At 45.5% G+C, this 44,067-nt stretch carries 41 protein-coding genes and 3 pseudogenes; 14 read left to right on the top strand and 30 right to left on the bottom strand.

The genetic code is table 11. From position 1 onward, the window contains the following. Positions 1–115: 115 nt before the first annotated feature. From rplS to nhaD, 5 genes are all read right to left on the bottom strand, one after another. A complete protein-coding gene (rplS, locus tag RTR63_RS05710; RefSeq protein ID WP_007115984.1) occupies positions 116–496 on the bottom strand; it encodes a 50S ribosomal protein L19 in 381 nt (126 codons plus the stop codon). Between the two features lie 124 nt (positions 497–620). Then, positions 621–1,391, bottom strand: a complete 771-nt coding sequence (gene trmD / locus RTR63_RS05705) for a tRNA (guanosine(37)-N1)-methyltransferase TrmD (protein WP_065253856.1) — start codon at positions 1,389–1,391, stop codon at positions 621–623. 127 nt (positions 1,392–1,518) lie between these two features. After that, the gene (gene rimM, locus RTR63_RS05700; RefSeq protein WP_312523171.1) at positions 1,519–2,076 is read right to left on the bottom strand and encodes a ribosome maturation factor RimM; all 558 of its coding nucleotides are present in this window, start codon (positions 2,074–2,076) and stop codon (positions 1,519–1,521) included. 34 nt (positions 2,077–2,110) lie between these two features. Then, positions 2,111–2,368: a 30S ribosomal protein S16 gene (gene rpsP, locus RTR63_RS05695; protein WP_007115987.1), complete on the bottom strand. Its 258-nt coding sequence runs from the start codon at positions 2,366–2,368 to the stop codon at positions 2,111–2,113. A gap of 321 nt (positions 2,369–2,689) precedes the next feature. Then, positions 2,690–4,153 carry a sodium:proton antiporter NhaD gene (gene nhaD / locus RTR63_RS05690; RefSeq protein ID WP_312523170.1) on the bottom strand — a complete coding sequence of 488 codons (1,464 nt, stop codon included), beginning with the start codon at positions 4,151–4,153 and terminating at the stop codon, positions 2,690–2,692. 147 nt (positions 4,154–4,300) lie between these two features. Here nhaD and hisA point away from each other — a divergent pair, with 147 nt between their 5' ends. Next, positions 4,301–5,050: a 1-(5-phosphoribosyl)-5-[(5-phosphoribosylamino)methylideneamino]imidazole-4-carboxamide isomerase gene (hisA, locus tag RTR63_RS05685; protein ID WP_050325620.1), complete on the top strand. Its 750-nt coding sequence runs from the start codon at positions 4,301–4,303 to the stop codon at positions 5,048–5,050. A gap of 28 nt (positions 5,051–5,078) precedes the next feature. Here hisA and RTR63_RS05680 read toward each other — a convergent pair whose 3' ends face one another. The 5 genes from RTR63_RS05680 to RTR63_RS05660 all read right to left on the bottom strand — a co-directional run bounded on the left by RTR63_RS05680 (position 5,079) and on the right by RTR63_RS05660 (position 10,261). Beyond that, positions 5,079–5,696, bottom strand: a complete 618-nt coding sequence (locus tag RTR63_RS05680) for an alpha-ketoglutarate-dependent dioxygenase AlkB family protein (RefSeq protein ID WP_312523169.1) — start codon at positions 5,694–5,696, stop codon at positions 5,079–5,081. Between the two features lies 1 nt (position 5,697). After that, positions 5,698–6,582 (bottom strand): alpha/beta fold hydrolase, encoded by an 885-nt coding sequence (locus tag RTR63_RS05675; protein WP_312523168.1) that lies wholly within the window; start codon positions 6,580–6,582, stop codon positions 5,698–5,700. Between the two features lie 182 nt (positions 6,583–6,764). Further along, positions 6,765–8,630 carry an ABC transporter ATP-binding protein gene (locus RTR63_RS05670; RefSeq protein ID WP_312523167.1) on the bottom strand — a complete coding sequence of 622 codons (1,866 nt, stop codon included), beginning with the start codon at positions 8,628–8,630 and terminating at the stop codon, positions 6,765–6,767. A gap of 349 nt (positions 8,631–8,979) precedes the next feature. Further along, entirely contained in the window at positions 8,980–9,786 is an 807-nt protein-coding gene (locus RTR63_RS05665; protein WP_312523166.1) for a DODA-type extradiol aromatic ring-opening family dioxygenase, read from the bottom strand. 70 nt (positions 9,787–9,856) lie between these two features. Further along, a complete protein-coding gene (locus RTR63_RS05660) occupies positions 9,857–10,261 on the bottom strand; it encodes a DoxX family protein (protein ID WP_312523164.1) in 405 nt (134 codons plus the stop codon). Positions 10,262–10,441: 180 nt separating this feature from the next. Between RTR63_RS05660 and RTR63_RS05655 the strand changes: the two genes are divergently transcribed. The 5 genes from RTR63_RS05655 (at position 10,442) to RTR63_RS05635 (ending at position 16,584) form a co-directional block, all read left to right on the top strand. After that, on the top strand, positions 10,442–11,290 hold the full coding sequence (locus RTR63_RS05655) for a LysR family transcriptional regulator (protein WP_312523163.1): 849 nt from the start codon (positions 10,442–10,444) through the stop codon (positions 11,288–11,290). Between the two features lie 506 nt (positions 11,291–11,796). Continuing rightward, positions 11,797–13,947, top strand: a complete 2,151-nt coding sequence (locus tag RTR63_RS05650; RefSeq protein WP_060995990.1) for a circularly permuted type 2 ATP-grasp protein — start codon at positions 11,797–11,799, stop codon at positions 13,945–13,947. Between the two features lie 60 nt (positions 13,948–14,007). Next, positions 14,008–14,859 (top strand): transglutaminase family protein, encoded by an 852-nt coding sequence (locus RTR63_RS05645; protein ID WP_312523162.1) that lies wholly within the window; start codon positions 14,008–14,010, stop codon positions 14,857–14,859. Positions 14,860–14,903: 44 nt separating this feature from the next. After that, on the top strand, positions 14,904–15,641 hold the full coding sequence (locus RTR63_RS05640) for a proteasome-type protease (protein ID WP_060995988.1): 738 nt from the start codon (positions 14,904–14,906) through the stop codon (positions 15,639–15,641). Positions 15,642–15,927: 286 nt separating this feature from the next. After that, complete coding sequence (locus tag RTR63_RS05635) at positions 15,928–16,584, top strand: trimeric intracellular cation channel family protein (RefSeq protein ID WP_060995987.1); 657 nt, start codon at positions 15,928–15,930, stop codon at positions 16,582–16,584. A 48-nt stretch (positions 16,585–16,632) separates the two neighbouring features. On the opposite strand, the gene RTR63_RS05630 is transcribed toward RTR63_RS05635, so the two are convergent. From RTR63_RS05630 to RTR63_RS05615, 4 genes are all read right to left on the bottom strand, one after another. Continuing rightward, positions 16,633–16,806: a hypothetical protein gene (locus RTR63_RS05630; protein ID WP_312523160.1), complete on the bottom strand. Its 174-nt coding sequence runs from the start codon at positions 16,804–16,806 to the stop codon at positions 16,633–16,635. 24 nt (positions 16,807–16,830) lie between these two features. After that, on the bottom strand, positions 16,831–17,196 hold the full coding sequence (locus tag RTR63_RS05625; protein WP_312523159.1) for a MarR family transcriptional regulator: 366 nt from the start codon (positions 17,194–17,196) through the stop codon (positions 16,831–16,833). A gap of 161 nt (positions 17,197–17,357) precedes the next feature. Beyond that, positions 17,358–17,489, bottom strand: a complete 132-nt coding sequence (locus RTR63_RS05620; protein ID WP_312523157.1) for a hypothetical protein — start codon at positions 17,487–17,489, stop codon at positions 17,358–17,360. A gap of 58 nt (positions 17,490–17,547) precedes the next feature. After that, on the bottom strand, positions 17,548–18,924 hold the full coding sequence (locus RTR63_RS05615; protein WP_312523155.1) for an MATE family efflux transporter: 1,377 nt from the start codon (positions 18,922–18,924) through the stop codon (positions 17,548–17,550). Between the two features lie 415 nt (positions 18,925–19,339). On the opposite strand from RTR63_RS05615, the gene fumC reads away from it, so the two are divergent. Then, positions 19,340–20,755 (top strand): class II fumarate hydratase, encoded by a 1,416-nt coding sequence (fumC, locus tag RTR63_RS05610; protein ID WP_312523153.1) that lies wholly within the window; start codon positions 19,340–19,342, stop codon positions 20,753–20,755. A gap of 160 nt (positions 20,756–20,915) precedes the next feature. On the opposite strand, the gene urtE is transcribed toward fumC, so the two are convergent. The 14 genes and pseudogenes from urtE to RTR63_RS05540 all read right to left on the bottom strand — a co-directional run bounded on the left by urtE (position 20,916) and on the right by RTR63_RS05540 (position 35,933). Beyond that, on the bottom strand, positions 20,916–21,614 hold the full coding sequence (gene urtE / locus RTR63_RS05605) for an urea ABC transporter ATP-binding subunit UrtE (RefSeq protein WP_309595336.1): 699 nt from the start codon (positions 21,612–21,614) through the stop codon (positions 20,916–20,918). A 9-nt stretch (positions 21,615–21,623) separates the two neighbouring features. Beyond that, positions 21,624–22,442 carry an urea ABC transporter ATP-binding protein UrtD gene (urtD, locus tag RTR63_RS05600; RefSeq protein WP_076774723.1) on the bottom strand — a complete coding sequence of 273 codons (819 nt, stop codon included), beginning with the start codon at positions 22,440–22,442 and terminating at the stop codon, positions 21,624–21,626. A gap of 216 nt (positions 22,443–22,658) precedes the next feature. Beyond that, a pseudogene (urtC, locus tag RTR63_RS05595) lies at positions 22,659–23,708 on the bottom strand (urea ABC transporter permease subunit UrtC); the annotation flags it as partial. An 18-nt stretch (positions 23,709–23,726) separates the two neighbouring features. After that, a complete protein-coding gene (gene urtB, locus RTR63_RS05590) occupies positions 23,727–25,397 on the bottom strand; it encodes an urea ABC transporter permease subunit UrtB (RefSeq protein ID WP_257619769.1) in 1,671 nt (556 codons plus the stop codon). A 292-nt stretch (positions 25,398–25,689) separates the two neighbouring features. Further along, positions 25,690–26,943: an urea ABC transporter substrate-binding protein gene (gene urtA, locus RTR63_RS05585; RefSeq protein WP_060996033.1), complete on the bottom strand. Its 1,254-nt coding sequence runs from the start codon at positions 26,941–26,943 to the stop codon at positions 25,690–25,692. A 582-nt stretch (positions 26,944–27,525) separates the two neighbouring features. Then, a complete protein-coding gene (locus RTR63_RS05580) occupies positions 27,526–28,182 on the bottom strand; it encodes a HupE/UreJ family protein (protein WP_312523149.1) in 657 nt (218 codons plus the stop codon). A gap of 27 nt (positions 28,183–28,209) precedes the next feature. Next, positions 28,210–28,911 (bottom strand): urease accessory protein UreG, encoded by a 702-nt coding sequence (gene ureG / locus RTR63_RS05575; RefSeq protein WP_312523147.1) that lies wholly within the window; start codon positions 28,909–28,911, stop codon positions 28,210–28,212. Positions 28,912–28,948: 37 nt separating this feature from the next. Next, positions 28,949–29,785 (bottom strand): urease accessory protein UreF, encoded by an 837-nt coding sequence (locus tag RTR63_RS05570; protein WP_312523146.1) that lies wholly within the window; start codon positions 29,783–29,785, stop codon positions 28,949–28,951. Continuing rightward, the gene (ureE, locus tag RTR63_RS05565; protein ID WP_312523145.1) at positions 29,782–30,342 is read right to left on the bottom strand and encodes an urease accessory protein UreE; all 561 of its coding nucleotides are present in this window, start codon (positions 30,340–30,342) and stop codon (positions 29,782–29,784) included. Before ureE ends, RTR63_RS05570 begins: the two co-directional genes overlap by 4 nt. A 238-nt stretch (positions 30,343–30,580) precedes the next feature. Further along, positions 30,581–32,701 carry an urease subunit alpha gene (ureC, locus tag RTR63_RS05560; RefSeq protein ID WP_312523144.1) on the bottom strand — a complete coding sequence of 707 codons (2,121 nt, stop codon included), beginning with the start codon at positions 32,699–32,701 and terminating at the stop codon, positions 30,581–30,583. A gap of 24 nt (positions 32,702–32,725) precedes the next feature. Beyond that, complete coding sequence (gene ureA / locus RTR63_RS05555) at positions 32,726–33,028, bottom strand: urease subunit gamma (RefSeq protein WP_060995978.1); 303 nt, start codon at positions 33,026–33,028, stop codon at positions 32,726–32,728. A gap of 50 nt (positions 33,029–33,078) precedes the next feature. Next, positions 33,079–34,032 carry an urease accessory protein UreD gene (locus RTR63_RS05550; protein WP_312523142.1) on the bottom strand — a complete coding sequence of 318 codons (954 nt, stop codon included), beginning with the start codon at positions 34,030–34,032 and terminating at the stop codon, positions 33,079–33,081. Between the two features lie 128 nt (positions 34,033–34,160). Beyond that, the gene (locus RTR63_RS05545; protein WP_312523140.1) at positions 34,161–35,123 is read right to left on the bottom strand and encodes a DMT family transporter; all 963 of its coding nucleotides are present in this window, start codon (positions 35,121–35,123) and stop codon (positions 34,161–34,163) included. 162 nt (positions 35,124–35,285) lie between these two features. Next, the gene (locus RTR63_RS05540; protein ID WP_312523172.1) at positions 35,286–35,933 is read right to left on the bottom strand and encodes an MFS transporter; all 648 of its coding nucleotides are present in this window, start codon (positions 35,931–35,933) and stop codon (positions 35,286–35,288) included. A 245-nt stretch (positions 35,934–36,178) separates the two neighbouring features. Between RTR63_RS05540 and RTR63_RS05535 the strand changes: the two are divergent. Then, positions 36,179–36,412 (top strand): annotated as a pseudogene (locus RTR63_RS05535) (helicase-related protein); the annotation flags it as partial. A gap of 139 nt (positions 36,413–36,551) precedes the next feature. Here the strand turns inward: RTR63_RS05535 and RTR63_RS05530 are convergent. Further along, on the bottom strand, positions 36,552–38,483 hold the full coding sequence (locus RTR63_RS05530) for an acyl-CoA synthetase (protein WP_312523139.1): 1,932 nt from the start codon (positions 38,481–38,483) through the stop codon (positions 36,552–36,554). A 151-nt stretch (positions 38,484–38,634) separates the two neighbouring features. On the opposite strand from RTR63_RS05530, the gene RTR63_RS05525 reads away from it, so the two are divergent. The 6 genes and pseudogenes from RTR63_RS05525 (at position 38,635) to RTR63_RS05505 (ending at position 42,944) form a co-directional block, all read left to right on the top strand. Next, positions 38,635–38,847 carry a GntT/GntP/DsdX family permease gene (locus RTR63_RS05525; protein WP_159676802.1) on the top strand — a complete coding sequence of 71 codons (213 nt, stop codon included), beginning with the start codon at positions 38,635–38,637 and terminating at the stop codon, positions 38,845–38,847. A 38-nt stretch (positions 38,848–38,885) separates the two neighbouring features. Further along, positions 38,886–40,028: a glycerate kinase gene (locus RTR63_RS05520; RefSeq protein WP_312523138.1), complete on the top strand. Its 1,143-nt coding sequence runs from the start codon at positions 38,886–38,888 to the stop codon at positions 40,026–40,028. Positions 40,029–40,154: 126 nt separating this feature from the next. Next, a pseudogene (locus tag RTR63_RS11810) lies at positions 40,155–40,238 on the top strand (IS5/IS1182 family transposase); the annotation flags it as partial. A gap of 166 nt (positions 40,239–40,404) precedes the next feature. After that, positions 40,405–40,983 (top strand): TerD family protein, encoded by a 579-nt coding sequence (locus tag RTR63_RS05515; protein WP_188875545.1) that lies wholly within the window; start codon positions 40,405–40,407, stop codon positions 40,981–40,983. 67 nt (positions 40,984–41,050) lie between these two features. After that, positions 41,051–41,653, top strand: a complete 603-nt coding sequence (locus RTR63_RS05510) for a TerD family protein (protein WP_095355471.1) — start codon at positions 41,051–41,053, stop codon at positions 41,651–41,653. A gap of 85 nt (positions 41,654–41,738) precedes the next feature. Then, a complete protein-coding gene (locus RTR63_RS05505) occupies positions 41,739–42,944 on the top strand; it encodes a S1 family peptidase (protein ID WP_312523137.1) in 1,206 nt (401 codons plus the stop codon). A gap of 430 nt (positions 42,945–43,374) precedes the next feature. Here RTR63_RS05505 and RTR63_RS05500 read toward each other — a convergent pair. Next, positions 43,375–44,067: helix-turn-helix transcriptional regulator (locus RTR63_RS05500; protein WP_312523136.1), on the bottom strand; the 693-nt coding region annotated here is incomplete at its 5' end.

Genomic DNA, 44,067 nt, shown 5'->3' with positions numbered 1-44,067 from the left:
CAACAAAAAACCCCAAATAGAGTTATTTGGGGTTTTTGCTTTTTTGGTGTTGATTAAACCATGACAATCAAAGTTTAATCCATTTAGGCAGATAATAAATAACGCAGTTAAAGCCTTAAGCTTGCGCTTCTTCTTTACGCACTGACAGTTTTTCACGGATACGTGCTGATTTACCAGAACGGTCACGTAGGTAGTAAAGTTTGGCGCGGCGTACATCACCACGACGTTTTACTTCAATTTTTGCAATTTGTGGTGAATGGGTTTGGAACGCACGTTCAACACCTACACCACTAGAGATTTTACGTACGGTAAACGCAGAGTTTAAGCCGCGGTTACGTTTAGCGATAACAACACCTTCAAATGCTTGTAGACGCTCACGGTCGCCTTCACGCACTTTTACTTGTACGACAACAGTGTCACCAGGACCAAAACTTGGTACGTCTTGCTTAAGCTGGCTATTTTCGATTTGTTGAACCAAAGGATGTTTGTTACTCATGAGATTTTCTCCTCTCACTGGGGACAGAGGCTAAGCTGACTAAGATTAGTTGATGTCAGCAAATGCGCATACTCCCCGCTAATTTTATGTGCCTTAATAGCAATCGACACGATTAGGGCATCCGTCAAGTGGATGAATCTGGGTGGCTGTCTTTAGCAGATTGCGCTGCTTCTGTCAGCCATTTTTGTTGCTGTTTGGTTGGCACAAAGGCTTGCCACAAATCAGGACGCCTTAACTGGGTGCGTGTTGCCTGCTGAATAAATCGCCACTTGGCGATGTTGGCATGATGCCCTGACAACAGCACGTCAGGCACTTTCATCCCTTGATATTCAGTCGGCTTGGTATATTGTGGACAATCGAGCAAGCCATCCACGAAGGAGTCTTGCTGCGCCGATAAATTATCGCCCATTACATTGGGCAATCGGCGTATCACACTATCCATCAATACCATCGCGGGCAATTCGCCGCCTGTCAGCACATAATCACCAATTGAGCACTCGATATCGACATACTGACTCAGTAGTCTTTCATCGATGCCTTCATAACGACCGCATAACAAAATCAAGCCGTCATATTGGCAAAAATCAAGCACCCTGCTTTCGCTCAGTGTCTTACCTTGTGGCGACAAATACACCACAGGACAAGTTTTACCGCGCGCATTGGCTTGCGTTTTGGCGTAGTCGATGGCTTTTTGTAACGGCTCTGCCATCATCACCATGCCAGGACCCCCACCAAACGGACGCTCATCGATACGCCGATAATTGTCTGTGGTAAAGTCTCTTGGGTTAATCAGCAAGATTTCCGCTTGCTTGCGAGCCAGCGCCCGCCCAGTGATGCCAAAATCAGTAATACTAGCAAACATTTCGGGCAAAATGGTTATTACCGCAAAAAACATACGCTACACTCACTTTAGCTTGGCATTAACAACGCCTTGTTGATTGACAAACTCGCATCGAATAAACGCTAGGCACCCGTCAATGATGAATACGCAAATGTTAATCATCAATGCTAGTTATCAATGTTTAATAATCACTGCCCCAATCAACCATCAGGGTCTGCTCGGCTAAATTTACCTCGCCAATGGTCTGTTTGTGCCAAGGAATCAATCGTTCTTCGCCATCCACACTATCAGCAGTCGGCTCGACTACCATAATGGCATGGGCCCCTGTTTCAAACAGCTCTTTTACACGTCCTAAAATGACATTTTCTGACTGGCTAATCACCGTCAAACCAATCAAATCTGACCAATAATATTCGTTTTCTGCAAGCTCGGACAGATTGTTTTTTTCTGCCCAAAGGCTCACGCTAAACATGGTTTCTGCGATATTGCGGTCGGGTACTTCGTTAAGTTGTACCACGTAGCCTTTACCTTGTTGTCGCCAGTTTTTTACCGTTAAGGTCTTTTGACCCATGGCAGTATTGATGACCCAAGGCTGCATATCAAATATCGCTTCACGGTCTTCAGTAAAGCTAAATACCCATAACCAACCATGAATGCCATAAGGCTTTTTTAGCTCGCCGATTTTAAACAGCGATGCGTTAGCCTCATTGGTATGCAAGTCTGTCGGTTGTTTTGCCATATTAAAGTCCGCTCTACTTAATTTTTATAAAAAATCAAGCAGTTGCTTGTGCTTTGCTAGCTGCTTTAAATAAAGCGGCAACACGGTCAGAAGGTTGTGCACCTTTGTTGATCCATGCTTGGTAAGCGTCAGCGTTGATACGTAATGGCACTTCTTGACCTTGCGCTAGTGGGTTAAAGAACCCGATGTTTTCGATGTAACGACCGTCACGGGCATTGCGTGAGTCGGTTACCACGATTTGATAAAATGGGCGTTTTTTCGCACCACCGCGTTGTAAACGGATAACTACCATAATGTTCTCTCTGTGAATGCAATCAATTGAATCTAGTTCAGTGGTTAGAGCCTAAAAGACCCAAACAATTGAAAAAACGGCATAAATACAGTTTTAGCAAAGTTTAGGTACACCAAAAAGGGCAATAGTTTAGCATATTTTTATCAAAATCAATAGCTTTTTGGGGTAAATTTTGACTTTTTATATTTAGCGCAAGTTTAATCACATTGAAGCGATGCCATCGCTCACCAGTCCATAAAACCAGTCCATAAAAAAGGCGCTTATTTGCGCCTTGTTTAATGATTGAATAGCCTATTATGTCAATAGCAGCCAATTATCGTTTCATCGTTTCATCGTTTCAATCAGCACATATACCCCTGCCCCGACCAGATAGCCAATCAGTGCAAGCCAAGTGATTTTTTTCATGTACCACATAAACGGGATTTTCTCCATGCCCATCGCTGCCACGCCCGCGGCCGAGCCGATAATCAAACAGCTACCGCCTGTCCCCGCACAATAAGCCAAAAACTCCCAAAACATGCCATCTTGACGAAACAGCTCAAGGCGCGCCGCTTCTGCTGCCGCCGCTTGCGCGATATTGGCATCGGTGGTCAGCGGATACATATTCATTGCCCCTGCCACCAAAGGCACGTTGTCCACGATTGAGGATAACAAGCCAATCATGACGTTGATGACATACACATTGCCAAAAGTGGCATCCAGCCATTTTGCTACGTCACCGAGTATGCCCGCAGTGGCAAGTGCTGCCACCGCCAATAAAATACCGAGGAAAAATAAAATACTGGGAATATCAATACGGCTTAATACCCCTTCAACCCCGATACGCTCACGGATATAGTCATCTTGGTGACGGTGCATGATTTCAGTGACCATCCACAGTACTGCCAAGCCAAATAACACGCCCACATAAGGCGGCAAATGGGTAATGGTTTTAAAAATTGGCACAAATGCCAATGCACCCAAGCCCAGCAGTAACACTGTCATGCGCGTTTTTTGACTGATGCTGTCTTGGGCGTTTGATTTGATGGTAGCACGTAGGCTTTCGATACGCTGCTCTATAGGCATACTAGCCAATTCACTGTCAGATTCTTGTCCGCTTGGCAGTACAGGCGCGTGCACGGTTTGACCCTTTAGCTGCATCATCACCAAGCCCATGGGGATTAACGTACATACGATACTTGGGATAAACACATTTGCCATAATGCCCGTTGCGGTAATCTGCCCGCCAATCCATAGCATGGTGGTGGTGACATCACCCACAGGTGACCAAGCGCCGCCTGCATTGGCCGCAATCACAATAAGACCTGCAAAATACCATCGCATTTTTTGGTCATCGATGATTTTTGACACCAGTGATACCATCACAATGGTGGTGGTTAAGTTGTCAAGTAACGATGAGAGAAAAAAGGTGATAATCGTAATAATGGCGAGTAATTTACTGGCATTTTTGGTATGAATTTTATCGGTAATCACTCGAAAGCCATCATGCGCATCAATCAGCTCAACAATCGCCATCGCCCCCATCAAAAAGAACAAAATTTCGGCGATTTCTGCCAAATGCTCACGTAACTGCTCACCGACAAAATGCAAAGAATCTTGATGATTGGCAAGACTGGCGGTCACCGAATGGTTGGCAACAAGCGTATCGATACCAAAGGTCAGCAGTACCCATAACGCAATCGCAGTCAGTAGCGCGCTGGCAGCTTTGTTGACATGGATGTTGTGCTCAAAGGCAATCGCCATATACCCTAATATAAAAATCCCTGCTATCACCACGTATAACATTGTCCTTCCCCCTGTTATGCTAATACCCACATGCAAAATATCTTAACCTTAGTTGGCATTATACGGTAAAATTATCGCCAAATTCTAGCGACACGCATTTTGACTAACCTAGCTCAACTTTGCGCCAACCGACAACAGGACAACCCCATGACGACGTTATCAACTACGCCAACTTTAATTATCCCTGCCATTGACCTCAAAGACGGCAAATGTGTCCGTCTAAAACAAGGACGTATGGAAGACGATACCGTATTTAGTGATGACCCTGTCGCAATGGCAAGCCGCTGGGTAAAAGAAGGCGCTCGACGCTTGCATTTGGTGGATTTAAATGGTGCTTTCGATGGTGTGCCGGTGCATAAAGACGTCGTCACCGCGATTGCCAAAGCCTACCCAAATTTACCCATTCAACTCGGTGGCGGTATCCGTAGCCTTGACACCATCCGTCATTATCTAGAAGCGGGTTTGACCTATATTATTATCGGTACCAAAGCAGTCGAACAACCTGAATTTGTTGAACAAGCGTGTCAGGAATTTGCCGGTCATATCATTGTGGGCATTGATGCCAAAGACGGCATGGTAGCGACGCATGGCTGGGCGAATGTGACCGATGTTAAAGCGGTGGATTTGGCAAAACGCTTTGCCGATGCAGGCGTATCTTCTATCGTCTATACTGATATTGCGCGTGATGGTATGATGCAAGGCGTCAATGTCGAGCAAACGGTCAACTTGGCAAAAGAAGGCGGTATTCCGGTGATTGCCTCAGGTGGGGTGACGGACTTACAAGACATCGAAAACCTAAAACCCTACAGTGATTATCTGGAAGGTATCATTACAGGGCGTGCCATTTATGAAGGTACTCTCGATATTGCTGCGGCGCAGGCGCTTCTCGATAGCTAGCAGGCGCTACTCGATAGCTAAATGATATTTAATTCGCTATATGACGGAAGGTCAGATTAATTCTACCTTCCGTTACTTTTTTGGTTTTAGGCAGGCTGTGTAACCAATGGCGCTGGGTTTGTCCGCGCATGACAATCAGCTGTCCATTTTGCAAGGCAATCTCGACTTTTTCCTTGGTGATGCGGTGCTTAAATACAAATTTACGGGTTGCCCCTAATGAGACAGATGCGATAATGGGCTCATTGCCCAGTTCGCTTTCATTATCGGCATGGTAGCCCATACCATCATCGCCTGTGGGGTAATAATTAAACAAACAGGCGTTAAAATTTGCGCTCATCTGTTGCTCAGCTAGCAGCAGTTCTATGTGCTGTTTTAATGCCAAAACATCCGCGGTCCAAGGCGTTGCCGTCTTGCGTTGTCCAGAATAGTGATAATCGTTTTCACTCATCCACACGATTTGGCGATGGGTGACATGGGTTTTGCCAAAAATTGTGACAACGTCATGCTGCCAAGGTAACTGCGTTAAAAAATGCCGATAAAGCGCATTGGGCTCATAAGCGGGGCTGTCAAAAACCTGCCCAAAATCATTGACAATGCCATCGTAGGGCAACAAATTCTCGTTGGGATTGGCGGCAAATAAACTCATGTTAGCTTGTCAACTTCAGCTTTTGAAAAATGAGCTTGGCGCATAATTCTGGTGCTTCAAGTGGCAGTAAATGTCCATAGTCATTGAGCACCGTCATTTGCTCCTTGGGCACGAATGTATCCCACATTTGACGTACTTGTTGACTGATAAACATCGACGGCTTACCGATAATTAACTGCACAGGCACTTTGTTGTCGGCAATAAGCTGTTGTAATGGCTTCATAATCAGCGGTGTACCAAAATAATTGGCGAGCTCTTGCTTGGGTGAAAAACGTAGCGTGAGTTCAGCCTGCTCACCTGGCTCTAAACTATTTTTGGCATAGGTTAAAAGGTGTTCATCGGTGATACGTTTGTACGCTTTATGACGGCGAAGAAACTGATAATACGCATCCACACTGCCCCAGTTGGCTTGTTTGACTTGGGTGCTTTTAAAGGGTTCTCGGGTCATTTTCACCATGCGTGGCACTAAGCTATAAAGCTTGCCTTGCTGGTTGGTAAAGGTGACAGGCTCAAGCAAGTAAAGCGCGCTAAACAAGTCTGGGCGTTTGGCAGCCGCCATGGTGGTGGCAGTTGCCCCTTGTGAGTGCCCGATACCGATGACGGGCTTGCCGTCTCGCTCTGCTAGGGTGGCTTGCAAGAACTCAATCAAGATATCGGCATCTTGTTCTCGCGTCAGCGCGTTTTCGGTCGGTTTATCGTACCATTCCCCCCGCATGGTTAGCGCGGTGATGTTAAGATGTTGCGCTAAGTCGTTCAAGAGTGGCTCATAGACGCCTAAAGCAAAGCCGTTACCGCCGTAAAAATGGGCAGTCTGGCTAGCGGTGGGGTTTTTGATGTTATAGTATTTGGCGTTTTTGCCATTTAGCTTGATGCATTGTTCTTCCATGCCAATTGTCCTAATTAATCACTTTTTTAGCCACTTTTTAGTGACTAAAAGGTGACTAAAAAGTGACTTGGTTACTTGATTATAAGACCCAGTGAAAGGTTATGGCTACCCCTTTTGTGACTTGGCATTCACCCTTGCCCTTGGGCGGTATCAAATCTAGCGTAAGTTAGCACTGCCTTTATTTAATCATCTTCCCCTAAGAACCCACCACTTTGTCTTGCCCATAATTTGGCGTATACACCATTTTGAGCTAAAAGCTGGGCATGGCTGCCTTGTTCGACAATTTGCCCTCTATCCATCACTACCAATCTATCCATCGACGCAATTGTCGATAATCGGTGGGCAATCGCAATCACGGTCTTGCCTGCCATCATATCGTTAAGGCTGTCAGTGATGGCGTATTCCACTTCGCTATCGAGTGCTGAGGTCGCTTCATCGAGCAGCAGAATCGGGGCATTTTTGAGCATCACACGGGCGATGGCAATGCGCTGGCGTTGTCCGCCCGAGAGCTTGACCCCTCGTTCACCGACTTGGGTATCCAAGCCGACATTGCCTTTTGCGTCGCTTAAATGTTGGATAAACTCCCACGCATGCGCTTGTTTGGCGGCGCTGATGATTTGCTCATCGGTGGCATCTGGGCGACCATAGGCAATATTTTCTCGCACGGTGCGGTGCAGTAGTGAGGTGTCTTGGGTGACCATGCCGATTTGTTGGCGTAAGCTCTCTTGGGTGACATCGCTGATGTTTTGATTGTCAATCAAAATCGCGCCACCGTCGACATCATAGAAACGCAGTAGCAAATTCACCAAGGTTGATTTACCTGCCCCAGAGCGCCCCACTAGACCAATTTTTTCACCTGCTTTAATTTCAAGGTTAAAATCATCGAGTAGTTTTTGCTTGGCATCAGTGTCATTGGTTTTATTGCCACTGCGACCATAATTAAAATCGACATGGCTAAAGTTGATTTTGCCTTGCGTGATAAGTAAGTCCCTAGCGTTCGGCTTATCTACCACGGTATGCGGTTTTGACAAGGTTTTCATGCCGTCCTGTACGGTACCAATATTCTCAAACAATGCCGCCGTTTGCCACATTATCCAGTGGGTCAACCCGTTAAGACGCATCGCCATTGCAGTCGCTGCCGCAATCGCCCCTACGCTTAAGCCGTTGTAATACCACAGGTACAAACCGAGCGCCACCGTAGTACCGACCAATACCACATTAATCAAATGATTGACCAGCTCAAGGCGGGACACCCAGCGCATTTGCTCATGCACCGTATCCAAAAACTGGCTCATCGCATCTTTGGCATAGGTCAGCTCACGGCGAGAGTGGCTAAATAATTTGACCGTCGTGATATTGGCATACGCATCCGTAATCCGCCCGGTCATCAAGGCACGGGCATCGGCTTGGCGACTGGCAGAGTTTTTAAGCTTGGGGATAAAATACGCCACAGTGGCAAAGAACATCACCATCCACAACAAAAATGGGATAAGTAGCCAACTGTCCAGGTTAAATAAAATAATGCCACTACTGACAAAATACACCAATACATACACCAGCATATCGGCAATGGTCATAATGGTATCGCGCACCGCAAGCGCGGTTTGCATCACCTTGGCAGACACCCGACCGGAAAACTCGTCTTGATAAAACTGCATGGATTGACCGAGCATTTGACGGTGAAAACGCCAACGCATCTGCATCGGGAACACGCCTTGCAAAGTCTGAAAATGAATCAGCGAACTTAAGCCCACCAAAATCGGGCTGACCACCAACACAGCCGCCATCATTAGCAAACTATTGCCTTTTTCTGACCACAGATTAGCGGGCGTATAAGCACCCAGCCAGTTGACGATATCGCCAATCCACTTGTACAGTAGCGACTCATACACGCCTATCAAGCCCGTCAAGAACATGAAGGCAAAAATCCAACCGCGCAAGCCCTTGGTACACGCCCACAGAAACTTCAAAAAATTATCCGTCGGTAGGTTGTAATTGTCTTCTGGATAGACTTCCAGACGATTTTCAAAAAAACGAAATAAACCCATAATTGATTATCAGTAGTTTAAAATTATCTGTATTATTTTAGCAGATATTGAGGATTGATAGCAGCGTTGCTGAAGGCTAGCTACAATCCTTTACATACAAGTAAACAATTTTCAACTTAATCCCTAAGGGGTAGTTATCAAAACTTTTTTGTCGCCATAAAAAAGCCATTATCCTAGAATAATGGCTTTTTTTGAGGCTTTTTTTGAAGCTTAGCCAACCGCTATGATATTGGGTAAAAATGGTAAAATCATAAGCTATGCAAATGACATTCTTATGAAGCCTTGTAAAGCTTGCGCGATAGATTGATGATAAGGCAAATTTACTGCGGTTAATTCGCCTTTTTATCCACTAATCAAACCGATAGATATCCATACCCAGATTGTAGTGAGCAAAGCTTTCATGCACTACCGACATCACATCCCCTGCGCCCCGCGCAAAAAATACAGGCAGTAAATGCTCGGGCGTTGGGTGATTGTGGCGCGCCAAGCTATGCGTCTGCCAATCAAACATCGTTTTGTCATTGGCTTTTAGCTGATCTATTATCCAGTATTTAAAGGTTTTGGCTTGCGGCTCAATCTGTTGACTGTTAAAACGCACATTATATAAGTTATGGGTAATACTACCCGATGCCACAATCAACACCCCTTGTTGCCGTAGCGGCGCAAACAACTGCCCAAGTTGATACAACTGACTGGGGCTAAACCCGTGTGGCAACGACACCTGCACGATTGGCACATCGGCATTGGGGTACATGTGTAGCAGCGGTGTCCAGACACCATGATCAAATGGTTGATTGTCGACCACTTTAACCGCCACTTGCATTTGCGCTAGCTGCTTGGCGATACTTTGCGCAGCGGCTGGATGACCGGCTGCGGGGTATTGGATTTCAAATAACGCTTTAGGAAAGCCCCCAAAATCATGTAAAGTGCGGGGGGCTGGATTGGCATTGATCAGCCACTCGCCACTTTCCCAGTGCGCCGACATGATGATGATAAGCCTAGGCTTGGGTAAAGCTGCACCGAGCTGATGCAGCGCCTGAGTAAACGGCGTATCTTCAATCGCAATCGTTGGTGCACCATGCGAGATAAATAAACTAGGCAGCGTTGGCTTGTCAATGCTTGCGCCTAATACATCAGTTAATGTTAAACCCTTCATGGCGACCTCCTATTGTTATCACCTAAAACTTTTATCAACTAAAATTTTTATTAGCTAAGATTTTGATTAACTAGGCACTGACAGCTTGTCCACGATTATCAATGGAGAAAGCACCCGCGCCTGCAACAGATAAGTATAAGAAAGCAAAGCTATACAGTACAGCGGCTTCCCCTTGATTCAGCAGTGGCAACCAAAAATTATCAATGCCTGCGTGCATCATAAAGTATGCCACCGCCATTTGACCTGACAGAATAAAAGCGACAGGACGCGTGAACCAGCCCAAAATCAGCAAAACGCCACCGACCAATTCTAACACGCCTGCTAAGCCCATCAGCGAAAACAATTGCAAACCATCAAACATCGCCACATGCGGCACTCCAAATAATTTTGCCATGCCATGTAGCATAAAGGTGTAGCCCAGTACGATGCGAAACAAGCCAAGTACATAAGGTTGATATCGAGAAACATTGTTCATTGTTGTATCCTATTAGTCTAAAGTTAAAGTCATGAATATATGTGATGACGCCATTATAGTGATATCTTATTAAGAGAAAAACACATAAAATATTGATATATTATTTCTTATTAGTTGATAATTAACATGACGCATTCAAGCGTTAATTCACTGGAAACATTAACTCACTGAAGGATACGCATGGATACGCTCAAAAGCTTGCAAGTGTTTCGCACCATCGTAGAAAAAGGCAGTTTTACCAAAGCCGCTGATGCACTCGATATGTCGCTTGCCATGACCAGCAAACACTTACAACACCTTGAAGCCTATGTGCAAGCCAAGCTGTTAAATCGCAACAACCGTAATTTAAGCCTCACTGAAGTCGGTCAACAATACTATGCAGAAGCGGTACACGCCCTAGATATTTTGCAGCAGGCAAAAACCAAGGCACACGATGGCAGTGTATTGCCGGAAGGAAAACTGCGAATCATTGCACCGGTATGGTTTGCCACGCCCTATTTTGTCAATCTGCTTGCCAAATTCCAGCAAGATTATCCCAAAATTGAGCTAACGGTTGATTTGGAAAATCGCTTCACCGATTTGATTGCTGCGGGCTATGACCTAGCGCTGCGGGTGGTCAACACGCCACAAGATAATTTGATTGTCAAACCGCTGGGCAAAATAGATTTTTATTATGTCGCAAGTCCGCGTTTTGTTGCACAGCACGAGCCGCCTACGTCTGCAGACGAGCTCAGTGACCTGCCCGGGATTTTACCCAACTATACGCACATGGCAACCACCCTCAAACCCTATAACAGCAGTAATAACACTGTGATGATGGCACAGATGGCGCTGACAGGCATGGGCGCTGCAATATTGCCCGAATGGCTGATTGAGGATGAGATTGGGCAAGGGCGACTGGTCAAATTGTTTGAGCAGCCATTTAGCAACGTATCAATCTATGCGGTCTATATGAATCGGGCATTTTTAAATTTAAAAATACGCTTATTAATTGATTTTTTGGGGGATAATTTAATAAAAAACGATTAGCCTGTTAACTGTTTCTCTCCTTTAAGTCACGAGCCTTAGCGTCAATTGGGCAACGGAGCCGGCATCCGACTGGTTCATGTTGTTTGAATTGTACAAGTTGGGTATTGACTATTGCTATTAGTATGCGCATTATCTGATGATGTGTTGCAATAATTTTTAATAAAAAAATTTTTCATATAACAACAATTTAGTAGAAAAATATTCGTTTAATTTTTCACCAAAATATTTCTCATGCATCAATTTGGTTCATGTCATGATTTTTATGCCCCTATGGCATAGATTTTTTGTTTTACACTGCACCAACTTCAATAATTCGACTAATTTTGGTGCAAAATCGAGCGATTTTTAATCTATTTTTCAACTATTTATGCCTTTTGCTTTGTTTTTTTTGGCATGAAACTTGATGAATTATTTAATAAGTTATTTATAGCATAATCTGTCAAGAAAATGTCTGCCATCGGGAGGCAAAAACTATTTCTTCTTTCGTCATACATAAGGAGCCAATAATGCCAATTGCCAAAGCATTTGATGAACTGCAACTCGCCGATGGGCAATATAGACATTCGGCACAACAGGTGGGTGCTTGGCTTCAAGAGATGAATTCAGACACGTTAATTAGTTTGAATAACCAAGCATCGGATATTTTTTATCGCCGCGGCGTGACCTTCACTGTCTATAGCGATGCCAGCAACATTGAGCGCATGATACCCTTTGATATCATCCCGCGCATCATTGACATTCAAGAATGGCAAGTGATGGAACAAGGCTGCCAACAACGTATTCGCGCGCTCAATCAATTTATCCATGATATTTATCACGAACAGACGATTGTCAAAGAAGGCATTGTGCCAAGCGAGTTTGTGTTTAAAAACAGTGGCTACGAGCCGTGGATGCTGGGTATCAACTTGGATAAACCCGTCTATGCTCATATTAGCGGCATTGATTTGATTCGCGACCAGCACGGACAATATTGTGTGCTTGAGGACAACTTACGCACCCCTTCTGGCGTCTCTTATATGCTCGAGAGCCGCAATGTGTCGCAAACCTTACTAAGCAAGCTCTACCAATCTCAATCGGTGTTACCGGTGGCGGACTATCCAAAACGGTTAAAGGCGTGTCTATCGAGCACCACCAACAAATACGACCCACAAATCGTGGTACTCACCCCAGGACGTTTTAACAGTGCGTACTACGAACATGCGTTTTTGGCGCGTGAGATGAATGTGCCCTTGGTGCATGGCTATGATTTGATTGTAGAAAACAACCATGTCTACATCCAAGGGGTGCGCGGCAAGGTACAAGTGGATGTGATTTATCGCCGTATTGACGACCCATTTTTGGATCCGTTGGCGTTTTTACCCGATTCAATCTTGGGGGTGTCAGGGCTGATGAGTGCGTATCGCGCAGGCAATGTGGTGATAACCAACGCCCCAGGCACAGGCATTGCTGACGATAAAAGCCTTTATCCATTTGTACCCAAGATAATTGAGTATTATTTGGGTGAAAAACCGATTTTACCCAATGTGCAAACCTATCAATGCAGTGATGCCGATGAGTTGGCATATGTGCTCGACCATATGCCAGAGTTGGTGATTAAAGAAACGCAGGGCTCGGGAGGTTATGGGATGCTGATAGGACCGACGTCAAGCAAAGAACAAATTGCCGCTTACCGCAAACGTTTACTAGACAACCCAGCAGGGTTTATCGCCCAGCCGACTATTAGCTTGTCCACCAACCCAACCGCGGTCGCAAGCGGCATCGCACCGCGCCATATTGATTTGCGTCCTTTTGTGTTGTCACATGGTGACGGTACGGTAGATATTGTGCCAGGCGGATTGACGCGAGTGGCAATGACCGAAGGCTCATTGGTGGTCAACTCATCCCAAGGCGGTGGGGTAAAAGACACTTGGGTGGTCGATACCGTCAATGGCAAACTCAGCGGCAAACAAGGCACCGCTCATTTGGGCACCATTCAAACCAACCATGAACGAAAATCACAATCATCGACTTTATTGGCGTATGAAAATATCAACCATAATCGCTTAATTTTGCTGTTATCAACAGCGAGCTACTTAGTGTGGCTAGGTCGATACAGTGAGCGCTTACGCTACTATGAACAAATCATTACACGGCTGTCAAATGACCAGTGCAGCCAAACAGACGTCGATGCAATCGTGCACAATCTTGGCTTGCCGATTTCAGCCGATGCCGATGCCTTGTATGACTATCTTGCCAACAAAAAGGTGCCTGAAACCATTGGCTTTATCGAGCAAAATGTCCAAGACGTCAAAGGCGTTATTGGCAAAGATACGGCTGAACTCTATAACCTCATCAAACGGTTAGCCAATACGGGAGCCTACCGCGCTGCCAGCCTACAGCTCTATGCCTGCAATGCGTCGATGCAGCAAGAAAACCCGATTGTGGTCACGTTTTGGCAGCTCGGACAATGTTTTGAATCGCTCGACTGTCATATATTGATGAAAAAAGATTGCCGTGAGTGCGTGCAAAAACTTAAAGAAGTTGTTAATACCTTGCCAGAAAACACCCGCTGGCGTGAGCTAGATCGATTGGTCAATCAACTGTTAAAGTCTAATCAACCCAAAGATTTTCAGTCACTATCGGGCGCGTTTTCAAATATTTTACAGCAAGGTGTATAAGCCAAATCTATTAGATGACTACCATCATTTTGACAAAAATAAGCAGTTAGTGAGAGCACAATGAGACTTATAATTAGCCACCAAACCAATTATTTTTATGAACAACTTGCCTTACGCAGTGTGCAATACATCCGCATGACGCCGATGACACTGCCACACCAAACCATTCATAACTGGCAAGTGATGCTGCCTAAGGTTGCACAAATGCAAACGGACGGCTTTGGCAACCAATGGCTCACCCTAAGCCGTCACGAACCGCACAACAACTTGCAAATTCAAGCCTTTGGTGAAGTAGAAATTAACGCTGATACTTTATTTATCCCTGACAATCAGCAAGTGCCGTATCAGATTTTTGCCGTACCCACCAAGCTGACCCAATGCTCCGAAGCCATGCGTGACTTTGCCCATGACCCACTTGAGCAGTTTTTACAAAGTGAGGACATCGATACGCAGTTAGCCATCCTCAAATCATTGGCAAAAGACTTGCTCGATAAAATGCCCTATACCAAAAGCGTGACCCATGTCGGCACCACAGCAGAGCAAGCGTTTGCGATGGCGGCTGGGGTGTGCCAAGACCATACCCATGTATTTTTGGCACTGCTACGGGATAAAGGCATTGCAGCGCGCTATGTATCGGGTTATATTTATGAAGCGACCCAAGCGCATATGGCAAGCCATGCCTGGGCAGAAGTCTGGCTTGCGGGTAATTGGTACACCTTTGATATCTCTAACCAACATTTTACCCCCAACTCCCATGTCTATATCGCCTTTGGGCGTGACTATGCCGATGCGGCGCCAGTGCGCGGGGTGAGAACAGGGGGCGGTGACGAGCGACTTTATAGTCAAGTCATGGTATCTACAAGTCCCCAGTACATACCGCAGCTTAACGCGCAGTTTGCAGCGCAGCAGTAATCTGCCACTATTGATTCACCAATATTTGCTAAAGAGGAACAACCATGACCTATTGTGTGGGTATCCGACTCAAAGACGGGATGATTTTCGCCAGTGATACTCGCACCAACGCGGGCGTCGACCAAGTATCGATGTTTCGCAAAATGTATCAATACGGCATTGAAGGCGAGCGGTTTTTGGTGCTACAGACCGCGGGGAACTTGGCGACGTCACAAGCGGTATTTACCAAATTAGATAACGCCATCAAACTTGCGCAAGAGCGTAATCTTCATACCGTCCCTACCCTGTATGATGCCGCGCAATTGGTGGGTGAGTGCCTGCGAGAAACCACTATCCATGCGCAAACCATCGCACAAGAAACGGATACCAAGTTTAGAAGCAGTTTTATTTTGGGTGGACAAATCAAAGGACAATCCCCGGAAATTTATTTTATCTACCCTGAAGGCAATTGCATCAGAGCAACAACCGATACGCCTTTTTTCCAGTTAGGTGAAAGTAAATACGGCAAACCTATTTTAGACCGTTCCATGAATTATCATTCATCACTCAAATCAGCGATGCGAGCCATTCTGATTTCTTTTGATTCAACCATCCGCTCCAACTTATCCGTCGGTATGCCCATTGATGTGTTGGTCTATCACAATGACAGCCTACAGATGCCACAAGGGTATCGCATTGATGAAAATGATGAATACTTTGCTAGCATCCGCCAACATTGGTCAGATGGGCTGAGAAAAATTCTGAATGAACTTGAAGACTCACCGGTGAGCTATTGGCAATAGCAACTGTCACACAGTTAAAAATCAACCCACGTCAAACCATCTAGCAGGTTCTTCACTGTGCCCTCGCCTGTTCATTTATACCGCGCTTTTGCTTATACCGTTTTTGGCATATACCGCTCTTAAAACATAATGTGCTCCCGTCTATATCGACCAATCCTAGGCAATTGAGTGGCTATAGTTCAATTGCCTTGCCCTAGATAATGCAAATACCTTGGGTTTTTGGTAGGCGGTTATTTTGGTGGGTATGCTATTATGTGATTTTTTATGATTGTTTGGTTTTTATGCTATGCAGCTAACTGATTTGGCACCTTGGGGTGAATCACTCAGAATCGCCGTAGAAGTCATTGGCACCATTGCTTTTGCCTTGTCAGGTATCTTGGCAGGCGTGCGCAAACGTATGGATATGTTTGGGGTAGCGGTGCTGGGATTCTTATCGGCGTATGGGGGTGGCACGCTGCGTGATATTTTGCTAGAGCGGCGTCCGTTTTTTTGGGTGTCCCAAGAGCTGATGTTATGGCTGGTGTTTGCGCTTTGTATTGTGGTAATGCTAGTCAATAGCCGCCGCCCGTTTCGTATCACGCCTGCGGCGATTCAATTGGCAGATGCGTTAGGTTTGGGCTTGTTTGTCGCCTCTGGGGTACAAGCGTCACTGGCAAGCGGTATGCCGATGGCGGTGTCAGTCATCATGGGGATTATCACTGGGGTATTTGGCGGGGTGATGCGTGATATCGCCTGTGGTGAGATGCCCACCGCGTTTTTTGACCATCGTCCGTATGCCATGTGTGCGTTGGTTGGCGGCTGGGTGTATGCGATTTTGGCAGTTTACAGCTCGCTTGCCGCTTGGGTGATTATGTTCATCAGTACCGTCACCACCACAGGGCTGCGTATTGCCGCGCTGGCGTTTAATTATCGTTTACCCGGTTGGAAAAAAAGCGCCTCTTAGCCATCAGATTAGGTAACCATCCATCAGACTTGGTAGCTATCAGATTTGTCAGTCATCGGATGTGGCTTGGCTGTGCCAATCCGTTAATGAATTCAAGGCTTTATCAAGCAGACGATGCAGCTGATCCCACTCATGCCCGCTCATCTGATTAAAAAACTTTGCTTCAAGCCCGCGACCAATCGTCTCACAAGTTTGCCACGCCTGCTCACCTGCCACCGTCAAGCGTAGCTGCTGAATACGGTTATCTTATTTATCTGGAATTTTTTCTATCATACCGCGCTGCTCAAGCCCTGCTAAATATTTGGATAACAGCGTTTTATCCAGTACCAATTTTACTTTAAGTTCGCTTGAAGTGATATTTGGGTAATCATGAATCAGTCTAAGTAGACGTATTTCTTTGACTCGCAGCCCGCAAGCTTCACGGTACAATGGCTCGGCGGCATTGAGCACAAGGATTTTGATAACGTCAAGCTTATAAGTCAGATAGGCATGATGGTCGGTTGGGGTTGGGATATCAAGCGCTGCCGCTGCAAGATAATGATACAGCGACATCTCACTGTCGCTATCTAAGTTTGGCGTATGGGTGTTGTGAGCAATAGTCGGTGTCGGCATAGAGATGGCTTACTTTTGTCAGATGATTTATTCCACAGTATAGCCGAAAGCCTGCATTTCCCATACCAGTTGCTCAGCAAAACCCCGCATAGTTCGTTGATTATAGCCCACCTATTAAAGAAAGATAACTTTGATTGCTTCAGTTTGATTCCTTTAATTCATTAGGCTTGATTGATTAGGTTGATAGCGGTCGCCACCATGACAAAATTTTTAACAACCCCATTTGATGGTATCTCATCCTCGATATCCATCGTTTCGTCAATGATGGATAAGTCGCTATTAGAAATAATCAAGCTTACATAGAAAAATTGAGTTTATATAAATGAATGAAGCTTGCACAAAAAACAAAGCTTACACCAGTCGCTCGACCGCTTTTTTCTTCCAAACAAATTGGTAGTACAAGCCTTGTAACACGCTCATCACTATAAAGTTTGCCACATACGCCCACCAAATGCCTTGCAGTCCAAAATGACGACTGAGTAAAATCGCACTGGGAATCTCTACCAATAAGATAGTGCCGATACTGATAAACATGGGCTGCCACACCATGCCCGTCGCACGCATCATGCCACTAAAAATCATGCCACTGCTAAAGAAAAGCAAACTCCATAACACAATGTGCAATAACTGCTGCGCCAGCACAATCACGCCTTCCACCGTGATAAACATCGCCATCAAATAACGGGAAAAAAGATATGCCAAAACAATCAACCCCCCAGTAATAATAAGATTGGTCACCATGGCAGTGCGAGTGACGCAGTTTAAGGCACTCGCTTTACCTGCGCCAATCGCTTGCGAGGCATAAATTGATGCCGCTATCGCAATCGACATGGCAGGAAATTGCACATAGCTCAACACTTGGTTGACTGCGCCATAAGCTGCGGTGGCATTGGTACCGAAGCCATTGACCAGCCCAATAATCACCAAGCCAGATATTGCGCCCGTGACCATCTGAAACGCGGTAGGTAAACCCAACCGAACCACTTTACGCGCGATGTCGGGTTGGATGCGTATATATTTGAGTAATTGAGTATCAATTTGTAAGGGGTGATTTTTGGCACGGGTATAAAAAAATAAAAACAGCAATACCAACAACTGTGACAATAAAGTCGCAATCGCAGGGGCCTGAATATCTAGCTTGGGTAACCCGAACCAACCTTGAATGAGCGCAGGCGTCACCACAATCCCAATCACAATGGAAATACCCACGGCAAACAGGGGCGTCACCGAATCGCCAACCCCGCGCAATAACGAAGTATAAGCGATAAATAAAAACAGTAGCGGACTTCCTGCCAACATCAACTTGGCATAACGGTTTGCCAAGCCTTGAATCTCAGCAGGGACGCCCATCTGTACAATGATAAACTGACTGAGCAAGCTACCTGCAATCGCAATCATCACCCCTAACATCAAAATAATTGCAAAGCTATTGCCGGTAATTCGTTTGACCAAATCCAACTCTTTGGCACCCCAAGCCTGCCCTACCAAAATTGATGAGCCTGAAGCGATACCGATGATAAACGCCATCAAAAAAAACAGCACTGGCGCAAACACCGATACGGCGGCAATCGCCTGTACCCCTAGCATCTGCCCAACAAAAATGGTATTAATCGTCCCTGACAGCGATTGCAAGATGTTGGTCAGCAGTAAAGGCAACAAGAAAAACAAAAACGGTCGCCATAGCGTGCCGACCGAACTAAAATCTGGAAGTTGTTGTGTTTTTTTCATACCGTCAAATTTGCTTAATGATAATTGCTTCTTAATGATAAATGCTTAATGATGATAATGATAACGATGGCTATTTTAATTATTTTTTTGCTACCTACCCGCTAGGTAAATTTATACAGTGCTAGATAGCAACCCAAAGCGTATCGAAAGGCCAAAAAATCTACCGACGCTGGCAAAATTTCGTTCATAGTAAACGATTGCTCAACAACATATCGCAATAAAATGTTAACTATCTTTCGTTATCACCCGTCATTTTACCGCTTACTTTAACAAAGATAACAAACGACACATATTCTCAAACTTCTATGGTCGATAACTCTGTTAAACTTTACCCTGTGCTTTGGTGCATAACTGGCGATAACAAGCCGCTTTGATAATGAGAGAATCAAAAAATTCACTAAAAAAGAGAACAATAATGACAACCGACAACCAAACCGATACCCAGCAATTTCGCAGCGAAAAAGACACCATGGGCGCTGTCAACGTCCCTATAGATGCCTACTGGGGCGCGCAAACCGAGCGTAGCCGCAATAACTTTAAAATCGGTGGCGAAACCTTGCCACAGCCGCTGATTGAAGCCATGGCACTGGTCAAAAAAGCCGCCGCCATCACCAATGCCAAATTAGGGCGTATTAGTGATGACAAACGTGACCTTATCGTGCAGGCCGCCGATGAAATCATCAACGGGGCACTGCGTGACCAATTTCCTTTGGTGGTTTGGCAGACAGGCTCTGGCACCCAGTCAAACATGAATATGAATGAAGTGATTGCCAACCGCGCCAATGAACTTGCCGGTCAAGGCAAAGGTCGTTATCAGCCAATTCATCCCAATGACGATGTCAACCATGGCCAGTCTACCAATGACAGCTTTCCCACCGCGATTCGGGTAGCGGCGGCGCGTCAGATTGTCTATCTGCTTATCCCTGCGGTGCAAAAACTGCGTGACACCTTAGCAAGCAAAGCTGAGCAGTTTGCTGGCATTGTAAAAATCGGACGTACCCATCTGCAAGACGCCACGCCTTTGACGCTAGGACAGGAGTTTAGCGGCTATGTCAGTCAGTTAGATCATGCGCTCATTCGTCTAGATGCCGCGCTACAAGGTCTGTATGAACTGCCTTTAGGCGGTACGGCAGTCGGTACCGGATTAAACGCTCACCCTGACTATGCCGAGCAGGTCGCGCAAACCTTAGCTGTGTTAACCGATGTGCCTTTTGTCACTGCCCCCAATAAATTTGAAGCGTTAGCGGCTAGAGACGCTGAAGTTTTTGCCTCAGGTGCCCTAAAAACTTTGGCAGCAAGCCTTAATAAAATTGCCAATGATGTGCGCTGGCTGGCTTCAGGTCCTAGATGTGGGATTGGTGAGCTTAAAATCCCTGAAAATGAGCCAGGCTCCTCCATCATGCCAGGTAAAGTCAATCCAACCCAGTCTGAAGCCATGACGATGGTCGTGGCGCAAGTGATGGGTAACGATGTCACCATCAATATGGCGGGGGCATCGGGCAATTTTGAACTCAATGTGTTTATGCCAGTCATCGGCTACAACCTGCTGCAATCGATTCGCTTACTGGCCGATACTTGTGACAGCTTCAATGACCATTGCGCGGTAGGTATCGAGCCTGTGACAGAAAAAATTGATTATTTCCTACACAACTCATTGATGTTAGTCACCGCGCTCAATCGCCATGTCGGCTATGAAAATGCAGCAAAAATTGCCAAAACTGCTTATAAAGAAAATAAAACCTTAAAACAAGTTGCCGTTGAACTCGGTTTATTGACTGACGCCCAATTTGATGAATGGGTCAAACCTGAAGCCATGACTAGTCCAAAGTAATTAATCGAAAGTGACTAATTCAAAAATGATTAGTCAGAAGTAATGTAAGCGTTGATGGGGCGTAATCGCACTCTTTAATCAATCAATTTTTATCAGCAAATTTTTAGCCAGATGACAGTCATCTGGCTAAAAGCTAACTCACGCAAGCTTTTGCTATTTACTAAATTGCCACTAGCTCTCTGATGCCTTTTTCTGGCATATCACCGCCCATGCCTTGGGCAATGACTTGCCCCCGTGCCATAACCGTATAGTTGTCGGCAAGTTCTTCGGCAAAGTCATAAAACTGCTCGACCAAAATAATCGCCATATCGCCTTGGTCAGCCAAGCGACGAATCACCCGCCCGATATCTTTGATAATCGATGGCTGAATCCCTTCGGTTGGCTCGTCCAAAATCAGCACCCGTGGCTCAGAAGCGAGCGCCCTGGCTATCGCTAATTGTTGTTGTTGACCGCCTGACAAGTCACCGCCCCGGCGCTGGCTCATTTCATCGAGCACAGGAAAAATCTCATACAAATGGCTTGGGACTTTTTTGGCTTTACTGCCTTTAAACTTTGCCATGCCAATCAAGATATTTTCTTCTACGGTTAAGGTTGAAAAAATATCTCGCCCTTGTGGCACATACGCCATGCCTGCGCGCACGCGGTTTTCGGGCGATAATTTGCTGATGTCTTTGCCATCTAGCAAAATTTGACCCGATTTAATCGGTAAAACCCCCATCAGGCACTTTAACAGTGTGGTTTTACCCACGCCATTGCGACCGAGTATCACAGAACACTCACCCACAGGCGCGGTCAAACTGACATCGCGCAAAATATGACTACCGCCATAATATTGATTGATTGTGTTTACTTCTAACATCGCTATCCCCTATCGCCCTAGATATTTTTCGATGACATCGTCGTTGGCTTGTACTTCAGCAAGCGTTCCTTCTGCCAAAATCGCCCCTTGCGCCAATACCGTCACTTGCTCACTGATGGTGTCAATAAAGCTCATGTCATGCTCAACCACCACCAAGGTATGGTCTTTTTTGAGCTCCAAACATAGCTCGGCGGTGCGTTCGGTTTCGGCGTCCGTCATGCCTGCCACTGGCTCATCGAGCAAAATCAGCTTAGGGCGCTGCATCAGTAGCATCCCAATCTCCAGCCATTGTTTTTGCCCGTGCGACAACAATCCTGCCGGTTTATTGACAAACTCGCCCAAGCGAATCGTCGCTAAAGTCTGATCGAGGGCATTTTGGGCATCCGGATCAAGTTTGCTAAACAGGCTTTTTTTGACCCGCTTGTCTTTGGGTGCGGCAAGCAGTAGGTTCTCCATGACAGTAAAATTTTCAAACACCGTGGGTTTTTGAAATTTTCGCCCAATGCCAGCTTCGGCAATTTGCTCGGTGGTCATGCTGGCAAGATTGTGGGTTTGTCCAAAATACACTGACCCTTCCGTGGGGCGAGTTTTACCGGTAATCACGTCCATCAGCGTGGTTTTACCCGCACCGTTAGGTCCGATGATACAACGCAGCTCGCCTTCTTTGATGTACAAGGATAAGTTGTTTAAGGCGCGGAATTTATCAAACCACACGCTGACATCTTCCATATATAGGGCAATGCCTTTGCTAAAATCCGCTTCTGGTGACTTTAGCCGTCCGTAGTTGCTCTCAGCAAAGTCATTGATATTATTATCGTTTGTATTCATAACAGACTCTTTGATGTGTTATTAATGGGGTGTTTATGGGGTATTAGTCATCGGGTATAATCAAACTAACTACTGGGTTGCAGGCGGTCAGCATGACGCCGCTGCCGCCCCTGAAGCCCCTGTCGCCTAAGATTCTTTTTTTGCTTCCATGTTTGTTTCTTGATTTGTTTCCATATTTTTTACGCTTGGCTCGACCGTTTTTTTGCCATGCGTGATTTTGTCCAGTAGACCAATAATGCCTTTGGGTAAAAACAAGGTGACGACCACAAACAACCCGCCCAAAATCAATAACCAAGCTTCGGGATATGCTACGGTAAAGTAAGTTTTCACCGCATTGACCACACCTGCGCCCAATATCGCCCCAATCAGCGTGCCGCGTCCACCTGTAGCGACCCAGACCGCCATTTCAATCGAGTTGACAGGGTTCATCTCACTGGGGTTGATAATGCCCACTTGTGGCACATACAACGCGCCAGCAATCCCTGCGATAATCGCCGATAACACCCACGCAGATAGCTTGTACCATAGGGTACGATAGCCAAGGTATTGCAAACGGTTTTCGCTATCACGCACGGCGCCCAGTACGCGACCATACGGCTTGTGCATCAAGTAACGCAAGCCAAGGTAGGCAAGCATCAGCACGAATGCTGTGGCAAAACATAGCAAGGTGCGCGTCATGGGAGCAGCGATGTCCATGCCCAAGATGGTTTTAAACCCGGTAAAACCGTTGTTACCGCCAAACCCAGTTTCGTTACGGAAAAATAAGAGTGACGCGGCAAACACCATGGCTTGGGTGATAATCGAGAAATACACGTCTTTGATTTTTGAGCGAAAGGCAAAAAACCCAAATATAAAAGCTACCACTGCCGGCACCAGCACCACCAATATCGCCGCCCAAGCAAAGTTGTCTGTGCCAGCCCAAAACCAAGGCATTTTATCCCAGCTCAAAAACCGCATAAACTCCGGCAAGCTGTTGCCTGATGCTTGGCGCATCAGATACATACCCATCGCATAGCCGCCCAGGGCAAAATACAAGCCATGCCCAAGGCTCAAAATCCCCGCATAGCCCCATACCAAATCCAGTGCCAAAGCAACCATCGCCAGACACATGATTTTGCCAATCAAAGTGACCCAATAAGCGGATAAATGCAGCGCCGAATCGGCAGGCAGCAAATGCAACCAAGGCAATACCATCAACACCGCAAAACAGCCCATAATTGCCAAGCGACTCACTGGTTTATCTGCAAATAATTGTAAAATACGCATTCTTTCACTCTCCAATGATTACTCGACAAAGCGACCTTTAAGGGCAAACAGACCTTGTGGGCGTTTTTGGATAAATAGCACCACCAGTACCAACAAAATGATTTTGGCAATCACCGCACCCATGCCAATCTCAAGCACGGTGCCACTCACCCCTAGACCCAAGGCGGCCAGTACTGCCCCCCAAATTTGACCGACACCGCCGACCACCACCACCAAGAAAGCATCGATGATGTAGTTTTGCCCCAAATCAGGACCGACGTTGCCCACTTGCGCCAAAGCACAGCCTGCCAAACCTGCCAAGCCAGAGCCGAGCCCAAACGCCATCATATCGACACGCGCCGAGCGAATACCCACCGCACGCGCCATTTGTCGGTTTTGGGTCACAGCACGTACAAACAGACCAAAGCGGGTGTATTTGAGTAAAAACACCAATAACAGCAATACGATAATGGTAAAACCGATAATCGCAATACGGTTGTATGGCAGCATCAAGCTTGGGGTCAAAGCAACAGCACCGCTTAGCCATGAAATATTGGAGACTTCGACGTTTTGTGCCCCAAAAATCATGCGAACTAACTGCATCAGAATCAAACTCACCCCAAACGTGGCAAGCAAGGTTTCTAGCTGTCTGCCATATAGCGGACGTATCACTACCCGCTCAATAATCATGCCAATAACGGCGCTCACCAAAAACGCCAGCGGAATCGCGGCAAGCATGTACCAATCGACATAGCCTGCTAAATGGCTCTTAAAAAAACTTTGCACCACATAGGTGGTATAGGCACCAATCATAATGAGCTCACCATGCGCCATGTTAATGACACCCAATAGACCGTAAGTAATAGCAAGTCCCAACGCCGCCAACAACAAAATACTGGCGGTGCTCAAGCCAGAAAACACGTGTCCTGTCCACTCACTGGCTTTGATACGCGATTTGACTTTGTCTTGGGTTGTTTGTAAGGCTTGCTTGAGCTCAGGTGAATGGCTGGTTTGTTTTGCCATCCCTTCGATATCAGCTAACACATCGGGGCTGTTACTGGACGCCAAGGTTTTTAAGGCCGCAATCTGGGTCATCTCATCGCCCGATTGCAAATCCATACGCGCTTGCAGTTGCGCCAATGCGGCTTTTACCGTACTGTCTTTTTCACTGGCATAAATATCGGCAACGGTTTTTTTATCGAGCGTGGCGATATTGTCGGCTAGGATATCCACCGCTTTAAGGCGCTCGCTGGCATCGTCGGATTTGAGTTTGGCTTTGGTTTGCCCTAAGGTCAACGCCGAACGCAGCGCGTTATTGAGTGTGACTTGGTTTAGGTCGCTTGGCCAATTGCTTACCAAGGTGTGCGCAGGATAGTGGTAGAGTTGGTCGGTATTTTCTAAAGTATAGACATTGCCGGCATCATCACGGTACAGCTCGTCTTTGTTAATCAGCTCGACCAGTTTGTCATAGGATTGACTGGTGCCTGTCCAGTTGTTGAGCATGGCTTGACGCCCCGCAAAATCGGCGGCTACGAATTTTTGAATATCATCGCCTGCGCTGGGCACGGTGTTTGTGTCTGCCGTGCTTGCGGCTGCCGTAGTTGTAGCTGCTGTGGTTACTGTACTGGTTATCGTAGTTGCCGAAGCGGTACTTGCCTGTGCATTACTCACGCTTGGCAACGCAATGCCCATCGTGGTCGCTAGCGACATGCCGAGCACAATTTTTTTACTTTTTTGCAAAAACTGCCCGAGAGAATGATTACCATTGAGCATGATGGTCGCTCCTTAGTTTGTATGATTAGTCTTTATGATTAGTCCATCTGTTTGGTGGGGTGACGGATCAATGTTTAAATCAATAAAAGGTGAAATCGTAAAATTTTGGCAAAAAAATAAGCCATACCAGCTGGGGTATTGATGCGCGGTATGGCTGTCACAACATCGAGTGTTAACTTCATTCAAGCTTATTGGAAAGGCTTATTTCGTCATAACTACTTTGGAATACTTATTTGGGGATATAAGGACTCCAAGGTTCCGCTTTAATGGCATCTTTGGTTTTGTAAACCACGTCAAACTGACCATCGGCACGAATTTGCCCAATCATCACAGGTTTGTGTAAGTGGTGATTTTCGGCATCCATGGTTAGCGTGTAGCCCGATGGCGCGGCAAAGCTTTGACCTGCCATGGCAGCACGGACTTTATCCACATCGGTGGAGCCCGCTTTTTCAACCGCTTGCTTCCACATATTGATACCCACATAGGTGGCTTCCATTGGGTCATTGGTCACTACTTTATCGGCATTTGGCAGTTTGTGGTCAATGGCGTATTTTTTATAAGCGTTCACAAACTTGATGTTGACAGGGTTTTTGACCGATTCAAAGTAGTTCCATGCTGCCAAGTGTCCGACTAATGGGGTAGTGTCGATACCGCGAAGTTCTTCTTCGCCCACAGAAAACGCCATCACAGGAATATCCGCCGCTTTGATGCCTTGGTTACCAAGCTCACGGTAGAAGGGGACGTTTGAGTCACCATTGATGGTGGAGATAACGGCGGTCTTTTTACCCGCTGAGAATTTTTTGATATTACCCACGATGGTTTGGTAGTTGTTAAAGCCAAATGGGGTATATTCTTCCATGATGTCGCTATCTGCCACGCCTTTAGACTTTAAGAACGCCCGTAAAATCTTATTGGTGGTACGGGGATACACATAGTCAGTCCCCAATAGCACAAAGCGTTTGGCACCGCCGCCTTCTGGTGACATCAAGTATTCAACCGCAGGAATGGCTTGCTGGTTAGGCGCGGCACCGGTATAAAAGATGTTTTTGGACTGCTCTTGTCCTTCGTACTGCACAGGGTAGAATAATAAGCCGTTTAATTCTTCAACCACAGGCAACACAGACTTACGAGAAACCGATGTCCAGCAACCAAAGATAACCGCGACTTTGTCTTGTGTCAGTAGCTGGCGCGTTTTTTCGGCGAACAATGGCCAGTCTGAGGCAGGGTCGACAACCACAGGCTCAAGTTTTTTGCCCATCACTCCACCTTTGGCATTGATTTCGTCAATCGCCATCAACGCGGTGTCTTTGAGCGATGTTTCAGAGATTGCCATGGTACCTGAGAGTGAATGCAAGATACCCACTTTGATGGTATCGCCATTGCTAGGGGCAGGCGCACTACCGGTGGCAGCAGTGGTTGACGTGCCACTGGCTGGTTTGGCATCACTTGATGATTGCGGTTTTGAACAACCTGTCAACATCATACTGCCCGTTACCGCTAGGGCAACCAAGGATCTGCCAAATGCACGACGGCTTAATTGAGGCTCAGTCGTGGTTAGCTCGGTGGTTTTTTTGTCTAACATGTGTCACTCCTAAAATAGATGGATTGCCGTTTTAAGGTAGAGCGTAACGGATAGGCTGTGGCTATCGGTTGCTGGTTGTCTTAACTGACTATAATGACAATTCAATTAGTGTGCCAATCTGCCTGTTAAAAGCTATTTTTGAAAATTTTAGAAATTAAATCAAATAGTTGAATTACTAAATTTAAAAAAATTTATTTTAAACAATCGCCTATTGGCTAAATGCTGCTACTAGGTAAAAAATGGGCAAACTCTGGCAACCTTAGCGATTTCACCAATCTGATGAATGGGAATGGTTTTTTGCACTATTACCATTCATCTGGCATTGCTCTAGTGTTCCTATGGCATTCACCTAGCATTAATTGTCGCTAAACAACGCTTTATCGTCAGTGTCTTTATCACATTACCCAATTTATTGCATAAAAAAAGTGCAAGCCAAACAGCTTGCACTTTTTATCAAAAATGTTGTTAATCCCTAGTTAATCGCTAGTTAGCCAAGACCAGTGCCATGCCCAATGCCGCCATGATTGAAGGTAGCCAAGACAGCTTGGGATGCGCATGGGCTTGTGCTTTTACCCAATTCATCACCCCTGCACCCACGGCAAACAAGGCGGACATCGCGGTTATCATGCCTAAGCCAAAGCCTTGACTCACGCTACTGACTGGCATCTCCACGGCATGCGCCATACCATGAAATAGCGTCAAACCAAATAAGCTGATCGCCATCATAAGTGAAAAGCTTTTTTGATTGGCTTGTGCTATCTTGGTGCGCTGCGCCAAAACTGCGACCGCTGTCAACACCACCGATAGCAAAATCGCACCTTCAATAATCGATGAGCCAATCGCCACATAAGATAGTTGCACCAAAGCAAAGCCTAACAGTAAGCTCGTCACCAATAAGCCTAAACCCAGTTTTTTGTGACGGGCAAACACCATGCCCATGCCAACCGCAAGCACCACGTGGTCAAGACCTGAGATAGGATGCATGAGTCCTGCGGTGACGGCAGCCATTAAATCTACCGAACTTGCGACTGCATGATGGGTTAAACCATGACCAACATGCGCCACTGCCACACTTGAAAGGCTAAAAAGCGCAGTTGCCAACGCCGTTTTTTGGGTTGTTTTTTGGGTTAAAGTTTTCATTATGCCTCCTTGATTTTATCGCAATTTTTACATATTTTCGCTTGAGCTTGGTAAATGTTGGACCGGCTGTGACGGAATCTCTAGCGCTCTTAGCATGCCCTGTTGTTGGATAAATTTGATAATGTCATCCAAACCGTCTTGAGTTTTCATGTTGCTAAACACAAACGGCTTATCGCCGCGCATTTTTTTGGCGTCTTTGTCCATAATCGACAAATCCGCGCCCACTAGTGGTGCAAGGTCGGTTTTGTTGATAATCAGCAAATCTGATTTAGTAATCCCGGGTCCACCTTTGCGGGGGATTTTATCGCCTGCACTCACATCAATCACATAAATGGTTAAATCCGACAACTCTGGGCTAAAGGTCGCCGCCAAGTTATCACCGCCCGACTCAATGATAATCAGCTCAAGACCATCAAAGCGATTTTGCAAGGTGGCCACGGCATTAAGATTAATCGACGCATCTTCACGAATCGCTGTGTGCGGACAGCCGCCCGTTTCCACGCCAATAATCCGCTCAGCGGGCATGGCATCGTGGCGGGTCAAAAACTCCGAATCTTCTTTGGTATAAATATCGTTGGTAATCACTGCCATGTTGTACACATCTTTAAGACGGCGACACAGACTCAAGGTCAAAGCGGTTTTGCCAGAGCCAACAGGCCCGCCAATGCCAAGGCGTAATGGGGATAAGCGAGGCGCTTGGGTTGGGTTTTTTTGGGTAAAGCCAGTCATGAGGTTTTCCTTGTGAATGATATTAAAGACAGGGGTTTTAGGAACGAAACAGACGACTATATTGTTGTTCATGATGACAGGATAATTCTGCCAACGACGGTACAGACGCTGATAGTTGCAAGTGTTTGATTAAAATCAGTAATGTTTGGGCATGCTGCTGTGCTTGTAAAAATTGTGGCGCAATGTCTTGTAGCTTAGCCATAACCGTTTGCTGATGATGGATGGCTGTCAATGCCGTTTTGACTTTGCTGGCTTGCGTTTGGCAAATCTTGGCAATCGGTTCATCCATCGCTTGCCCCAATTGCCAAATAATACGTTGACCTGCCATTTGTCCCAGCGGTAAGGTTTTGACAATCGCCAAGGTCAGATTTTCCATTTGAGCAAACGCATAGGTCGTCAGGCTATCGGCTATCGGCAGTTGCCAAAAATACGCCAAGCGAGCGAATAACGGTAAATAGCCTTGCGCTATCCAATCTTGTGGCATCGCAAGGTCGAGCACGCCATCGAGCCAGGCACAAAATGCCTGCGCCAATTGTTGACTCTCTAATAAAAACTCATGGCTATCACGGCTTGCCCCATAAAAATTGGCTAGACTATCCACCAAGCTGTGGTGATTTTTTTGCGCTGACAACTGCATCATACTTGCCATCAGCGGCAGTTCAAAATTGAGTAAGACCTCTTGTTGATACGCTTGCAAAAACGCCAAACTACTGGCTTCATCATGGATAAAGCCTTGCTCAATGGCAGACTCTACGCCTTGGGAATAAGTATAACTGCCAATCGGCAAATTGCTCGACGCCAGCATCATCAGCTTAAGCAATTGTTGTGGCGGTGTCTTCTGTGTAAGGTGCGACGTTGTTGTCATTGTTTTCATGAAAAAAACGTGGCTTTGGTTAAATCGCCGACGATTGTGCTTTGCGTATCTGCATGGCTTAACCGATTATCATGCCCATGTGAATGCCCGCCATGCCCATATGCCCCTGTTTCGGGTTCAAAGGCGTGCGCCACTTCGCTCACGGTTAAGCCTAATTTCACCAGCATATCGGCAAGCACATAATCGGGCTCAAAGTATAAGGCATAATCATTGTCATGCTGAACCAACATCAAAGGCACATGACGATTGCCCAGATGATACGCCCCGCGCATCAGTTCAAAGGCATTGTCGGCGGTGACTTTGGTGAGGGTTTGCGGTTTGGCAAAAATTTGTATGATGTCGCCTGACGCATTTTGTACCACATCCCCATCTTTGAGCGTACCTGTGCGTGGCAGGTCGATACCGACCGCTTCACCATTTTGCAGGGTTGCACGAAAGCGTGACCGCTGGCGCGTGTCAAAATCGAGCTGCAAAAACTGCCCGTTTGCTTGTTGGTTGACCAAATCTGCTTGCTGTTGGTCAGTTAACTGTTGCACCCGTTGATTATAAATTTTCATTACTATCCTTTGTTAAATTTTCTAGCTACTCAGAAGTTTGCCCATGACAACCGAATTGTTGACAGCGACCCTCTTTAAATTGATGTTCACAGTTGTTAAGCCCGTACAGCCAATGCGAACAGTTTGGGCAAAGATTTTGCATTGGCGATACACTGTTAAAAAACTCACTGCCACATTCATCACAGATGAGATTGTTCGGTTCTAGTCATCACATTGGCATTCATGGCTAAAATCACATTTAAAATAAGAAATACCGCTGTGCCATTGGCAACACAGCCGACGGCTCGCAAGTGAGAAGCTGACCATCGGCACGTACTTCATAGGTTTCTGGGTTGATCGACATCTCAGGGCAATAGCTATTAAACCGCATATCTTTTTTGCGAATGTTACGAATACCCTGCACAGGGCGAATCACTTTTTGCAAACCAAGTTTGTGTTGGATATTGTTGTCAAAGGCGATTTTGGATACAAAGGTGATACTGGTTTGGTGGGTGGCTTTGCCAAGGCTTGCAAACATCGGACGATAATGCACCGGCTGCGGGGTTGGAATGGAGGCATTGATATCACCCATCGGGTAAGCGGCGATGCTACCACCTTTTAAAATCGTGTCAGGTTTCACCCCAAAGAATTTAGGCGACCATAGCACCAAATCCGCCCATTTACCGACTTCTACCGAACCGACTTCCTCGGCAATACCGTGGGTAATGGCAGGATTAATGGTGTACTTGGCGATATAGCGTTTAATGCGAAAATTGTCATTTTCTGTCACTGTATCTTCGGTCACTGTATCTTCTGTCACTGGGTCGATGTCATGAAGCCCAATATTAGACGCATTTTGGCTCACTGTATCAGGTGCTAAAAATCCGCGTTGGCGTTTCATTTTATCCGCCGTTTGCCAAGTGCGGATAATCACCTCGCCCACCCGTCCCATCGCTTGCGAGTCGCTACTCATCATCGAGATTGCCCCCAAATCGTGCAAAATGTCTTCAGCGGCGATGGTTTCTTGGCGGATACGGCTCTCAGCAAAGGCGACATCTTCGGCAATCGCAGGGCTCAAATGGTGACAGACCATCAGCATGTCGAGATGCTCATCGATGGTGTTGATGGTAAACGGACGCGTGGGGTTGGTCGACGACGGCAACACATGTGGCTCGCCAATCGCCCGCAAAATATCAGGGGCGTGCCCGCCGCCTGCGCCTTCGGTGTGAAAGGTGTGAATACAGCGATCTTTAAAGGCGTTTAGCGTGCTTTCTAGATAGCCACTTTCGTTGAGCGTATCGGTATGAATCGCCACTTGCACATCATACTCTTCGGCAACGCTCAAGCAGTTATCAATCGCTTGCGGCGTGGTGCCCCAGTCTTCATGCAGTTTTAGCCCGACCACGCCTGCTTCGATTTGCTCGACAATCGGCTGCGGCAAGCTGACATTGCCTTTGCCTAGTAGCCCAATGTTCATGGGCATATCATCAAGGGCTTTGAGCATGGTTTCGATATGGTATTTGCCGTTGGTGCATGTGGTGGCAAGCGTGCCTTGGGCAGGCCCTGAACCACCGCCAATCATGGTGGTTACCCCAGACATCAAGGCAACCTCCGCTTGCTGTGGCGCGATAAAGTGAATATGGGTGTCAATCCCGCCCGCGGTCAAAATTTTGCCTTCACCTGCAATAATCTCAGTGCTTGCGCCAATGGCGATGGTGACATTGGATTGAATATCGGGGTTGCCTGCCTTGCCAATCGCCCAAATTCGGCCGTCTTTGATCGCCACATCGGCTTTATAAATCCCGGTATAATCCAAGATAAGCGCGTTGGTAATCACGGTGTCAGCCACTTCGGCAAACGGGCGTTGCCCTTGCCCCATGCCGTCACGAATCACTTTGCCACCACCAAATTTGACCTCTTCACCATAGCTGGTAAAGTCTTTTTCCACTTCAAGCCACAGCTCGGTATCAGCAAGACGCAGTTTATCGCCCACGGTTAAGCCAAAATGCTCGGCATACATTTGGCGAGGTACGGTTTTTTGTGATTTTGGTAAACTTGCGGTATCAACAGATGCGGTGGCTTGCCCCATCACCCGCCCAGCAAACCCAAAAATCGCCTTATTGCCACCAAACTCGACCAGTTCGACTGATCGCGCTTGCCCTGGCTCAAAACGCACTGCTGTACCCGATAAGATATTTAAGCGAAACCCAAGCGCCTTGTCACGGTCAAACGCCAGTGCGTCATTGGCTTCGGCAAAATGGTAGTGAGAGCCGATTTGAATCGGTCTGTCGCCGGTATTTTTGACCAAAATAGTTTGGACGGCGCGCCCTTCATTCAGGATAATGGCTTGGTCTTTTAGCTTATATTCGCCAACTTTCATGGTTTACCTCTTATACTGTTTAAATTACACAATCGGTTGGTGAATGGTCACCAGTTTGGTACCATCTGGAAAGGTGGCTTCCACTTGCACATCGTCAATCATCTCGGCGATACCATCCATCACATCCTCAACCCTAAGCCACGTGGTGCCTTCGCCCATCAACTGTGCCACTGTTTTGCCCTCTCTTGCGCCTTCGAGCACCAACATACTGATATAGGCTATTGCTTCTGGATAGTTAAGTTTTAAGCCACGTTGTTTGCGGCGCTCGGCAACCAGTCCTGCGGTAAAAATGAGTAATTTATCTTTTTCGGCGGGGGTTAAATGCATGGGTTACTCCAATTATTTTTTCAGTGTTAAAAATTAGACCTTCACTGCCATTAGGTTGCCCAAATTCGGGGCAAATGACTGTCTTGTTGCCACATTAAAGTGCGAATCTCACCACGAACTGCACCAAAACTGTCAAAACATTGGCGGACATCATCCCCCAAATAGCGAATAATCATCACCTCGCCTGTTTGGGTGCAAGAGACAGGCAAGCTATGGTGGTCGATAAATAAGCGTAATTGCTTGACCCATTCAATCAGCTGTTTTTGCGCATCAACGCTTGGCACAACCCATAAGCTCGCAAAGACGCTATGGTTATTGAGACCCACGGCTGAGCCAAACCAATCGTGTTCGGCACAGTGATGTAAGGTATCAGCAAGCAGCAATTTGGGCTGCTCATCCACGCGCCAAAATAGGTTTGATAACCGCATCTCGCCTGTACTGTAGCGCTCGCCATGATACTCTCGCCCTAACAGGTTAATTTCCCAAGCGATAACACTGGCAGCTGGGCTGATAAAAAACTGATTGGTGGCATGGGCAAAACTTGCGTTATAAAAACAGTTTTCTTGCGGTAGCCATTCAAAACGGCTGTCATCTTGTAGATAAACCGTGACATTTTGAACAGCATAACCATTTGAATCTTGTTGGGTTTCTTGGTTTTTGTTGGTTTCTTGGGTTTTTCTGGCTGATGGGCTATCATCGGTTTGCTTGTTAGCGGTGTAACTTGGTAAATTGCCGTACCATTTGTTTGCCCCGGGCGTGGTAATCACGGCGTGGGCGTGATGTTTTACGCCAATGTCAATATCGAGTTTATCGCCTAAGGCGATGCCAGCAGGCGGATACAGCATGATGACATGACAAATACCTTGCTGTTCACCGCTTTCAGGATACAAGGCTTTTTGTACCCGCAAGGCGCCTTGGTGGTGGCGTTGTACCAAATTGGTGCGCGCATGCTCACCCGCATGTTGGGCGTCAAAAGCTAAGGTAAGGACTGAGTGCCAAGCCATATCTATCTAACTATATGAAAAATATATGGTTTTATAGAATGCAAGGGCTGTGCCACATTGGTGCAGTGAGCATTGATAACGACATGGTGAAGCCCAAATCAGGGATGTTTACACGGTTTGGGCTGTTATTAGACTTGAGTATCGACTTCTGTCAATTGCCGATGACGCTGCATGGGCAATTTGATAGAGTTTAGGAGGGTGGCTAAAAGAATTAATACCATCCCTGAGTACTGCATGCCATTGAGCGATTGGTGTAGTAATACGATCGACAATACAATCGCGGTAAACGGTTCAAACACGGTGAATACCGAGGCTTTGGTTGCAGGGAGTTTGTGCAAGGCTGACATATACAAAAAAAACGGAATCACGGTACCCACTAGGCTGAGCCCCATCACCCACAACCAAGTGATAGCAGGCATGGTAAAGGCTTTGGCATAGGTTTGATAGGTCATCGGTAGAAATAATAAAGCCATGGCACTAATCACCACCGAACTAAAAAACACCAAGGTTGGTGGATAGTGTTTGTGTAAGGCTTTTTTTCCTAAAATGCCATACAGTGAATAGCACACCCCAGACAATAGACCAAACACAATCCCCCAACTCAATGTAAAGTTCTCACTCAGCGTTGTCAATGCCACGCCTAATACCGCGATGCAAGCTAAGGTAAATGATTTTTTTGTTATCGGTTCTTTTAATAAAAAAAACGCCAGTACCAAACTAAAAATCGGCGCCGTATACAGTAACGATACCGCAATGCCTGCGCCCACAAAATTGACCGCGATAAAATAGCAAACCGTCATGCCTAACACACCAATCAACGATTGCAAACTCAACTGTAATATCTCGCCGACCGATAACTGCCTAATAGACGTCCACAACGATGGCAATAACATCAGTAGCATCATAGCAGCGGTCACCACTCTTAAAATGGCAATTTGCACACTATCAAAACCCAGTTGATGTAGATAGGTAGTAAAGATACCCAGCGTGCCCCAACAGATAGCCGCCACAATGACTTGCAAGCCACCTATCGTCGCATGATTGAGCGTGTTAGGGGATTGGTTGGTAGCGAAAGCGGGGTTACGAGTCACTGGCAATTCCTAAAAAATGGGGGATAAAAAAAGTGATTCTAGCAAACAAGGTTGGCTAAAACCACTTTGGAAAAAAACTTAAATTAACTTCATGGGGTTATTAATAACCGTGGTTAATCAATTATTTTTCTAACATCTTTTTAACGTTTTTCTAACCTTTTTCTAACCTTTTTCTAAAATAGACACACTATCGGATTTTTTATACATCACCGTTGCTACCAGTGCGATTACGCTTGCTATCACCAATAACCAAGCTGGCGCGATTTGACTGCCTGTTTTACTCATTAACCAAGTTGCCATCAAGGGGGTTGTGCCACCGAGTAGCGCATTGGCTGAGTTAAAGGTGAAAGCAAAACCTGAATAACGTACCTCGACTGGGAAAATCTCGCTTAAAAAAGCCGGTAGCGTGCCGTCATTGACGGATAATAACAGCGAGAATACCAGTTGAATCAAAACAATGGTTAAAAACCCACCCAGGCTTAGCATATGAAACAACGGCACTGTCAACGCGATAAACAACACAGATGCGATAATCAGCATGGTTTTCCGACCGTATTTATCGCCAATATGTCCCCAAAAAATACCCCCAAACGGACGGACAATAAAGGATAGCGCAAAAATTGCATAAGTTGACATCAATGCGACGGTTGGATCGGTTTTAGCAAAAAATACGCTAGCGATGACAGTGGCAAAGTAGCCATACGATGCGTAATCAAACCACTCGACAAAGTTACCAATAAAACTGGCTTTGGCGGCTTTTTTGAGTAACACAGGATCTTTAACATACGGCTCGGCAGCTGGTTGTTGCATTGCTACGGCAGTGGGTGAAAGTGCAAAAGTTGTCATTTAGTTTCCCCTTGGTTGGTAGTAAGTCATGCTAAAGTAAGCTAACTGATAATGTTATGCGCAGGACCATAGGCGAAGCCTGTGATATTGTCAGCGCCTGTTTCAGTTAAAACCAAAATATCATGTTCACGATAACCGCCTGCCCCTGCCATACTCCTCACTGCTCGTCGTGAGCAATACTGTAATTATTGGGTTTGGTATAATATGTCAGCCAAAAACGTAGCGAGGCGATTGAGACATTCCAATCGGGGCAAGTGCCTGTATTTTTGATTAGCCTAAAAGCAGGCGGCGTGAGACTAAACCTGACCGCCGCCGACACGGTGATTCATTATAACCCTTGGTGGAACCCTGCCGCCAAACTTGCTCAATCTATTGTAAGCACCGACCATGAAGGCAATATCAAGCTGAGTGAAGATGAGTGGCTAGGGTTGTTTGACAAGTTTTTAGGATATGTGTTGATGGGTATGATTCATAGAAATCGTTTCAATTTAACGTTTTCTTAACATTTTCTATGAATCATACATATTACCGCTTATCTTGTACCATCGCTTAATTTAGTAGTTGCTTTAATTATTTAAAAACCTATTCATCCCACTGCCAATGAATCGCCAATTGATCCAGCACTGTTTTGACTTGTGGTTGATATGACGCATCGCCATCTAGGTTCACTAGCACAATAAACCCATAAGTAGGGTCGTCTTTGCTGCTGACGGTAGCCTTGATATGGTGTTGTTGCAATAACTCATTGACAGCCATTACGGTCGCTTGACGTTTTAGTGCAGGTTTAAATACTTTACCCACTGCCGTTAAAGGCAATGCATCAATCACGTAGATGGCTTTAGGAATCGCGGCTTTTTCGCCAATATTTTGTTGGCAAAATTGCATGAGTTTATCAGTGTCTATGTTGACACCCGGCTTAGGGGCAACGAATAAAACAGGTAACTCGCCTGTATAGCTATCAGGTTTACCAATGGCAGCACAGCCGGCTACCCCGTCATATTGATAGACCACCTCTTCGATCATTTTTGGGTCAATATTGTGTCCCCCTCGGATAATTAACTCCTTTTTTCTACCCGTTAAGAAAAAGTAGCCGTCTGCATCTTGATAGCCCAAATCGCCGGAATTAAACCAAGTTTGATTGTCAGAGTCAGTTACCCAAATCCCTTGATTTTGCTGCGCCAAATAATAGCCGACAAACACATTATCGCCGCGAATACAAATATTACCCACCTCACCTGTGTTGGCAACTCGCACAAACTTGCCATTATCATCAAGCATCATCACTTGCATAGGCTGATACGGGAAGCGTAGCCCTATTGAACCAATTTTCTTCTCCCCAAATCTTGGGTTGGCGGAACTACCACAATTGCCTTCCGTCATACCGTATGCTTCAATGATTTGTACCCCTGTTTGTTTTTCAAATTGCTTAAATACTTCTATCGGCATCGGGGCTGCGCCACACAAACAGTGCTTTAAACTAGCAATATCATGGTCGCCAACTGGTAGATTTAATAATCCAGCAAACAGCGTGGGCACACCACTAAAGAAGTTCACGCGATAATGCGCAATAATCGCCCAAAAATTTGCCATCACCCCATCGCCGCGATAGCCCTCTGGCGAAACCAGCAAAATTTCACCCCCCATCGATAACGGTAATAATCCTGTAACCATGACGGCATTGACGTGAAATAGGGGTAGTCCGCACAGCACGACATTGCCCTGATTTAGCATGTCATCACCAAACAATGCCCGTGCCTGTAAGACATTGGCGACTTCATTTTTATGATTACGCATAGCGATTTTGGGCATGCCAGTTGTACCACCGGTTCCAAAGAATGAAGACAGATCCTCAGGCACAATGGTACGGGGGTTAATTAATCTATCTTTGGGCTGGTTGGCAATCCCAGCATAAAAGTCATGATAGGTGACCGTCTCTGGTAACTGCTGTACAAATTCTTTACTTGCATCTGGCAAGGTTATGTTAAGTTGATGGGCGAAATGATGAGCCATCGTCACCCCAATGATATGCCGCAAACTTGGGGTAAGCTTGGCAACCGCGACCGCCTTGTCCCAAAGCTGCGGCTTATTATCTTGATTGGGTAATGGCGCAAGCGTAATGAGTAGCCTGGCTTTGACTTCATTTAATAAGCCGGCAATCACAGAAGGTTCAAGCAGTGGGTTAATCGGAAAAATAATACCCGTTGCCTCGCCACCCCAGATACAAAAATGGGTTTCGGGTAAATTTGGCAATAAAATCGCAATGACCGTATTTTTATCCGCGCCCAATGAATAAAGCATATTGGCGGTTTGACGTATATATGCCAATAAATCCCCATAGCTATAGCTTGTGCTGTTTTGATACTGCGTAGCATTTAACACAAAGGTAAGGGCTTTTTTATCGCTAAACTGAGCTTCGCTATCACATAGCATCTGATAGGTGCTGCTAGGCAGGTTTAAAGGAAAATTTTGTTCATACTGTTTAAGGTCGTGCTGATTTTTTATTTGCTGGTTCATCGTATCAAAGTCCTTTTTACGGTTAAATTAAGTATCGCAATACTTTGAAATCATCTCTAGAAATAATACGGTATGTCAGTCAAAAGTTCTGATATTATTTCGTACATATTTGCTACAGTTAGCTGATGTGATGGATAAACTCAGTTAACTCATGAAACTACGGGAAAAAGGATGTTCCGATGATTGTACTATTGGGGCAGGCGCGATGACCGTATCACATGCCAACGATAGCTATTTTTGGGTTGTCAGTCAGTTTAGTCGTATGAGTGTACCACAAGCCTATAAAGCACATACTGTCGCTACAGGTATCCAAGGGGTCGTCAGTATGGTGTTTATCTGGTTATTATCGATTATTCTACTTTAAGTCATACCCTGTCATAAAATAACTTTAGGAAAAGCACCGTGAAAATTGTCATTGCCCCAGATTCATTTAAAGAAAGTCTCACTGCCAGTGAAGTATGTGATGCCATTGAGACAGGATTTACCACTGTTTTTAAAGAGGCTGACCTCATTAAAATCCCAATGGCAGATGGTGGTGAAGGCACGGCTGCCGCGCTTAAAGAAACGCTGTCTGGCGAATGGCAACGTATCATTGCACATGACCCTTTGATGCGCGCGATTGAGGCAAGCTATGTGCTACTGCCCAATCAAACCGCCATTATCGAGATGGCAAGCTGTGCTGGCTTGCACCTGCTGACACAGTCAGAGCGAGACCCAGGTATCACGACCACTTATGGCGTGGGTGAAATGCTACTTGATGCGATTGATAAAGGCGCAAAACATATTATCCTGGGTATCGGTGGCAGTGCTACCAATGATGCAGGTACAGGTATGCTAAAGGCCTTGGGCTATCGTTTTTTGGATGCACAGCATCATGAGCTTGCACAAGGTGGTAAAGCGTTAGCGGCATTGGCGTTTATTGATAGCCGTGCAGTTAGCGATAAAATCGCTGATATTAGTATTACTGTCGCCTGTGATGTGACCAATCCATTATGTGGCAAACTCGGTGCTAGCCATGTGTATGCCCCGCAAAAAGGGGCGACGCTAGACGATATCGTTATTTTAGATAATGCACTTAACCATTTTGCCAATATTGCCCGCCGTCAAAATTTCCCCGATAATCGCAATGAAGCAGGCGCAGGTGCCGCAGGCGGTTTGGGTTTTGCGTTAATGACGTTTTTATCGGCGACACTCACTGGCGGGTTTCAGTTGGTAAGTGAATTTAGTAATCTTGAGCAAATGGTTCAGCAAGCAGATTTGGTCATCACCGGTGAAGGGAAGATGGATTTTCAAACGTCCATGGGCAAAGTGGCATCAGGCGTGCTATCAATTGCCAAAGCAGTTAATGTGCCCGTTATCGCCATTTGTGGCGTAGTCGATGACCCCCACAGCCATTGGAAAGACGATGGTTTTACAATAGCGATTCCCAGTATTCAAACTTTAAGCTCGCTTGATGAGGCACTTGCTTTAGCAAAACAGAATGTTGAAAAAACTGCCTATAATATCGCGATGGCGATGCAATTGGGTCAACAGTTAAACCGTTAGTATTTAGCCCTATAAAGATGCTCGCATGTTAATTGGTTGCGCTAATAAAATAACAATGACCAACAACAATGCTGTGGGATAGTTGACTTGAAGAACATGCCTTTATTTTCCATAGCTTTCGCCACACGGCGACTAGTCAAGTCGCTTTTAAATACGAGCCTTCAATTTACCAGTCTGGCTTTCCTTACTTTATTATTGAAAAGATTGTGAGGAAGTTCTTACTTAATTCATTTTTAAGTTTCTAAAAAAATATAATGATTAAAGCGTTAAAATAACTAATAGAACTTTGACTTTATACAGATAATTGTTTAATTTGATAGAGAAAAACATTATCAAATAAATTTGGATAATACATACTATAGTATAGGAGAGCCAAATGGCTATTTCACTCAATAAAGGCGGTAACTTATCCCTGTCAAAAACAGATCCTACCCTAACACGGTTATTAATTGGTCTAGGTTGGGATGAGCGTGCCACATCAGGGGCAGAATTTGACTTAGATGCCAGCGTATTTTTGCTTAATAATATGGGCAAAGTACGCGGTGACCATGACTTTATTTTTTATAACCAACTAAAATCTGACAACGGCGCAGTTGAACACACCGGGGACAACCGCTCAGGGGCAGGTGACGGTGATGACGAAGTGATTAAAGTCAACCTGTCACAAGTACCAGCCGATATTGAAAAAATTGCTGTCACTGTGACAATCCACGACGCCCAAGCCCGTAATCAAAACTTTGGTCAAGTATCCAATGCCTTCATTCGTGTGGTCAATGAAGAAACAGGGGCAGAGGTAGTACGGTTTGACTTGGCAGAAGACTATTCCATCGAAACTGCCATGGTATTTGGCGAAGTCTATAAACACAATGGCGAATGGAAATTTCGTGCAGTGGGTCAAGGCTATGCAGGTGGCTTAGCAGCTATGTGCCAACAATATGGCGTAAATATTGGCTAAATCGGATTTCAAGCAGCAATTTACCATTAAAATAATGATAAAAATTCATTAAATAAAGGATATAAAGATGGCGGTTAGTCTACAAAAAGGGCAAAAAATCTCTCTCGATAAAGAAGCAGGCACGGCACTGACTCGTATCAAAATGGGTCTAGGGTGGGATGTTGCATCCACCCCAAAATCCGGTGGCTTTTTGGGCAGTCTATTTGGTGGCGGCGGTAGTAATGATAGTATCGATTTGGATGCATCTTGCATTATGTTTGACGCGAGCAAACAGCCCATCGATGCAATCTGGTTTGGTCAACTGCAGTCAAAGGACGGTAGTATCGTTCATACAGGCGATAACCGCACAGGCGCAGGGGATGGCGATGATGAAGTCATCAATGTCGATTTATCTCGTATCCCTGCGCATGTACAGTCACTGGTATTTACCGTCAATAGCTTTACGGGTCAAACGTTTGAGAAAGTTGCGGGTGCGTTTTGTCGTATCGTTAATGCCGGCAATAATAGCGAAGTGGCTCGGTATAACTTATCAGCTCAAGGCAGTCATACCGCGCTGATTTTAGCAAAGATTTATCGCCACAATGGTGAATGGAAAATGCATGCCATTGGTGAAATTGCCAGTGGTCGTACCTTTCATGATTTGATGCCGGCCATTACACCACATGCCTAAATTTAAATTGTAGATAATAATGCCCTATTTGCTGTCAATGGGGTATTTTTTTATTCGGATAATAAAAAAATAATAAGGAAACACGATGCCAACTTTGGTACTTGGGGCAAATACGCCTATCCCCCACACGCCTTGCCAAGTGGTAGTAACCAGCCAAAATGCCAGTCGTTTTGGGGTTGAGATGGGCTGCGTTTGGATAGCGATGGATGCGAATCGCCGAGCAACTACCAGCCCTGCTTATCTGCATGAAAGTAAAGATTGGGCAGCGCTGACAGTCGAAAGTGAGAAAAGCCATATTTGGACATTAGACTTAGCCAATGTGTTTTCCCAAAATCAAACCCAGCATCTGCAACTGATCGTGTATGCTTACCAAGACGCTAGTGTGATTGCCCCAGCCGTGGAAGTCAATGATCTGGGTATCAAAGTCCTGGGTATTAAAGTCGCTAGCGATATTCACTATGCGTTTCATACGCCAGAGCGCCATATCAAAGCCAGTATTGTACTGGAAATCTACCAGCGTAATGGGCAATATAAATGCCGAGCACTCGCGGAAACATCTAGTCAAAGTTTAGCCAGTTTTGCCGAACGTTTGCAAATCAGCCTTGACGCCCGTTACCCTAACAACATGACGACAGGCAACGTTTTGCAATCCATACCAGACAACAGACGTCCTCGCCCTCAGCCAGGTGACACTTGGACTGGGACGGCTTTCGCGATTGACCCCTATCATTTACTCACTTGTGAGCATGTGGTGGACGGGGCAACGCAAATCGCACTGCGTCAACAAGGCTATCCCGATATGGAATGCCAAGTGGTTCTGGCAGATGAAGGTAGTGATACAGCGTTACTTAAAGTCAATCAGCCTTTACCAAGTTATCTGCCCGTGCGAGAACGTGGCTATGATTTGCTGGGTGAGCAGATTACTACGCTTGGTTTTCCGCTAACAGGTCTTGGTAGCCAATTACAAGTCACCCAAGGCAATATCGCAGGGCTACAAGGCATTGGCAATGATATTCGTTTTATGCAGTTTACTGCGCCAATTCAGCCTGGCTCAAGTGGCAGTCCGCTCCTGCTTCCCACAGGCGAAGTCGTCGGTATGGTTACCCATACCATTGCCAATACCCAAAACATGAATTATGCAGTCAAATATCAATTATTATCCGCGCTTTTGACCAGCTGCGGTCTTAATGTGAGCGAGCTTACTCACAATATTAGCCAAACACCGCTATCCACGCCTCAGATTACCAAACAGAGTAAATCTGCTTTGTGGTTAGTTGGCTGTGGGGTATGAAAGATTTGGCTGTGGGTTAAAAAAACCCGACCTTGGCAAATTTTCGGCGCTAAAATTCCACCTAATTACCTTAAATGACTTTAAGGTAAAATCCCTGAAACTACAATGGTTACAGGGATTTTTTACGATGTATTTAAAGTCATTTAATATCGGTTTATTTCTTCAAACTCTGATATTTGTCACGTAAAATGAGATATTTATGCTACATATAGTTCATCGATCACGTAGATTGCTTTAGGAATAGCAGCTTTTTCGCCAATATTTTGTTGGCTTTACGATTAAATTGAGTAGTTATGGATGATACTTATAAATGACATAAAAAAGCATGTCAATCTTAAATCCTTAACATAAAATTAGTTCTAATTTGGTTTTTAATTATCACTAATTTGAAATTATTTTGATTTTAATCTAAAACTACTATTTGATAATTTTATTTGGTGTATTGATTCAGTCCATGCGTTAATCTATCAATAATAATTTCTCTAAGCTTAACAGGCTCAAGCACTTCTGACATATGCGACATACTGATTAGCCAATCTTCAAGCCTTACGGTATTCATCACGGTCGCTGTAAGTAACAAGTTTTTTTCATCCAGCTTTTCTAACGTCTGATCGTTTGACAGTGGTCGCTCGGTCAGATGTTGGGCAGCAATATGATTAATTTTAAGCCTTAATATAATTGGCTTTCCTCGCTGCGTTAAATGGGTTTCAAGCACGCCCTTTCGACTTAATTCTTCCAAACTTAAATCATTCACCCAATTGGGTATTGGTTCTTCTAAAATCTGTACGGATTGGATGCGTATGATGGCGTAATTTCGATTGGCATCTAAGTAGACTTTTTCAGGCGTCGATATACTTTCCTCTACTTTGTAAAAAGCAGTTAGGTAAATCATATTATCAATAAATATCAATCCCCTTGGATAAACCCACCGTGTAACAGGCTCATTTGCCCACTTCGCTAGATAACTTATTTCTAACCTTTTGCCATCGATAATGGCTTGATGAATGGTTTTTAGAATATGCTCATCGTATTTAGGCGCTTGCAATAAACTTGGTATCGTAAATAGGTGGTTTTTCCATTGCCCAAGCTGACTAATTTGATATTGCAGATTTTGATGATTTTT

The organism is Moraxella sp. CTOTU47724 (assembly GCF_032014955.1).
GTDB lineage: Bacteria > Pseudomonadota > Gammaproteobacteria > Pseudomonadales > Moraxellaceae > Faucicola > Faucicola tetraodonis.
Note: the sequence above shows the minus strand (reverse complement) of the source record. Positions and strands in the feature narration are given on the sequence as shown.

What these genes read in the sequence shown, in the direction of transcription:
- RTR63_RS05540 (WP_312523172.1), bottom strand. Translation starts at nt 35,933, where the DNA reads ATGCAACAACCAGCTGCCGAGCCGTATGTTAAAGATCCTGTGTTACTC.
- RTR63_RS05525 (WP_159676802.1), top strand. Translation starts at nt 38,635, where the DNA reads ATGAAACTACGGGAAAAAGGATGTTCCGATGATTGTACTATTGGGGCA.
- RTR63_RS05625 (WP_312523159.1), bottom strand. Translation starts at nt 17,196, where the DNA reads ATGCCGACACCGACTATTGCTCACAACACCCATACGCCAAACTTAGAT.
- trmD (WP_065253856.1), bottom strand. Translation starts at nt 1,391, where the DNA reads ATGTTTTTTGCGGTAATAACCATTTTGCCCGAAATGTTTGCTAGTATT.
- rplS (WP_007115984.1), bottom strand. Translation starts at nt 496, where the DNA reads ATGAGTAACAAACATCCTTTGGTTCAACAAATCGAAAATAGCCAGCTT.
- ureC (WP_312523144.1), bottom strand. Translation starts at nt 32,701, where the DNA reads ATGAAAGTTGGCGAATATAAGCTAAAAGACCAAGCCATTATCCTGAAT.
- RTR63_RS05635 (WP_060995987.1), top strand. Translation starts at nt 15,928, where the DNA reads ATGCAGCTAACTGATTTGGCACCTTGGGGTGAATCACTCAGAATCGCC.
- RTR63_RS05660 (WP_312523164.1), bottom strand. Translation starts at nt 10,261, where the DNA reads ATGAACAATGTTTCTCGATATCAACCTTATGTACTTGGCTTGTTTCGC.
- urtA (WP_060996033.1), bottom strand. Translation starts at nt 26,943, where the DNA reads ATGATGTTGACAGGTTGTTCAAAACCGCAATCATCAAGTGATGCCAAA.
- nhaD (WP_312523170.1), bottom strand. Translation starts at nt 4,153, where the DNA reads ATGTTATACGTGGTGATAGCAGGGATTTTTATATTAGGGTATATGGCG.
- RTR63_RS05670 (WP_312523167.1), bottom strand. Translation starts at nt 8,630, where the DNA reads ATGGGTTTATTTCGTTTTTTTGAAAATCGTCTGGAAGTCTATCCAGAA.
- RTR63_RS05550 (WP_312523142.1), bottom strand. Translation starts at nt 34,032, where the DNA reads ATGGCTTGGCACTCAGTCCTTACCTTAGCTTTTGACGCCCAACATGCG.
- RTR63_RS05640 (WP_060995988.1), top strand. Translation starts at nt 14,904, where the DNA reads ATGACCTATTGTGTGGGTATCCGACTCAAAGACGGGATGATTTTCGCC.
- fumC (WP_312523153.1), top strand. Translation starts at nt 19,340, where the DNA reads ATGACAACCGACAACCAAACCGATACCCAGCAATTTCGCAGCGAAAAA.
- RTR63_RS05665 (WP_312523166.1), bottom strand. Translation starts at nt 9,786, where the DNA reads ATGAAGGGTTTAACATTAACTGATGTATTAGGCGCAAGCATTGACAAG.
- ureG (WP_312523147.1), bottom strand. Translation starts at nt 28,911, where the DNA reads ATGACTGGCTTTACCCAAAAAAACCCAACCCAAGCGCCTCGCTTATCC.
- hisA (WP_050325620.1), top strand. Translation starts at nt 4,301, where the DNA reads ATGACGACGTTATCAACTACGCCAACTTTAATTATCCCTGCCATTGAC.
- rimM (WP_312523171.1), bottom strand. Translation starts at nt 2,076, where the DNA reads ATGGCAAAACAACCGACAGACTTGCATACCAATGAGGCTAACGCATCG.
- urtD (WP_076774723.1), bottom strand. Translation starts at nt 22,442, where the DNA reads ATGAATACAAACGATAATAATATCAATGACTTTGCTGAGAGCAACTAC.
- ureA (WP_060995978.1), bottom strand. Translation starts at nt 33,028, where the DNA reads ATGCATTTAACCCCCGCCGAAAAAGATAAATTACTCATTTTTACCGCA.
- RTR63_RS05530 (WP_312523139.1), bottom strand. Translation starts at nt 38,483, where the DNA reads ATGAACCAGCAAATAAAAAATCAGCACGACCTTAAACAGTATGAACAA.
- urtE (WP_309595336.1), bottom strand. Translation starts at nt 21,614, where the DNA reads ATGTTAGAAGTAAACACAATCAATCAATATTATGGCGGTAGTCATATT.
- RTR63_RS05515 (WP_188875545.1), top strand. Translation starts at nt 40,405, where the DNA reads ATGGCTATTTCACTCAATAAAGGCGGTAACTTATCCCTGTCAAAAACA.
- RTR63_RS05505 (WP_312523137.1), top strand. Translation starts at nt 41,739, where the DNA reads ATGCCAACTTTGGTACTTGGGGCAAATACGCCTATCCCCCACACGCCT.
- ureE (WP_312523145.1), bottom strand. Translation starts at nt 30,342, where the DNA reads ATGAAAATTTATAATCAACGGGTGCAACAGTTAACTGACCAACAGCAA.
- urtB (WP_257619769.1), bottom strand. Translation starts at nt 25,397, where the DNA reads ATGTCGCTAGCGACCACGATGGGCATTGCGTTGCCAAGCGTGAGTAAT.
- RTR63_RS05680 (WP_312523169.1), bottom strand. Translation starts at nt 5,696, where the DNA reads ATGAGTTTATTTGCCGCCAATCCCAACGAGAATTTGTTGCCCTACGAT.
- RTR63_RS05580 (WP_312523149.1), bottom strand. Translation starts at nt 28,182, where the DNA reads ATGAAAACTTTAACCCAAAAAACAACCCAAAAAACGGCGTTGGCAACT.
- RTR63_RS05570 (WP_312523146.1), bottom strand. Translation starts at nt 29,785, where the DNA reads ATGAAAACAATGACAACAACGTCGCACCTTACACAGAAGACACCGCCA.
- RTR63_RS05510 (WP_095355471.1), top strand. Translation starts at nt 41,051, where the DNA reads ATGGCGGTTAGTCTACAAAAAGGGCAAAAAATCTCTCTCGATAAAGAA.
- RTR63_RS05655 (WP_312523163.1), top strand. Translation starts at nt 10,442, where the DNA reads ATGGATACGCTCAAAAGCTTGCAAGTGTTTCGCACCATCGTAGAAAAA.
- RTR63_RS05650 (WP_060995990.1), top strand. Translation starts at nt 11,797, where the DNA reads ATGCCAATTGCCAAAGCATTTGATGAACTGCAACTCGCCGATGGGCAA.
- RTR63_RS05615 (WP_312523155.1), bottom strand. Translation starts at nt 18,924, where the DNA reads ATGAAAAAAACACAACAACTTCCAGATTTTAGTTCGGTCGGCACGCTA.
- RTR63_RS05645 (WP_312523162.1), top strand. Translation starts at nt 14,008, where the DNA reads ATGAGACTTATAATTAGCCACCAAACCAATTATTTTTATGAACAACTT.
- rpsP (WP_007115987.1), bottom strand. Translation starts at nt 2,368, where the DNA reads ATGGTAGTTATCCGTTTACAACGCGGTGGTGCGAAAAAACGCCCATTT.
- RTR63_RS05675 (WP_312523168.1), bottom strand. Translation starts at nt 6,582, where the DNA reads ATGGAAGAACAATGCATCAAGCTAAATGGCAAAAACGCCAAATACTAT.